Annotated in this window: 58 protein-coding genes (2 of these 58 cut by a window edge); 28 read left to right on the top strand and 30 right to left on the bottom strand. The window is 66.9% G+C overall.

The window, feature by feature from the left end:
- Window positions 1-609, top strand: partial view of a methyltransferase gene (locus tag U1H82_RS10245; protein WP_322964831.1) — the 3' portion only. It extends 150 nt beyond the left edge of the window; 609 of the gene's 759 nt are visible here — the last part of the coding sequence; its start codon lies off the left edge, out of view; its stop codon occupies window positions 607-609.
- Window positions 610-619: 10 nt separating this feature from the next.
- Here the strand turns inward: U1H82_RS10245 and U1H82_RS10240 are convergent, their stop codons facing one another.
- The 13 genes from U1H82_RS10240 to coxB all read right to left on the bottom strand — a co-directional run bounded on the left by U1H82_RS10240 (window position 620) and on the right by coxB (window position 14,051).
- Entirely contained in the window at window positions 620-1,489 is an 870-nt protein-coding gene (locus U1H82_RS10240) for a class I SAM-dependent methyltransferase (protein WP_322964830.1), read from the bottom strand.
- A gap of 9 nt (window positions 1,490-1,498) precedes the next feature.
- The gene (gene thrC, locus U1H82_RS10235; RefSeq protein WP_322964829.1) at window positions 1,499-2,887 is read right to left on the bottom strand and encodes a threonine synthase; all 1,389 of its coding nucleotides are present in this window, start codon (window positions 2,885-2,887) and stop codon (window positions 1,499-1,501) included.
- Window positions 2,888-2,900: 13 nt separating this feature from the next.
- Complete coding sequence (locus tag U1H82_RS10230) at window positions 2,901-3,521, bottom strand: SURF1 family cytochrome oxidase biogenesis protein (protein ID WP_322964828.1); 621 nt, start codon at window positions 3,519-3,521, stop codon at window positions 2,901-2,903.
- A 7-nt stretch (window positions 3,522-3,528) separates the two neighbouring features.
- Window positions 3,529-3,984, bottom strand: coding sequence for a DUF983 domain-containing protein (locus tag U1H82_RS10225; protein ID WP_322964827.1), 456 nt, complete (start codon window positions 3,982-3,984; stop codon window positions 3,529-3,531).
- Window positions 3,944-4,855: a cytochrome c oxidase subunit 3 gene (locus tag U1H82_RS10220; protein ID WP_322964826.1), complete on the bottom strand. Its 912-nt coding sequence runs from the start codon at window positions 4,853-4,855 to the stop codon at window positions 3,944-3,946. Before U1H82_RS10220 ends, U1H82_RS10225 begins: the two co-directional genes overlap by 41 nt.
- 37 nt (window positions 4,856-4,892) lie before the next feature.
- On the bottom strand, window positions 4,893-5,432 hold the full coding sequence (locus U1H82_RS10215) for a cytochrome c oxidase assembly protein (RefSeq protein ID WP_322964825.1): 540 nt from the start codon (window positions 5,430-5,432) through the stop codon (window positions 4,893-4,895).
- Complete coding sequence (locus tag U1H82_RS10210) at window positions 5,432-5,566, bottom strand: cytochrome c oxidase system small membrane protein (protein WP_322964824.1); 135 nt, start codon at window positions 5,564-5,566, stop codon at window positions 5,432-5,434. The genes U1H82_RS10215 and U1H82_RS10210 overlap by 1 nt, the downstream gene beginning before the upstream one ends.
- Window positions 5,563-6,462, bottom strand: coding sequence for a heme o synthase (locus tag U1H82_RS10205; protein ID WP_322964823.1), 900 nt, complete (start codon window positions 6,460-6,462; stop codon window positions 5,563-5,565). Before U1H82_RS10205 ends, U1H82_RS10210 begins: the two co-directional genes overlap by 4 nt.
- 122 nt (window positions 6,463-6,584) lie before the next feature.
- Window positions 6,585-7,649 (bottom strand): NAD(P)-dependent alcohol dehydrogenase, encoded by a 1,065-nt coding sequence (locus tag U1H82_RS10200; protein ID WP_322964822.1) that lies wholly within the window; start codon window positions 7,647-7,649, stop codon window positions 6,585-6,587.
- Between the two features lie 162 nt (window positions 7,650-7,811).
- Window positions 7,812-9,200, bottom strand: a complete 1,389-nt coding sequence (locus U1H82_RS10195) for a DUF1501 domain-containing protein (RefSeq protein WP_322964821.1) — start codon at window positions 9,198-9,200, stop codon at window positions 7,812-7,814.
- A complete protein-coding gene (locus U1H82_RS10190; RefSeq protein ID WP_322964820.1) occupies window positions 9,200-10,951 on the bottom strand; it encodes a DUF1800 domain-containing protein in 1,752 nt (583 codons plus the stop codon). Before U1H82_RS10190 ends, U1H82_RS10195 begins: the two co-directional genes overlap by 1 nt.
- A 205-nt stretch (window positions 10,952-11,156) precedes the next feature.
- Window positions 11,157-12,842, bottom strand: a complete 1,686-nt coding sequence (ctaD, locus tag U1H82_RS10185; protein ID WP_322964819.1) for a cytochrome c oxidase subunit I — start codon at window positions 12,840-12,842, stop codon at window positions 11,157-11,159.
- Window positions 12,843-12,845: 3 nt separating this feature from the next.
- Window positions 12,846-14,051: a cytochrome c oxidase subunit II gene (coxB, locus tag U1H82_RS10180; protein ID WP_375339522.1), complete on the bottom strand. Its 1,206-nt coding sequence runs from the start codon at window positions 14,049-14,051 to the stop codon at window positions 12,846-12,848.
- Window positions 14,052-14,290: 239 nt separating this feature from the next.
- On the opposite strand from coxB, the gene pyrE reads away from it, so the two are divergent.
- The 5 genes from pyrE (at window position 14,291) to U1H82_RS10155 (ending at window position 18,227) form a co-directional block, all read left to right on the top strand.
- Window positions 14,291-14,875 (top strand): orotate phosphoribosyltransferase, encoded by a 585-nt coding sequence (pyrE, locus tag U1H82_RS10175; protein WP_322964817.1) that lies wholly within the window; start codon window positions 14,291-14,293, stop codon window positions 14,873-14,875.
- Window positions 14,872-15,600, top strand: a complete 729-nt coding sequence (locus U1H82_RS10170) for a pyridoxine 5'-phosphate synthase (protein WP_322964816.1) — start codon at window positions 14,872-14,874, stop codon at window positions 15,598-15,600. The genes pyrE and U1H82_RS10170 overlap by 4 nt, the downstream gene beginning before the upstream one ends.
- 136 nt (window positions 15,601-15,736) lie before the next feature.
- Window positions 15,737-16,147: a holo-ACP synthase gene (acpS, locus tag U1H82_RS10165; protein ID WP_058734879.1), complete on the top strand. Its 411-nt coding sequence runs from the start codon at window positions 15,737-15,739 to the stop codon at window positions 16,145-16,147.
- Window positions 16,144-17,145 (top strand): signal peptidase I, encoded by a 1,002-nt coding sequence (gene lepB, locus U1H82_RS10160; RefSeq protein ID WP_322964815.1) that lies wholly within the window; start codon window positions 16,144-16,146, stop codon window positions 17,143-17,145. Before acpS ends, lepB begins: the two co-directional genes overlap by 4 nt.
- Window positions 17,142-18,227 carry an AI-2E family transporter gene (locus U1H82_RS10155; RefSeq protein ID WP_322964814.1) on the top strand — a complete coding sequence of 362 codons (1,086 nt, stop codon included), beginning with the start codon at window positions 17,142-17,144 and terminating at the stop codon, window positions 18,225-18,227. Before lepB ends, U1H82_RS10155 begins: the two co-directional genes overlap by 4 nt.
- Here U1H82_RS10155 and U1H82_RS10150 read toward each other — a convergent pair.
- The gene (locus tag U1H82_RS10150; protein ID WP_322964813.1) at window positions 18,156-19,334 is read right to left on the bottom strand and encodes a glycosyltransferase; all 1,179 of its coding nucleotides are present in this window, start codon (window positions 19,332-19,334) and stop codon (window positions 18,156-18,158) included. The genes U1H82_RS10155 and U1H82_RS10150 overlap by 72 nt on opposite strands.
- Window positions 19,335-19,547: 213 nt before the next feature.
- Here U1H82_RS10150 and U1H82_RS10145 point away from each other — a divergent pair, with 213 nt between their 5' ends.
- The 4 genes from U1H82_RS10145 to U1H82_RS10130 all read left to right on the top strand — a co-directional run bounded on the left by U1H82_RS10145 (window position 19,548) and on the right by U1H82_RS10130 (window position 22,723).
- Window positions 19,548-20,483, top strand: a complete 936-nt coding sequence (locus U1H82_RS10145; RefSeq protein WP_322964812.1) for a hypothetical protein — start codon at window positions 19,548-19,550, stop codon at window positions 20,481-20,483.
- Window positions 20,480-21,007, top strand: a complete 528-nt coding sequence (locus U1H82_RS10140; RefSeq protein WP_322964811.1) for a DUF2141 domain-containing protein — start codon at window positions 20,480-20,482, stop codon at window positions 21,005-21,007. The genes U1H82_RS10145 and U1H82_RS10140 overlap by 4 nt, the downstream gene beginning before the upstream one ends.
- Before the next feature lie 11 nt (window positions 21,008-21,018).
- The gene (locus U1H82_RS10135) at window positions 21,019-22,203 is read left to right on the top strand and encodes a glycosyltransferase (protein ID WP_322964810.1); all 1,185 of its coding nucleotides are present in this window, start codon (window positions 21,019-21,021) and stop codon (window positions 22,201-22,203) included.
- A 64-nt stretch (window positions 22,204-22,267) separates the two neighbouring features.
- Entirely contained in the window at window positions 22,268-22,723 is a 456-nt protein-coding gene (locus U1H82_RS10130) for a PLP-dependent aminotransferase family protein (protein WP_322964809.1), read from the top strand.
- Here U1H82_RS10130 and U1H82_RS10125 read toward each other — a convergent pair whose 3' ends face one another.
- The 3 genes from U1H82_RS10125 to ubiG form a co-directional block, all read right to left on the bottom strand.
- The gene (locus U1H82_RS10125; protein WP_322964808.1) at window positions 22,724-23,461 is read right to left on the bottom strand and encodes a DUF2334 domain-containing protein; all 738 of its coding nucleotides are present in this window, start codon (window positions 23,459-23,461) and stop codon (window positions 22,724-22,726) included. It lies immediately after the preceding gene.
- Window positions 23,458-24,831 carry an ArnT family glycosyltransferase gene (locus tag U1H82_RS10120; RefSeq protein ID WP_322964807.1) on the bottom strand — a complete coding sequence of 458 codons (1,374 nt, stop codon included), beginning with the start codon at window positions 24,829-24,831 and terminating at the stop codon, window positions 23,458-23,460. The genes U1H82_RS10125 and U1H82_RS10120 overlap by 4 nt, the downstream gene beginning before the upstream one ends.
- Before the next feature lie 229 nt (window positions 24,832-25,060).
- Window positions 25,061-25,798, bottom strand: coding sequence for a bifunctional 2-polyprenyl-6-hydroxyphenol methylase/3-demethylubiquinol 3-O-methyltransferase UbiG (ubiG, locus tag U1H82_RS10115; protein WP_322964806.1), 738 nt, complete (start codon window positions 25,796-25,798; stop codon window positions 25,061-25,063).
- A 54-nt stretch (window positions 25,799-25,852) separates the two neighbouring features.
- Here ubiG and U1H82_RS10110 point away from each other — a divergent pair, with 54 nt between their 5' ends.
- The 3 genes from U1H82_RS10110 to U1H82_RS10100 all read left to right on the top strand — a co-directional run bounded on the left by U1H82_RS10110 (window position 25,853) and on the right by U1H82_RS10100 (window position 29,436).
- A complete protein-coding gene (locus U1H82_RS10110) occupies window positions 25,853-27,103 on the top strand; it encodes an aspartate kinase (RefSeq protein WP_294233037.1) in 1,251 nt (416 codons plus the stop codon).
- Window positions 27,104-27,356: 253 nt separating this feature from the next.
- On the top strand, window positions 27,357-28,394 hold the full coding sequence (locus U1H82_RS10105; protein WP_322964805.1) for an NAD(P)H-dependent flavin oxidoreductase: 1,038 nt from the start codon (window positions 27,357-27,359) through the stop codon (window positions 28,392-28,394).
- A 244-nt stretch (window positions 28,395-28,638) separates the two neighbouring features.
- On the top strand, window positions 28,639-29,436 hold the full coding sequence (locus tag U1H82_RS10100; protein WP_322964804.1) for a hypothetical protein: 798 nt from the start codon (window positions 28,639-28,641) through the stop codon (window positions 29,434-29,436).
- 6 nt (window positions 29,437-29,442) lie between these two features.
- On the opposite strand, the gene U1H82_RS10095 is transcribed toward U1H82_RS10100, so the two are convergent.
- Together U1H82_RS10095 and U1H82_RS10090 are read right to left on the bottom strand one after the other, a co-directional pair.
- Window positions 29,443-29,649, bottom strand: a complete 207-nt coding sequence (locus U1H82_RS10095) for a helix-turn-helix transcriptional regulator (protein WP_322964803.1) — start codon at window positions 29,647-29,649, stop codon at window positions 29,443-29,445.
- A complete protein-coding gene (locus U1H82_RS10090) occupies window positions 29,646-30,065 on the bottom strand; it encodes a hypothetical protein (protein WP_322964802.1) in 420 nt (139 codons plus the stop codon). Before U1H82_RS10090 ends, U1H82_RS10095 begins: the two co-directional genes overlap by 4 nt.
- 98 nt (window positions 30,066-30,163) lie before the next feature.
- On the opposite strand from U1H82_RS10090, the gene U1H82_RS10085 reads away from it, so the two are divergent.
- The 6 genes from U1H82_RS10085 to pal all read left to right on the top strand — a co-directional run bounded on the left by U1H82_RS10085 (window position 30,164) and on the right by pal (window position 35,045).
- On the top strand, window positions 30,164-30,634 hold the full coding sequence (locus U1H82_RS10085; RefSeq protein ID WP_322964801.1) for a YbgC/FadM family acyl-CoA thioesterase: 471 nt from the start codon (window positions 30,164-30,166) through the stop codon (window positions 30,632-30,634).
- Window positions 30,631-31,323 carry a protein TolQ gene (gene tolQ, locus U1H82_RS10080; protein WP_322964800.1) on the top strand — a complete coding sequence of 231 codons (693 nt, stop codon included), beginning with the start codon at window positions 30,631-30,633 and terminating at the stop codon, window positions 31,321-31,323. Before U1H82_RS10085 ends, tolQ begins: the two co-directional genes overlap by 4 nt.
- 13 nt (window positions 31,324-31,336) lie before the next feature.
- A complete protein-coding gene (gene tolR / locus U1H82_RS10075) occupies window positions 31,337-31,795 on the top strand; it encodes a protein TolR (protein WP_322964799.1) in 459 nt (152 codons plus the stop codon).
- Complete coding sequence (tolA, locus tag U1H82_RS10070; protein WP_322964798.1) at window positions 31,795-32,832, top strand: cell envelope integrity protein TolA; 1,038 nt, start codon at window positions 31,795-31,797, stop codon at window positions 32,830-32,832. The genes tolR and tolA overlap by 1 nt, the downstream gene beginning before the upstream one ends.
- 226 nt (window positions 32,833-33,058) lie before the next feature.
- Entirely contained in the window at window positions 33,059-34,474 is a 1,416-nt protein-coding gene (gene tolB / locus U1H82_RS10065; protein WP_322964797.1) for a Tol-Pal system beta propeller repeat protein TolB, read from the top strand.
- A gap of 46 nt (window positions 34,475-34,520) precedes the next feature.
- Window positions 34,521-35,045 (top strand): peptidoglycan-associated lipoprotein Pal, encoded by a 525-nt coding sequence (gene pal, locus U1H82_RS10060; RefSeq protein WP_322964796.1) that lies wholly within the window; start codon window positions 34,521-34,523, stop codon window positions 35,043-35,045.
- A gap of 168 nt (window positions 35,046-35,213) precedes the next feature.
- Here pal and U1H82_RS10055 read toward each other — a convergent pair whose 3' ends face one another.
- From U1H82_RS10055 to U1H82_RS10045, 3 genes are read right to left on the bottom strand one after another with little or no spacing between them, the layout of a single operon-like run.
- Window positions 35,214-36,074 carry a S1/P1 nuclease gene (locus tag U1H82_RS10055; RefSeq protein ID WP_322964795.1) on the bottom strand — a complete coding sequence of 287 codons (861 nt, stop codon included), beginning with the start codon at window positions 36,072-36,074 and terminating at the stop codon, window positions 35,214-35,216.
- A gap of 11 nt (window positions 36,075-36,085) precedes the next feature.
- Window positions 36,086-37,012, bottom strand: coding sequence for an isoaspartyl peptidase/L-asparaginase family protein (locus U1H82_RS10050; RefSeq protein WP_322964794.1), 927 nt, complete (start codon window positions 37,010-37,012; stop codon window positions 36,086-36,088).
- Window positions 37,013-37,055: 43 nt separating this feature from the next.
- On the bottom strand, window positions 37,056-38,222 hold the full coding sequence (locus U1H82_RS10045) for an acyltransferase family protein (RefSeq protein WP_322964793.1): 1,167 nt from the start codon (window positions 38,220-38,222) through the stop codon (window positions 37,056-37,058).
- A 61-nt stretch (window positions 38,223-38,283) separates the two neighbouring features.
- Here U1H82_RS10045 and ispG point away from each other — a divergent pair, with 61 nt between their 5' ends.
- On the top strand, window positions 38,284-39,411 hold the full coding sequence (ispG, locus tag U1H82_RS10040; RefSeq protein WP_175311228.1) for a flavodoxin-dependent (E)-4-hydroxy-3-methylbut-2-enyl-diphosphate synthase: 1,128 nt from the start codon (window positions 38,284-38,286) through the stop codon (window positions 39,409-39,411).
- Window positions 39,408-39,824 carry an NUDIX hydrolase gene (locus tag U1H82_RS10035; protein WP_322964792.1) on the top strand — a complete coding sequence of 139 codons (417 nt, stop codon included), beginning with the start codon at window positions 39,408-39,410 and terminating at the stop codon, window positions 39,822-39,824. Before ispG ends, U1H82_RS10035 begins: the two co-directional genes overlap by 4 nt.
- A gap of 69 nt (window positions 39,825-39,893) precedes the next feature.
- Here U1H82_RS10035 and U1H82_RS10030 read toward each other — a convergent pair whose 3' ends face one another.
- Entirely contained in the window at window positions 39,894-40,664 is a 771-nt protein-coding gene (locus tag U1H82_RS10030) for a transporter (protein ID WP_322964791.1), read from the bottom strand.
- A gap of 232 nt (window positions 40,665-40,896) precedes the next feature.
- On the opposite strand from U1H82_RS10030, the gene U1H82_RS10025 reads away from it, so the two are divergent.
- Window positions 40,897-41,793 (top strand): DMT family transporter, encoded by an 897-nt coding sequence (locus U1H82_RS10025; protein ID WP_322964790.1) that lies wholly within the window; start codon window positions 40,897-40,899, stop codon window positions 41,791-41,793.
- Window positions 41,790-42,269, top strand: coding sequence for a GNAT family N-acetyltransferase (locus U1H82_RS10020; protein WP_322964789.1), 480 nt, complete (start codon window positions 41,790-41,792; stop codon window positions 42,267-42,269). The genes U1H82_RS10025 and U1H82_RS10020 overlap by 4 nt, the downstream gene beginning before the upstream one ends.
- Before the next feature lie 159 nt (window positions 42,270-42,428).
- On the opposite strand, the gene ppa is transcribed toward U1H82_RS10020, so the two are convergent.
- The 4 genes from ppa to U1H82_RS10000 form a co-directional block, all read right to left on the bottom strand.
- A complete protein-coding gene (ppa, locus tag U1H82_RS10015) occupies window positions 42,429-43,007 on the bottom strand; it encodes an inorganic diphosphatase (protein WP_175311232.1) in 579 nt (192 codons plus the stop codon).
- Window positions 43,008-43,117: 110 nt separating this feature from the next.
- On the bottom strand, window positions 43,118-45,043 hold the full coding sequence (locus U1H82_RS10010; protein WP_322964788.1) for a M61 family metallopeptidase: 1,926 nt from the start codon (window positions 45,041-45,043) through the stop codon (window positions 43,118-43,120).
- Window positions 45,044-45,122: 79 nt separating this feature from the next.
- The gene (locus U1H82_RS10005; protein ID WP_322964787.1) at window positions 45,123-45,800 is read right to left on the bottom strand and encodes a DUF1345 domain-containing protein; all 678 of its coding nucleotides are present in this window, start codon (window positions 45,798-45,800) and stop codon (window positions 45,123-45,125) included.
- An 86-nt stretch (window positions 45,801-45,886) separates the two neighbouring features.
- On the bottom strand, window positions 45,887-46,933 hold the full coding sequence (locus U1H82_RS10000; protein WP_322964786.1) for a hypothetical protein: 1,047 nt from the start codon (window positions 46,931-46,933) through the stop codon (window positions 45,887-45,889).
- 129 nt (window positions 46,934-47,062) lie between these two features.
- Between U1H82_RS10000 and U1H82_RS09995 the strand changes: the two genes are divergently transcribed.
- From U1H82_RS09995 to U1H82_RS09975, 5 genes are all read left to right on the top strand, one after another.
- A complete protein-coding gene (locus U1H82_RS09995; RefSeq protein WP_322964785.1) occupies window positions 47,063-47,641 on the top strand; it encodes a cysteine hydrolase family protein in 579 nt (192 codons plus the stop codon).
- A 48-nt stretch (window positions 47,642-47,689) separates the two neighbouring features.
- Window positions 47,690-49,012 carry a histidine--tRNA ligase gene (gene hisS / locus U1H82_RS09990; RefSeq protein WP_322964784.1) on the top strand — a complete coding sequence of 441 codons (1,323 nt, stop codon included), beginning with the start codon at window positions 47,690-47,692 and terminating at the stop codon, window positions 49,010-49,012.
- Window positions 49,009-50,082: a peptide chain release factor 1 gene (gene prfA, locus U1H82_RS09985; RefSeq protein WP_322964783.1), complete on the top strand. Its 1,074-nt coding sequence runs from the start codon at window positions 49,009-49,011 to the stop codon at window positions 50,080-50,082. The genes hisS and prfA overlap by 4 nt, the downstream gene beginning before the upstream one ends.
- Window positions 50,083-50,256: 174 nt before the next feature.
- Window positions 50,257-51,069, top strand: coding sequence for a peptide chain release factor N(5)-glutamine methyltransferase (prmC, locus tag U1H82_RS09980; RefSeq protein ID WP_322964782.1), 813 nt, complete (start codon window positions 50,257-50,259; stop codon window positions 51,067-51,069).
- Between the two features lie 298 nt (window positions 51,070-51,367).
- Window positions 51,368-52,195: a DUF4167 domain-containing protein gene (locus U1H82_RS09975; protein WP_322964781.1), complete on the top strand. Its 828-nt coding sequence runs from the start codon at window positions 51,368-51,370 to the stop codon at window positions 52,193-52,195.
- A gap of 62 nt (window positions 52,196-52,257) precedes the next feature.
- Here U1H82_RS09975 and U1H82_RS09970 read toward each other — a convergent pair whose 3' ends face one another.
- The 3 genes in view from U1H82_RS09970 to U1H82_RS09960 are tightly spaced (at most 46 nt apart) and all read right to left on the bottom strand, a layout consistent with a single transcriptional unit that may run on beyond the window.
- Window positions 52,258-52,536 (bottom strand): hypothetical protein, encoded by a 279-nt coding sequence (locus U1H82_RS09970; RefSeq protein ID WP_322964780.1) that lies wholly within the window; start codon window positions 52,534-52,536, stop codon window positions 52,258-52,260.
- 46 nt (window positions 52,537-52,582) lie between these two features.
- Window positions 52,583-54,055 carry an oligosaccharide flippase family protein gene (locus U1H82_RS09965; protein WP_322964779.1) on the bottom strand — a complete coding sequence of 491 codons (1,473 nt, stop codon included), beginning with the start codon at window positions 54,053-54,055 and terminating at the stop codon, window positions 52,583-52,585.
- Window positions 54,052-54,592, bottom strand: partial view of a glycosyltransferase family 2 protein gene (locus tag U1H82_RS09960; RefSeq protein ID WP_322964778.1) — the 3' portion only. It continues 464 nt past the right edge of the window; the window shows 541 of its 1,005 coding nt (coding positions 465-1,005); its start codon lies beyond the right edge, outside the window — the gene reads right to left on this strand; it ends in the stop codon at window positions 54,052-54,054. The genes U1H82_RS09965 and U1H82_RS09960 overlap by 4 nt, the downstream gene beginning before the upstream one ends.

Genomic DNA, 54,592 nt, shown 5'->3' with positions numbered 1-54,592 from the left:
CTGGAGGTCGGATGCGGCACCGGTTTCCTGACCCAGGCGACCCGGCCCCGCCTGATCCGGCCCGACTGGCTGATGACCGACATCGCGCCCGCGATGCTGGCGCGGGGACTGGCGGGCCAACCGGGCGCGCGGGGGCGGGTGATGGATGGCGAGTCGCCCGACCTGCCGGATGAAGCACCGTTCGACCTGATCGTCAGCAGCCTGGCGGTGCAGTGGTTCGCCGATCTGGAGGGCGGATTGCGGCGATTGGCGGCGGTGCTCGCGCCCGGTGGACGGATGATGGTGACGACGCTGGTCGAGGGCACCTTCGCCGCCTGGCACGATGCCCACCGGGCGGAGGGGTTCGCGGCGGGCAGTCCAGGCTATCCGTCCGCTGACGCACTGGCGGCGATGGCATGGCCTGGGCTGCGCCTGACCCTGCGCCGGTTCGAGCAGCGCCACGACTCGGCGGCCGACTTCATGCGCGCGCTCCGTGCGATCGGGGCCGGCACCCCGCGCGACGGCCACCGCCCGGTGCCGCCCGGCGCGATGCGGCGGATCGCAAGGCGGTTCGAGGCGGACGGGGCGGTCGCGACCTATGACGTCGCGCTGATCGAGGTCGAGGGCTGAGGCGGTCCGCTTAGCGGCTCCACCGCGCCCAGATCGCGGTGGGCAGGGTCAGGCCGCGCGCTTCCTCGCGCACGCCGAGTTCGCCGCATTCGACCTTGCCGGGCAGGTCGGCCATCACCTGGCGCATCATCTCGCCGATCGCCATCGCCGACATGCGCACCGCATAGACGGTCAGGAACAGGAAGCGCGAGTCGGCGTCGAGCAACTGGCGGCAGTTCGCAATCAGGCCGGGCAAATCCTCTTCCAGCCGCCACACCTCGCCCTCCGGCCCGCGTCCGTACTTCGGCGGGTCGAGGAGAATGCCGTCATAGCGCCGCCCACGCCGCACCTCGCGCGCGACGAACTTGGCGGCGTCGTCGATGATCCAGCGCACCGGCGCATCGCCCAGCCCCGACAGCATCGCATTGCCGCGCGCCGCCTCGACCGATTTCTTCGAGGCGTCGACATGGACCATCTTGGCGCCCGCGCTCGCCATCGCCAGCGTGCCGACACCGGTATAGCCGAACAGGTTCATGCACTCGGGCTCGGCCAAACCGTCGACCTGCTCGCGCATCCAGCTCCACACGGGCGCCATGTCGGGGAAGAAGCCGAGATGGCGGAAGGGCGTGTTCTGCGCGGTGAAGCGTACCGCGTCCCACTTCAGCGGCCAGCCCTCACGCGGGACCGGCTCGTTGAAATTCCAGCGCCCGCCGCCATCCTCGTCCGAACCGGGCACGAACTCGGCCGCCGCGCGCCAGTCGGTGGTCGCGGGGGCCCACATCGCCTGCGGTTCGGGGCGGATGAAGCGGAACCGGCCATAGCGTTCCAGCTTGCGACCATGGCCGGAATCGACCAGCCCATAATCCGCCCAGGGCTCGCCGATCATCGTTTCGAGTTTCATGCGCCCGCGTTAGCGCAAACCATGCCCGTCGATAAAGGCCGTCACCGCATCGAAGGTGGCGGGCAGGGTGGTGAACCGCTCCTCGCGTTCGAACAGGTCGCCGACCCGGCGCGGCAGCGGGGGGCGGACGCCGGTTGCGCGTTCGACCGCATCGGTGAACTTGGCCGGGTGCGCGGTGGCGAGCGTCACCACCGGCGCGCGCATCCGGGCCGCGCGGGCGGCGGACAGCGCGATGGCGGTGTGCGGGTCGAGCACCTGGCCCGCCTGCTCATTGGCCCAGCGCATCGCGCGGCTCATGTCGTCGGCATCGATCCGCGCGCTGGTGAAGAGCGGGACGATCGCCTGGCTCTGCGCATTGGTCAGCCGCATCGCGCCCGTCGCCTCGAAACCCTTCATCTGCGCGGCCAGCGCACCGCCGTCGCGACCATTGGCGTCGAACAAGAGACGCTCGAAATTCGAACTGACCTGGATATCCATCGACGGCGTGGCGGTCGCCTGTACCTGCCCCTTGGAATAATCGCCCGAGGACAGCGCGCGGTGGAGGATGTCGTTGACGTTGGTCGCGACGATCAGCCGCTCGACGGGCAGACCCATGCGCGCCGCGACGTATCCGGCGAACACGTCGCCGAAATTGCCCGTCGGCACCGAGAAAGCGATGGCCTTGCCCGGCGCGCCCAGCCGGACGGCGGCGTAGAAATAATAGACGACCTGCGCCATCAACCGCGCCCAGTTGATCGAGTTGACCGCTGACAGGGTATGGCGATCGGCAAAGGCGCGGTCGTTGAACATCGCCTTCACCAGCGCCTGGGCGTCGTCGAAATTCCCCTCGATCGCGATATTATGGACGTTGGGGGCGAGCACCGTCGTCATCTGGCGGCGCTGGATTTCGGTCACGCGGCCAGCCGGATGAAGCATGAAGATGTCGATATTGGCACGCCCCGCCACCGCGTCGATCGCGGCCGATCCGGTGTCGCCGCTGGTCGCGCCGACGATGGTCAGGCGCGTGTCGGTGCCGCGTAGGAACCGCTCGAACAACAGCCCGAGCATCTGGAGCGCGACATCCTTGAACGCCAGCGTCGGACCGTGGAACAGCTCCAGCAGCCACTGGTCATGGTCGAGCTGGACCAGCGGCGTGACGGCGGCGTGCGAGAAACGGCCATAGGCGGCGTCGCACAACTCCTGAAGTTCCTCCGGCGACAGGCTGTCCCCGACGAACGGCGCCATGATCGTCGCGGCGGTCTGCGCATAGGACAGGCCCGCCAGCCCTTCGATCTGCTCAGGGGTCAGGGTCGGCCATTGCTCGGGCACATAAAGACCGCCGTCGCTGGCGAGACCGGCCAGGGTCGCGCCCCGGAAATCGAGGACGGGGGCGGAGCCACGGGTACTGAGATAGCGCATGATGCGCTGCGGCTTAACGGTGTGTGTGGTCGACCACAACCATTCGATTGCGCCGAATGACCGCCAAAACATAGATAATTGCGGCGATAGCGGCAAACAGGAACCATTGCACGGCATAGGCCAGGTGGTTGTTGGGAACCGCATCGAGATCGGGGCTGGGGTTGGGTTCCAGCCCGGACGCGGGGGTGTCGGCGACCAGCAGCATGGCTTGCGGGCGATGGTCGAAGGCCGACTGGATCAGCGAGCGGCTGTCGGGGGCATGGGCGACATAGCCGCTGACCCGCCCGCCGGGCCAAGAGATTTCCTTGCGCGGATCATGGGTGGTGCCGAGTTGAATCTGCAGCGTCCCCTGCGGCACCGAGCAGGTCGCGATCAGGCGGAACCCCGCCGCGCCCGCGCCCGCGCGACGGATCGTCACCGGCGGCCGGCATTCGGCCACCGCGCGGCGGAAGAGCAGGCGTTCGTCGGGAAACAGCGGAAAGGCGATGACCGGTCGCGTCGGATTGGCGGCGAGCTGGGCCAGATAGGCCTGTTTTTGCGGCCGTCGATCGAGCAACTGCCACAGCCCCAGCACGATCATCGCGGCGACCGCCAGGCCGACGATCAGCGTGGGGAGGATCGGCACGCGCCTCATGCGTCCCTCATGCGTCGTCGTCCGCGTCAGGTCGCACCACCGCGCCTTCGCGCGCTTCGTTGCGATATTCGGCGGCCATCAGCGCCCCCTTGGCGATGCGCAGGGCATAGACCACGCCGATAGCGGTCAGCGGCAGCCAGATCGCCATTTGCAGCCAGAGCGGGGGATGCAGCGTCAGTTCGACCGTGATCGCCGCGATGGTGATGATCGTGCCCAGGATCAGGGTCAGGAACGCCGCGGGGCCATCGCCGACGTTGAACCGCGTGAAGTCCAGCCCGCACGCGGCACATCGGTCAGCAAAGGTCACGACCTGCGTCGAGAAAAGTGGCCCGGCAAATAAATGTGGCTGGCCGCAACGCGGACACAGCCCCTGGAACGCGGCCTGCGCGATGGTGGGCGGCTTTGGGGGCGGAGGCGTGAACTCAGCCAAGATGAACCGGTGCGCCCCAGCCACCCCAGACATAGATGGTGACGAACAGGAACAGCCATACCACATCGACGAAATGCCAATACCAGGCGGCGGCCTCGAACCCGAAATGCTGGCGGGGCGTGAAGTCGCCGCGATAGGCACGGATCAGGCAGACGATCAGGAAGATGGTGCCGACGATGACGTGGAACCCGTGGAAGCCGGTCGCCATGAAGAAGGCCGCGCCGTAGTTCAGCCCCTTAAAGGGGAAGGGCGCGTGGATATATTCATAGGCCTGGATCGCACTGAAGATCACGCCCAGCACGACGGTCAGCCACAGGCCCTTGAGTACCCCGTCGCGGTCGCCAACACCCAGCGCGCCCCATAGCCCGCGCTTCTCACCGCCGCGCTGGTTGTGGATCAGCGCATGGTGCGCCCAGGTGACAGTGGTGCCGCTGGTCAGCAGGATCAGCGTGTTGAGCAAGGGCAGCTTGAAGGCATTGATGACCTCCAGCCCCTTGGGCGGCCATTGCGCGACGATGGCGGTCGCGCCCTCGGCCGCGCGTTCGACCTGGCCGTCGACGATGCTCATCGCGGTCGGGAACAGCGAGAAATCGAAAAAGGCCCAGAACCAGCCGACGAAGAACATCACTTCGGACGCGATGAACAGGATCATGCCGTAGCGGAAATGCAGCTGCACGACCGGGGTATGGTCGCCATGATGCGCCTCGCGCACCACGTCCGCCCACCAGCTGCCCATGCAGAACAGCACCGCCGCTAGGCCCGCCAGGAACGCCCAGCCGCCGCCGGGCGCGCTGTGCATCCACATGATCGCGCCCGAGGCCATCAGCAACGCCGACATCGAACTGGCCAGCGGCCAGGGGCTCGGCGGCAGGATATGATAGTCGTGGTTCTTCGCGCCAGCCATGATCCCGTCCCTATATTTTTGCTATTTTGGGGACAGGCTAACCCGCTTTCTTGCCCAAATCCACCGGGTAAAATGTGTAGGACAGGGTGATGGTCTCGATGTCGCGCGCGTCGGGGTCGTTCAGAATCTTCGGATCGATGAAGAAGATCACCGGCATCCGCGCCGTCTCACCGGGTTGCAGCGTCTGCTGGGTGAAGCAGAAGCACTGGATTTTGGTGAAATAGCGGCCCGCCTGATCGGGGGTGACGTTGAAGGTCGCGGTGCCCGTCACCGGAACCTTCGCCTTGTTGGTGGCGGTGAAGAACACCATGTCGCGCGCGCCGATATCGACGGTTTCGTGCGGATTTTCGGGCTTGAACGTCCAGGCGAGCCGCGAGGAAACATTGGCGTCGAAATTGACCGTGATCTGGCGGTGGATGCTGCCGGGTGCGCGCGCGCCCCGCTGGGTCGTGCCCTGATAGCCCGTCACCTGGCAGAACATGCGGTAGAGCGGCACGCTGGCAAAGGCGAGGCCGGTCATGAACACCACGCCGAACAGCGCGAGGGCGACCGTCCTACCCTGGCGCGTCAGCCGCATCAGTGCATGCCCGCCCGAATCTTCGACAGGGTGATGAAGAAGATCAGCACCACCAGAAAGCCGAGCAGCAGCGCCATCACGGTGGCGCGGGCGCGCTGCTTGGCGCGAATCCGATTCGAGTCGTCAGGCATCATGCCCAACGATCCACCACCAGCGCGCCAAAGAGAAGGAAAAGATAGAGAATCGAATATTTGAAGAGCCGTTTTTCCGGCTTCATCGCGTCGTCTGCCTGCGTGTGGCGAAAGGCGACGATCGCGGCATAGGCGGCGAACAGCGCAGTCCCGGCGGTCGCGATCACGCCATAGATCGCCCCCGTCAGCCCCAGCGGCCAGGGCGCGACGGCGGTGATCGCCATCGGGATGGTGTAGAGCCCGATCTGTGCACGGGTCACCCGCTCGCCCGCGACCACGGGCAGCATCGGCACGCCCGCATTGGCGTAATCGGTCTTCACGAACAGCGCGAGCGCCCAGAAATGCGGCGGCGTCCATAGGAAGACCAGGCTGAACAGCAGAAAGGGCAGGAGTGCGATCTCGCCGGTCGCCGCCGCCCAGCCGATCAGCGGCGGAAACGCGCCCGCCGCCCCGCCGATGACGATATTCTGCGGCGTCCGACGCTTCAGCCAGACGGTATAGACCAGCACGTAGAACAGGATGGAGACGGTCAGGATAGCGGCCGCGACATAATTGACCGCCAGGCCCATCAGAATGACCGAGAAACAGGCGAGGCCAACCCCGAAATGCAGCGCCGATTCGCGGGTCATGCGCCCGGCGGGCAGCGGCCGCTTGGCGGTGCGGCGCATCAGCGCGTCCAGGTCTGCCTCATACCACTGGTTCAGCGCCCCCGCCGCACCCGCGCCCAGCGCGATGCACAGGATCGCGGTGAAGCCGATCACCGGATCGACCCCCACGGGCGCGGCCAGCATCCCGCACAGGCCGGTGAACACCACCAACGTCATCACCCGCGGCTTGGTGAGCGCCAGAAAGTCGCGCCAGTCGGCGGGAACGAAGACGGATGAGGGAATGCTGGACATGGGAGCCCTGCATATAGGGCTTGGCGAGGAGGGGGGCAATCGAAGTGGGCGATGTTGAAGCACCCAACCCGCCACACGCGCACCCCCTCCCGCTTGCGGGAGGGGCGTGGGACTCATGCAGGTCAGCCTCGCTTCAACGTCGCCATATCGATGACGAAGCGATACTTCACATCGCTCTTCTGCATCCGGTCATAGGCGGTGTTGACCTCGTCCATCGCGATCATCTCGATGTCGGCGGTCAGACCATGCTGGTGGCAGAAGTCCAGCATCTCCTGCGTCTCGGCGATGCCGCCGATCAGCGAGCCCGCCAGCGAACGGCGGCGGAAGACGAGCGCGCCGACCGAGGGCGAGGGATGCGGCGAGTCGGGCACGCCGACCAGCGTCATCGTGCCGTCGCGCTTCAGCAGCATCAGGAAGGCGTCGAGATTATGCGGCGCGGCGACGGTGTTCAGGATGAAGTCGAAGCTGTTGGCGTGCTCAGCCATCTGCGCCTCGTCCTTCGACACGATCAGGCCCTTGGCGCCCAGCCGCTTGGCATCCTCGGCCTTGCCCGGCGAGGTCGAGAAGACATAGACCTCGGCCCCCATCGCGGCGGCGATCTTCACGCCCATATGGCCCAGGCCGCCCAGACCGACGATGCCGACCTTCTGGCCCGGTCCGACCTTCCAGTGACGTAAGGGAGAATAGGTGGTGATGCCCGCGCAGAGCAAAGGCGCGACGGCGGCCAGATCGGCTTCGTCATGGTTGATCTTCAGGACGAAGCCTTCCTTGACCACGATATGGTCGGAATAGCCGCCAAAGGTATGGCCACCCAGCACGGGATCGGGGCCGTTATAGGTGCCGACAAAGCCGGTCCCTTCGCAATATTGCTCCTCGCCGTCATGGCAGGAGGGGCAGTGGCCGCAGCTGTCGACCATGCAGCCGACGCCGACCAGATCGCCGACCTGGTACTTGGTGACGTCGCCGCCCACGGCGGTCACGCGGCCGACGATCTCATGCCCCGGCACGCACGGATATTGGGTGCCCGCCCACTCACCGCGCGCGGTGTGCAGGTCGGAATGGCAGACGCCGCAATAGAGGATGTCGATCGCGACATCGTCACCTTGGGGATCGCGACGCTCGAAGGAAAAGGGCGCGAGCGGGGTCTCGGCCGACTGGGCGGCATAACCCTTGGCGGGCGTGGGCATGGAAGCTCCTCTGGAAATCGGTAACGCGAACGAACGGACGCGGCCGCCCATATGGGGGCCGCGCCATTCGGTGCCAGACAGATGGAGCGTTAAGTTTTTCGATCGGCGCTGATCGAAGAATTGTTCCAGATCAATATGTTATATTGTCACTCTGGGCCGGATTTACCCCATGAACCCTTGGTTCCAGGTCGAGGCGTCGTAATTGCCGATATTGGGCAACACCGTACGCAGACCGCTTGAGTCGATCCCGAACCAGCTGGCCAGTGTCGCGGCATATTGGTCGACCGACATGGTGGGGATCAGGCGGCCCTGGCCGACATCGTCGCTGGTGTTGTTGCCGACGGTCGGCGCCTTGCCATAGAAACGCTGCCCGCGCACCGCGCCGCCGACGATGAAGTGCATGCCTCCCCAGCCATGGTCGGAGCCGTCGTCGTTCGACTGGAGCGTCCGCCCGAAGTCCGATGCGGTGAAGCTGGTCACCTGATTGGCGACGCCCATCGCATTGGTCGTGTCGTAAAAAGCCTTCATCGCCGCCGACACCTTGGACAACAGCCCCGGATGCTGGGCGACCAGATTGTCGTGCAGGTCGAACCCGCCCATCGATACGAAGAACACCTGGCGCTTCAGGCCCAAAGTCTGGCTGATCGCAATCATCCGCGCGACCATCTTCAACTGGTCGGCGAGATTGTTGTTCGTGGGGAAGAGCGGGAAATTGGCCGCCGGGGCCCCGGCCAGCGCACTGCTGAGCTGCGCCTGCACGTCGAAGGCGCGCTTGGTGATGCGGGCATGTTCGCTCGCCATCGCAAAGCTCGATTCGGTGGTCATCAGCGACCGCAGCGTGTCGAGCGCGGAGGACGAACCGTACAGCGTCTTGCTGCTGTTGAGCAAAGCGACCGGGCCGCCGGTGCCCACCGCATATTGGATCGCGGTCCGCCCGCTCAGATAGACCGCATTGCCGCTGGTGTTGATGCAGGTCAGCGCGGCGGTGCCGTTGCCGCTCTGGAACATGTCGCCGATCCGCCCGCCCCAACCGCTGTTCGCGCCCTCGGGACTGGAGGCCTGGAAGAAGCTCTGCTGATCGTTATGGCTGAACAGCTTGGGCGGCAGCTTGACGCTGTGGCTGTTGAACTGCGCCTTGGTGGTCGGCTCGACCAGCGTGCCGACATTCAGCGCCACCGCCATCTTGCCCGCCGCGAAGAGCTGGCTCATCTCGGGCATCGACGGCGACAGGGCATAGACGCGCCCACCGGGCAGCGCGACGGCGGGGTTCAGGACGCTGCCCGCCAGCACATCGCGTTGATAGCCGATATTGGCGCGCGCGGCGCGATAAGCGGCAAAGCTGGTTTCGTCATAGGGGACCAGCGTGTTGGCGTAATCATTGCCGCCATAGAGGAACACGCAGACCAGCGCCTTGTAATCGGACGCGGTGGCCGCCGCCGCCTCGCCGATCGCGGCCAGGCTGGAGACGAAGGGGGTCGCGGTCCCGGCCAGGCCGAGCAGCGCACTGCGCTTGAGGAAAGCGCGGCGGGATTGGTCTTGCATCATGCTCATCACCGCAGGTTCAGATAATCGGGGGAGGCCATGGTCAGCATGATCGCGATGCCGACCCGGTTGATCGGCCCGTTGGTCGCGGTGGCCGACACGCTGTCGACGGCGCCGCGGATCGCGCTGATCGTCGCGCTCGACAATTGCCCGGCGGCCAGCACCAGGTTGATCTCGTCGACCAGCGCCTTGCTGTCGGCGGCCAGCGTCAGGATCGCGCTATAGTCCGCCTTCACATCGCCGGTGCCGTTGGCGATCAGGCCGTACATATAGTTCACATAGGCCACGACGCTCTGTTCGTTGGTGATCTGGAACTCCGGCGCGACCAGGCCATTGCTCGCCAGGCTGGTGCCTGGCGGGGTGTAGCCGGGGCGGTAGAAGTTGAAGACGGAGGGGCTGTGTCCCTTGGCCTGGCCCAGCCGTGTCGTCGGGTTGGAGGTGTCGCCGATGGCCCAGGCATTGGACGGCGAATTGACCCCGAAGGCGCGCGCCCAGCCGGTCAGCCGCAGCACCGGCTCGCGCAGCTTGCCCGCTGTCGCGGCAGTGGGCAGGGTGCGCGCCTCGCTGTCGAGCAGGATGGCGCGGATCACCGCCTTCATGTCGCCGCGCACGCCCTGGCCGTTATCGGCGAACTTGGTCGCGACCCGGTTGATATAGGCGGGGGAGGGATTGCTGGTGACCAGCCGCTGGATCAACTGCTTCGAGACGAAGGGCGGCACGTTGGGGTGTGCGAAGATCGTGTCGAGCGCGCTCTTGATCGCCGCCATGCCGCCACCGGTGACGGTGGTGCCCAGGAAGCTCGCCGTGCCGGTCTCGTTCACCCCGGCGTTCATCACCAACGGCATCCGATAGCGGGCGGGCGTCGCGGTGTCGGCGGTCGCGGGCGACAGGCCGGTGAACACCCGCGCCAGCCCCGAGACATCGGCCTGGACATAGGTTTCGATCGGCTGGCCGCCATTCATCTTCAGCGAGCCGTCCATGTTCATCTGGTACAGGCCAAGCGTGAACAACTGCATCAGCTCGCGCGCATAATTCTCGTCGGGTTGCGCGCCGGTCTTGGGATTGGCCTTCTTGTTGTACAGGAAGGTCAGGAACGTCCCCATCGCGAAATTGGTCGTGATCGCGCCCAATATGTCGCGGTAATTGCCAAAGGCGTTGTCGAGCAGGATGTCGACATAGGCCGCCATGCTGAACGCCCGCCACTGGTCCGACACGCCGTCGATGCCGACGACCAATATGTCGAGCAGCGCCATGCCGACCCGCTGGCGCAGCTGGTCGGGCTCGACGATCATCTGTCGCCAGAGCGTGGGGTCCAGGCCGGACAGGTAATTGCGGTTGGTCGCCGCGTCATAGCCACCCGCGACCAGCCAGTCCCAATGGGTGGTCGCGCGGGGCAGGGCCATCTGGTCGGTCAGCCAGCCGTCATAGCCGCGCGAGACGACCGCATCGATCGTGCTGCGTGTCGCGCCCATGGTTGCCTGTGCCAGGAAGCGGCTTGCCTCGGTCGTGGTGGGGGCGGCGTTGACCACGACGACGGGCGTCGTCGCACCTGCGGTGGTCGCGGAGCTGCCGCTTGCACTGGCGCTGGTGCTTGCGCCGCCACTGCCGCCGCCGCCACAGGCCGCCAGCGCGAGCAGCGGCAGGGCCGCGCCGCCATTGGCGAGTGTCGAATGGCTCGATCGTGTCGCGACGACAGGCACCTGCGCACCGTCGTCCGCGGTCGCCGTCATCGGCGCCGCCGGATTGTCCCGCCCCGTCATTGGATATCCCACCCGCTAACCGCCACCTGTCGGGCGATGGGCGCAGGATGTAACCAATGCGGCTAACGAAGTATGAAGGGGTTCCTCGGTTCGTCGCAGCCGGGACGCATTTCGGCCGATACGGACCTATCGTGACGTTATCGTAATGAAAAAGACCCCGAAACTCGGTTCCGGGGCCTCGTTCAAACGGTGGAAATCGCCGGGATCAGTCGATCTGCGGCAGCGTCTCGAACTGGTGATAGGGCGGCGGGCTGGACAGCGTCCATTCCAGCGTCGTCGCGCCTTCGCCCCAGGGATTATTGCCCGCCGGTTTGCCGGCCGCCAGCGACCAGAACAGGTTGATGAAGAAGATCACCATGCCGATCGCCATGATCTCATAGCCATGGGTGGCGAGCTTGTTCCACTCGGCGAAGGCGGCGGGATAGTCGGGAATGCGGCGCGGCATGCCCTGCAGGCCCAGGAAGTGCATCGGGAAGAACAACAGGTTCACGCCGATGAAGAACACCCAGAAATGCAGCTGGCCGAGAACCTCGTTATACATCTTCCCAGACATCTTGGGGAACCAGTAGTAAAAGCCCGCGAACAGCGCGAAGACCGCGCCCAGCGACAGGACGTAGTGGAAGTGCGCCACGACATAATAAGTGTCGTGCATATAATCGTCGATGCCGCCATTGGCGAGCACGACGCCGGTCACGCCACCGACGGTGAACATGAAGATGAAGCCGATCGCCCAGACCATCGGCGTCTTGAACGACAGCGAGCCGCCCCACATGGTCGCGATCCACGAGAAGATCTTGATGCCGGTCGGCACCGCGATGATCATCGTCGCGGCGGTGAAGTACATCTTGGTGTTCACGGAGAGGCCGGTGGCGAACATATGGTGCGCCCACACGACGAAGCCGACCACACCGATCGCGACCATGGCATAGGCCATGCCGAGATAGCCGAAGACCGGCTTGCGGCTGAAGGTCGCGATGATCTGGCTGACGATGCCGAAGCCCGGCAGGATCATGATGTACACTTCGGGGTGGCCGAAGAACCAGAAGAGATGCTGGTACAGGATCGGGTCGCCGCCCCCGGCGGGGTCGAAGAAGGTCGTGCCGAAGTTGCGATCGGTCAGCAACATGGTGATCGCGGCGGCCAGCACCGGCAGCGAGAGCAGCAGCAGGAAGGCCGTCACCAGCACCGACCAGACGAACAGCGGCATCTTGTGCAGCGTCATGCCCGGCGCACGCATGTTGAAGATAGTGGTGATGAAGTTGATCGCGCCCAGGATCGACGAGGCGCCCGCCAGGTGGAGCGCGAGGATCGCCATGTCCACCGACGGCCCCGGCTCGCCGAATGTCGATAGCGGGGCATAGGCGGTCCAGCCCACGCCCGCGCCCGCCCCGAAAAAGGGCGAGGCGAGCAACAGCGTGAAGGCCGGGATCAGCAACCAGAAGGACACGTTGTTCATGCGCGGGAACGCCATGTCGGGCGCGCCGATCATGATCGGCACGAACCAGTTGCCGAACCCGCCGATCATCGCGGGCATCACCATGAAGAACACCATGATGAGGCCGTGCGCGGTGATGAGCACGTTCCACAGGTGCAGCGACTGGTCGAGGCTCTGCGCTCCGCCGTGCAGCATGCCTGCCCAGATGCCCAGATACTGGATGCCCGGTTCGCGCAGTTCGGCGCGCATCAGGCCGGAGATCGCGCCGCCGATGATCCCTGCGACGATCGCGAAGATCAGATAGAGGGTGCCGATATCCTTGTGATTGGTCGACAGGAACCAGCGCGCGAAGAAGCCGGGCTTGTGATCTGCCCCATGGTCATCGCTGCGGTGCGCGTGGTGGTGATCCTCATGACCGACAAAAGCCGATCCGGAGTGCAGTGCGGTGTCGGTCATGGCTTATTGTCCAGCGTTGCCGGGGCCAGCCGGATTTCCGGTGGCGCCTTGCGTCGTTAACAGCGCAGCGTCGGCGTCCGTGGTCGGACGCAGCGCGGGCTCGTTGCCGTTGTCGGGGCCGGTGATCGAGTCCGCCTCCTTGGCTTCCTCCCGCATCACCGCCGAGCCGATCGCTCCCGGCTGCGGGATCACCGAGGCGGAGGGCGCGGCCGATCCCGGCATCTTGCCGCCCTTGGCCGCGACCCAGGCGGCGAACTGCGCCGGGCTCACGGCCTGTACCGCGATCGGCATGAAGGCATGGCGCGCGCCGCACAGTTCGGAACATTGGCCGAAATACAGGCCCGGCTTCTCGATGGTGAAGCTCGTCTCGTTCAACCGACCGGGCACCGCGTCCAGCTTCATCCAGAAGGCCGGGATCGCCCAGCTATGGATGACGTCGTTCGAGGTGGTGATCAGGCGGATCGGCACGCCGACCGGCAGGACGATGCGGTTGTCCACCGCCAGCAGGCGCGGACCATCGGCATCGGTGCGCGCCCGCTCACCGGGGGCGACCTGATCCTTTTCCTTCAGCATGTTGGCGGTGATCTCGATCCCGCCATGATCCGGATATTGATAGGTCCAATACCATTGGTTGCCGATCGCCTTCAGCGTGACCGCGCCCGCGGGTGCAGGCTTGAACTGCGCCTGGAGCAGGCCGATCGAGGGGATGGCGATCAGGACGAGCACGACCACCGGGCCCAGCGTCCACAGCACCTCGACCAGCGTGTTGTGGCTGGTCTTGGACGGCACCGGATTGGCGGCGCGGCGATAGCGGAACACGACCCAGGCAAGCAGCAACAGGACGAGGACGCAGATCACGGTGATGACGGGCAGCAGCACGTCATTGTGCATCCAGTGCGCGAACGCCCCGTTCTTCGTCACCTGCGGCTGGAGCCCGAAGCGACCGTCGATCGGCAGGCCGACCTTGGGATCGATCGCGATCGCGGGCGCGCCGTCCTGCGCCAGCAGCGGGCTGGTCGGCGCCGCGGTGGCGGGGGCGGCGGCGCTGGTCGGTGCGGTGTTGGAAACGCCCGCTCCTTCGGCGGCGGCCTGCGGCGCGGGGGCGGCTTTCGGGGCAGGGGGCGCGGCCGGAGTCGCGAAGGCGGCACCCGACAGCGCAGCGCATCCCAGCCCGGCGGCGATCGCCAGCGCCTTCATGCCTTTGGGCATCCTCATCCTCCGGGGTCCGGACATGCGCTTGGCCTCGCTCATCCCGCTCTCGTCTCCCATCTCCCTCGCCAATCCATCAGTCGTCCGACGGGCTTTGACGGGGCCTCATGTCGTTCTTGTTAGGCGGACTATAGCACGGGACCGCGCCCCCTCAACCCTTGAGCGTCACATGCCAGATTGCGTGGGCGGCGGCGCGATCCTATGAGGCCGGGTCATCTGACCGATGCCGGAGTTGCCCCATGACCGATGAAGACGTCCTCGCCGAGTTCCGTGCCGCCGAGGCGCTACTCGAGGGGCATTTCATCCTCTCCTCCGGCCTGCGCAGCCCGCGCTATCTGCAATGCGCGCGCGTCCTGATGGACCCCGCGCGCGCGGCGCGGCTGTGCGAGGCGGTCGCGGCCAAGATTCCGGCGGATATCAAGGCGCAGATCAGCGCCGTCGTTGCCCCCGCGATGGGCGGTGTCATCGTCGGCCATGAAATGGCGCGCGCGCTGGGCGTGCCGGGCATGTTTCTGGAACGGCCCGAGGGAACCTTCCACCTGCGCCGTGGCTTCCGCCTTGATGCAGGTCAGAAAGTGCTGATGATGGAAGACGTGGTCACCACCGGCCTGTCCAGCCGCGAGGCGATCGCCGCCATCGCGCGCGAAGGGGGCGAGACGATCGCCGCCGCCGCGCTGGTCGACCGGTCGAACGGGGCGGCCGATCTGGGCGTGCCCTTCTTTCCGCTGATCCGCCTCGACGTGCCGAGCTACAGCCCCGACGATCTGCCGCCCGAACTGGCCGCGATCCCCGCGATCAAGCCGGGGAGCCGCGCGGCGGCATGACCGAGCATTTGCGCCTCGGCGTCAATATCGACCATGTCGCGACCGTGCGGAATGCGCGCGGGGCGGGCTATCCCGATCCGGTCAAGGCGGCGCTGGTTGCGGCGGACGCGGGCGCGGACGGCATCACCGCGCATCTGCGCGAGGATCGGCGGCACATCACCGACGACGATATCGCGCGGCTGTCGGCGGAACTGACCGTGCCGCTCAACCTGGAAATGGCGGCCACGCAAGAGATGCTGGCCATCGCGCTGAAGCATCGCCCCCACGCCGCCTGCATCGTGCCCGAAAAGCGCGAGGAGCGGACGACCGAAGGCGGGCTGGATGCCGCCGGGCAGCGTGAATGGCTCAGCCCCATGGTGGCCAGGCTGGGCGAGGCGGGCATCCGCGTCTCGCTGTTCATCGAACCCGATCCCCGCCAGATCGAGGCGGCGCTGCATCTGCGCGTGCCGGTCGTCGAGCTGCATACCGGCCGCTACGCCGAGCTGGACGGCGAGGCACGGGCACAGGAACTGCGCCGCCTGTCGGACGCGGCGGCGCTGGCGGCGAAGAACGGGATCGAGGTTCATGCCGGGCACGGCCTCACTTACGACAATGTCGCGCCGATCGCGGCGATCCCGCAGGTGCGGGAGTTGAACATCGGGCACTTCCTGATTGCCGACGCGCTGTTCGTCGGCCTGCCCGAGGTGGTGCGCAAGATGCGCGCCGCGATGGACCTGGCGCGGTGATGAGTGTTCCCCATTCCTCCCCTGCAAGGGGAGGGGGACCGCGGCGAAGCCGTGGTGGAGGGGTGTCCCCGCTGGCTGTGACACCCCTCCGTCAGTCCTGCGGACTGACACCTCCCCTTGCAGGGGAGGAAAGATCATGATCATCGGTCTCGGCTCCGATCTCTGTAACATCGAGCGTATCCAGGCCGCGCTCGACCGGCATGGCGGTCGGTTCGAGGCGCGCTGCTTCACCGACATCGAGCAGGCCAAGGCCGCCAAACGCCCCTTCACCCGCGCGGGCACCTACGCCAAGCGGTTCGCCGCCAAGGAGGCCTTTTCCAAGGCGGTCGGCACCGGTTTCGCGCAAGGGGTCTTTATGCGCGACATCGGCGTCGTCAACCTGCCCGGCGGCGCGCCGACCCTGTCTTTGACCGGGGGTGCGCGCGAACGGCTTGACGCGATGACCCCGGCGGGCCACGTCGCCCATATTCACTTGACCATGACCGACGATCACCCCTGGGCGCAGGCCTTTGTCGTGATCGAGGCACGACCGGAAGTTTCCGCATGAAGGACGCGGTGTTGGACACGAACCCAGGCTCGCCGGTGCATCAACCGGAGGGCGATCAGCCGTTGAACGCCGCGCCACCGCCGCAAACGCCACCACAGGCCCCGGTCCAGAAAAAAGGCACCGACTGGTGGGCCGAGGTCAAGGGGCTGTTCTGGCTGCTGCTGATCGTGCTGGGCTTCCACAGCTTCATCGCCAAGCCCTTCTACATCCCGTCGGAATCGATGCTGCCGGGCCTGCGCGTCGGCGACCGGCTGGTGGTCAGCAAGTTCGCCTATGGCTGGTCCTATGTCTCGCCGACCATTCCCAATCCGGTCGCGATCTTCAAATCGCTGGTCCTGCACGAGCCCGAGGCAAGCTGGAGCTATCAGCTGCCCTTCATCCATGGCCGGTTGTTCGGCTCGCTGCCCAAGCGCGGCGATGTCGTGATCGTGACCCCGCCGGGCACGCATAACGACTATATCAAGCGGGTGATCGGCCTGCCCGGCGACACGTTGCAGGTGCGCGACGGCGTGGTGATCCTGAACGGCAAGCCGGTGCAGCGTGGGCCGCTCCATTATATCGACATCCCGATCGACACGAACAGCCCGTGCACCGACTATGGCGAACAGGCCCGCGTTCGCACGTCGAGCGGTAAATGGGTCTGCCACCTGCCGATCGTGACCGAGACGCTGCCCAATGGCCGTCGCTACGACACGGTCGAACTGGGCTGGAGTCCGGGCGACAATTACGGGCCGATCACCATTCCCGCCGACCATGTCTTCCTGATGGGCGACAATCGCGATCGTTCGGCCGACAGTCGCTTTCCGCTGTCCGAGCTGGGGCTGGGCGGGCCGGTGCCCAATGAGAATATCGGCGGCCGCGCCGAATTCGTGACCTTCAGCCTGGACGGTGACACGACGCTCAACCCGCTGACCTGGTGGGGTTCGCTCCGCTCGGGCCGGGCGGGCCTGTCGCTGCATCCGACCACGGTGAAGGCGGCGGACGGCAAGAGCCAATGAGCGATCCGACCCCGCTGACCGACCGCCCGGCCCCGATCGAGTTCCGGGAGGGCTTCGTCCGGCGGGAGTTGACGCGCGCGGCGATCTGGCTGGGGCTGATCGCCGCGATGGCGCTGGCGGTCCTGCTGGTCCAGCCGCTGCTGGTGATCTTTGCCGGACTGGTCTTTGCGACCTTGCTCGACGGCGGCGTGCGGCTGCTCGGCCGGGTGCTGCCGATCGGGCGCGGCTGGCGGCTGCTGATCGTCGTGATCGCGGTCACGGTGTTCCTGCTCGGCACCTTCTTCCTGACCGGGGTCGAGGTGACGCAGCAGGTGACGCAGCTCCGCTCGACCCTGGAGACGCAGGCGGGCCGCGTGACCGACTGGCTGGCCCAGCAGGGGATGATGCCCAAGACCTCGGACATCAACGGCCTGTTGAAACAGTCGATGGGATCGATCGGCAAGCTCACCTCCTGGGTGGGGACCGCCGTGGGCGCGGTGACCTCGCTGTTCATGATCCTGATCATCGGGCTGTTCCTGTCGATGGACCCGGAAGGCTATGCGCGCGGGCTGCAATGGATCGTGCCGCGCGCCGCCCGGCCCGAGTTCGCGATCACACAGGCGCGTGTCATGTCGACGCTTCGCCGCCTGCTCGCCGGGCGTCTGCTGGGCATGGCGGTGGAGGGGGTGCTGACCGGCATCGCGCTGATGATCGGCGGCGTGCCGATGGCGCTGCTGCTGGGCATCATCGCCGGGATTCTGGCCTTCATCCCCAATATCGGGGCGATCATCACCGGCACGCTGATGATCGCGGTCGGCTTTTCGGCCGGGCAGGATGCGGGGTTCTGGGCGATCGGCACCTATCTGATCGTGCAGACCTTTGACGGTTATGTCGTGGTGCCGATGGTCGCCAAGCGCACCGTCGATCTGCCGCCCGCGCTGACCCTGTCGACGCAGATCATGGCGAGCGCGCTGTTCGGTATCCTCGGGCTGGCGCTGGCCGATCCGATGACCGCCATGGCCAAGTCCGCGCTACAGCGCCGGTCGGAGCGCGAGGCGGCGCGCGACGGCGACGGCCCGCGCGCCGAAGCCGATATCGACTGATCCCGCGAGCGCGGGTTCGAGCGGACCCGCCGCCACCGGCACCCCGCGCGCCCGTGCGGCGACGATCGAATCGAACAGCGCCAGATAGCGCTCGGCCGAATCCTGCCCCGGCTGCGGCACGGGCTCGGGGCGCTGCGCCACCGGATCGAGCCAATGGCGCAACGCGGCGACCAGCCCGCCCAGATCCTCGCGCGCGACGATCGTGCCCAGCGAGGGATCAGACACGATCTCATGCACCGCAGGGCTCGAATCGGTGGTGACGACCGGCGTACCGACCGCCAGCGCCTCGCGCAGCACGCCGGGCACGCCCTCATAGTCGGAGGGCAGGGCCAGGACCTGCGCCGCCGCCATCGCCGCGGGCGCATCGGCGCTATGGCCGGGGAGCGACACGCGGTGCGACAGCCCCAGTATCTGGATTTGCGCGGTCAGGGCCGGGCGCAGGCTGCCCTCGCCCAATATGGTCAGGCCGATATCCTCGGGCAGATGGGTCATCGCCGTGATCAGCCGGTCCCAGCGCTTCTGCGGCTCCAGCCGCCCGACACCCAGGATGCGGCGATCCGGCGTGGTCGGCCGGGGGGCCGCAAAGCATGGGGCCATGCTCGGCGGGTTGGGAATGACCGCCACCGACAGCCCGGTCGCGCCCTGCGCCGCCCGTGCGGTCGCCGGGGTCATCGCGACCAGCGCGTCGAGGAAATGCCGGTGCCCTGCCAGCCATTGCCGCTGGCCCCAGGCGATCAGCGGCGCCTGGTCGCCGCGATCGACCGCATTGGACATTTTGGCGACGATCGGCGGGCAGGCCCCGGCGAGCCGCATCCGCGTCCAGGCGGCCATGGCGGTATAATGATTGCCCGGACAGAAGACGATGTCGGGCCGCGCCCGCGCGATCATCGCGGGCAGGACGCCGCACAGCCCACCATAGCGCTGATGCCCCAGCGTTACCGTCTCGACCCCCAGCGGCACCCCGCCCTGGAACTGGCCGTCCTCGTCGCCGAGGATCAGCGTGACCCGGCGTCCGCGCTCCAGCCAGCCCGGCAGCATCCGGCCCAGCGCCGCCTCGACACCGCCGCGCATTGCCAGGGCATAGGTCAGGATATGATCGGCGGGCATAGGCTCCGGGCGCTCGGGACGAGGTGATGTATGGGAGCGCTAATCGCAGCTTGTCGCTGAATTATGTCAGTTTCAGCCCTAAGGTGGACACAATCGCACGACAGAGGATGAATTCTTATTCAGGTGCGAGAAAGCAGTGTTGAGGTTAGCGGGCGCCGCCGGCGTACGCCGCCGAGGAATCTCCATAACGTGCAGAATGAACGAGATGAACCCATGACCCCGCAACAGGTTCTGCCTGCCGGTTCGAGCGGCCCGGTGGCCCGTGACATGGCGGCGCTGGAGCCGTTGAAGACGGTCAAGAGCCGCTGGCCCGCCATTATCGGCGGCCTGTTGACGCTCGCCATGATCGTCGGGCTGGGGCATGAGCTGCTGGGGCGCGGCCTGGTCGGCCTCAGCCATTCGGTGCCGACCAACCCGTTGTTCTACATCGTCTTTGTCGGCCTCTACATGGCGTTGCCGATCGGCGACTATATCATCTTCCGGCGGCTGTGGGGCATTCCGATCAGCGGCATGGCCGCGCTGATCCGCAAGCGGATCGCCAATGAAGTGGCGTTCAGCTATTCGGGTGAGGCCTATTTCTACGCCTGGGCGCGCGCCAATGCGAAGATGGTCGCCGCCCCCTTCGGCGCGGTGAAGGATGTCGGCATTCTGTCCGCCATCGCGGGCAATGCGATCACGCTGCTGATGATCGGCCTCGCCCTGCCGGTCGGGCGCGAGCTGTTGACCGCGGAGCAGTTGCGGCTGGTCTGGGGATCGATCGCGATCGTCATGGCGACCTCGCTACCCTTCCTGATCTTTTCGCGGCGGGTCTTCTCGCTCGACCGCAAGACGCTCTGGTGGGTCTTCATGGTCCACTGCACCCGCCTGATCGCCAACTCGCTGCTGGTGGCGCTGGCCTGGCATTATGGGATGCCGAGCGTGTCGCTGGGCATGTGGCTGTTCCTGTCGGCGGCGCGGCTGCTCGTCTCGCGTCTGCCCCTGGTGCCCAACAAGGACCTTCTTTTCGCCAATTTCGCGATCCTGTTGATCGGGCAAGATCAGGAACTGAGCGAGCTGATCGCCTTCACTGCGGCACTGACCCTGTTGGTCCATGTCGTGCTGATCGCGGGGTTCGGGCTGACGGCATTGGTTCGGAAGGTACGCGCATGATTCGCGTGATGAAGATGATGATGGCGGCGACGATCGCGCTGACGGCGATGCCGCAGATGGCGGGCGCACAAATCCTGGGCAGCGATGCGGCGGCCTGTGCCAGCGGCGGCGGCCCGGCCATCCTGGCGCGGATCGAGGGGCTGAAGGATCGCAAGGGCAATCTGAAGCTGGAACTCTATCCGGCGAACGAGGAGGATTTCCTGCAGGACGACGGCGTGCTGGTGCGCGCGGGCAAGACGTTCCGCCGCGTCCAGGTGCCGACGCCCGCGAGCGGCGCGCGGGTCGAGATGTGCATCCGCGTGCCGCATCCCGGCCGCTATGCCCTGCTGTTCACCCATGACCGCGACGGCAAGAACAAGTTCAATTTCTGGAGCGACGGCGCAGGCTTCCCGGCCAACACCAAGCTGGGCCGCCGCAAACCGCCGCTCGCTTCCGCGCTGATCGATGTGCCCAATGGGGTGGCGACGACGACCATCCGTGCCCAATATCTGCGGGGGCTGGGCGGTTTCGGCCCGGTGGATTGAGGGAGCGGACGATGCGCATCGTCGACGTCAACGAATTCTACTCCCCCACCGGCGGGGGCGTGCGGACCTATATCGACCGCAAGATGTCGATCCTGGCCGAGATGGGCCATGAGCTCATCGTGCTCGCGCCGGGCACCGAGGACCGGGTCGAGGAACGCCCCGGCGGCGGCAAGATCATCTATGTGAAGGCGCCGCGCCTGATCCTGGACACCAATTACGGCATGTTCTGGGACAGCGCGCCGGTGTGCCGCCTGCTCGACGAGCTGGACCCCGACATTGTGGAGGTCTCCTCACCCGCCAAGCCCGCCTGGTTCGTCGCCAGCTGGCAGGGGCGCGCGAAGAAGGTCTTCTTCATGCACAACGACAATGTCGGCACCTATCCGGTCCGCTGGCTGGACGGCCTGGTCGCGCAGGAGCGGGTGGAGGACTGGTTCAGCTGGTACAGCCGCTACATGAACCGCTTCCTCGACCATTATGACCTGGTGCTGTCCAACGGCCCGGCGCTGGTCAAGCGACTCGGCAAGCGCGGCGTGCGGGTGGACGAGGGCATTCCGCTGGGCATCGAGCGGCACTTCTTCTCGCCCGATCACCGCGACGAACGGCTGCGCGCGGCGCTGCTGGCGCAGTGTGCTCTCCCTGAGGACGCGCATCTGCTGCTCGGTCTGGGTCGGCATCACCCCGAAAAGCGCTGGCCTATGGTCATCGACGCGGTCGAGCGGGTGGCCGCCAGCCGTCCGGTCGGCCTGATCCTGATCGGCGGCGGCGTCGCCAGCCGGACGCTGGAAAAGCGGATCGCGGGGAGCCCGCATATCCGGCTGTTCCGCCCGGTCTATGACCGCCCGCGTCTGTCGCGGATCATGGCGAGCTGCGACGCGCTGGTCCATGGCTGCGAGACCGAGACGTTCGGGCTGGTCGCCTCGGAGGCGCTGGCCTCCGGCCTGCCGCTGGTCGTGCCCGATTATGGCGGGTGCGCCGAGGTGGCGAATCCGCTGTTCGCCGAAACCTTCCGCGCGCGCGACGGCGCGGCCTGCGCCGAGGCGATCGAGCGGCTGTTGTCGCGCGACCAGCGCGTCCTGCGCAACGCCGCGCGAGTCGCGGCCGCCAAGGTGTTCAGCGACCGCGACCATGCCGAGGCGCTGATCGCGCGCTATCAGCGACTGCTCGACGGCGAACAGGGCGAGCGAGCGGCGGCCTGATCGTCGCTCTTCCGCTAAGCGGGCGGATGTGACACCATGACGGAATTGTCATGGGAGGCGGTGAATGAGTCGTATCCTGATGGCGGCGATCGCGCTTGCCCTGCCGGGCGCGGTACAGGCCGCAAGCAAGCCAGTGGTCGAAAGCTGGGGCAAATCCGGCATCGGCTTTGCCCAATACCGCGCTGACGCGATCGAATGCGCCAAGACCGGCTATTTCCGCGACGTCTCGCAGGATGAACCGGCCAAGCGCTTCATCCGGGGGTTCGAGACGGCGGATCGCCTTTTGAATTTTCCCAATGGTTCCGAAGGCGATGATTGGGGCGACTCGGTCCGGCGGACGCAGCCCGACCGGCAGAAACGCGACCTTCAGGCGATTCAGGTCGGCGATGTCGAGCAATGCCTGACCGACAAGGGCTATAGCCGCTTTACCCTGACACCCGCCGAGGTGAAGACATTGTCCCGCTATCCGCGCGGATCAGAGGCACGGCATCAATATCTGCACAGCCTCGCCGCGCGCTGATCAGGCGGCGAGCAGATCCGCATAGCGCGACGGCGTGTGGGTTCTGGCCAGCCGCGCATAGGTCTTGTCGATGCTGTCGAGCAGCGCGGGCACGCCATTGTCGCCCGGATGCACCGCGACGCGTGCCACTGGCGTGCGGCGCAGGCCGTGGCGCAGCACGGCGGCGGCGGCAAGCGAGCTGAGCTGGCGCCCGCGCGATCGGCTGGCCCAGGTGACGACGGGGCCGCGCGCGATGATCTTGCCGTCGGCGGGCGTCCAGACGCGGAAATGATCCTCCGCCAATCCGAACCCGGCATCGCCCAGCGCTGCCCGCGCCTCGTCCGAATAGAGCCAGGCCGGCGCGATGAAGCCGGTCGCGCGGCGGCCGATGATATCCTCGATCAGTGCGGTGCCGCGCCGCATCCGGCGGAGCGCTTCGGCGTGGGACAAGCCGACAAACTCGCCTTCGCCCGCCGTCATATGCTTGGCCTTCAGCGCGGTCTTCTGGTCGGTGTGGACCATATCGTCCTTGTGCGACCAGCCATGGACGAACATCTCGATTCCCATATCCGCCCAATTGCGTAACCGCGTGGCAAAGGGCGTGCCGGGCGCGATCGGCGCGCTGTTCCAATGGTCGGGGATGACCAGCATGGCGAGGCGCGGGCCGCCGAGATGGCCCGACAGCCGGTCGAACAGGGCATCGACAGGCCCTTCGAACCGGGGGGACACGTCATGGATCGAGGCGAGAAGGCGTTTCATCGCGTGGATTTATAGACGCGGATCGTCTCATTGCCCATCGGCAGTTGCGCGGTCAGCCGATAACCGTCCGTCATCGCCGCCATGACGCGGGCATGGGCCTCGGGCCGCTCGCCATTATAGGGCGGGCGCATCACGACCACGGCCGGGTGTTGCGCCAGGATGCGAGTGATCTCGGCATCCTGGTCGACGCCGGTCGCCCCGGCCTCACGCGCGCGGCTGAGATGCGCGGGCACGATCCAGCGTGACAGGGTGCAACGCTCAGTCGCGACATAGAGCATGGTGCTGCCCGAATAGACATAGAGGCAGCCCGGCCCCTTGCCGACCGCCTGTGACAAGGCGGCGAACTCCGCCGCGTCGCCGCGCTCGTGTCGCAAGGACAACAACACGATCTGCCCGGCCAGCGCGGCGGTCAGCAGAAGCGCGGGGGTATAGCGCCTTTGCCAAGCCTCACGCCCCAGCATCGCCGCGGCGGCCGTACAGGCGGGGAGCAGGATCGGCAGGCCGTAATGGTCGAACCATGGCCGGAACAGCAGCACGCCGATGATCGCCGCACCCAGCCAGACGGCCAGGAAAATCCGCTCGCGGTCTTTCGGCGCGCGCTTCAGCCCCAGCACCGCCAGCGCCACGATCGGCGACAGGATCAGGATCATCTGCCCCAGATTGCCCGCCAGCTCGCCCAGCGGATCGGGGTTGCGGTGAAAGATCGACAGGAAATTGGCGTAGAGGAACGCATCCCACTGGCCGATCGCGGCGTAGACGCCCGCCGCCAACAGGGTGGGGACCAGCGATACGGCGACCAGCGCGGTGCCATAGGGAATCAGCGCGGCCACCGACCGGCTCCGCCGCCATTCGCTGGCGAGCAGCCACAGGCCGAAGACCATGCCCTCGAACACCGCCGAATATTTGATCTGGAGGACGACACCGACCAGCGCCATCGCCGCCAGTCCCCGCCTCCGCGAATGCTGCCGATCCGACTCGAGAATGGTCCAGGCCGCCGCCATCATCAGCAGATTGTAGAAGACCGGCGCCTGGCCCCCCTGGCCGCCGAGCAGGTCCAGCCACAGGACATAGGCGATCCCCGCCGCCGTCGCCCCCATGCCCCAGCCGAGTCGCTCCGCCATCCGCGCGATCAGCGATGCGGTCGCGACGACGCTCAGCAAAGCCATCGCCTGATAGGCCCAGATGCCCGCCGGAAAGCCGAATGCGGCGGGGACCGCATAGAGCAGGAACAGGCCGATCGGCTTGCGGTCCCACACATCGACGAAAGGCCACGCGCCCTGCCACATGGCATGGCCGGTGAAGAAGTAGAACTCCTCGTCCACATGAACCACCGGATTGCCGAAGGTCAGCGCACGGGCGGCCAGAGCCACGGCGAGCAGGATCAGGAGGGGGTGGGCGTGGGAATGGTGGGTCAGAGGTTTTGGCGGGATCGGCATTCGGAAAGGTCCAGAACATTCCTCCCCTGCAAGGGGAGGTGGCGCGCGTAGCGCGTCGGAGGGGTGTCTCCCGGTTGCGAGGTTAGCCCGCCCTTACCGAGCGTGATACCCCTCCGTCAGGCCTGCGGCCTGCCACCTCCCCTTGCAGGGGAGGAATGGGAAATCACCGCGTCGCGGTCACGAAATAGTCGAGCGCGGTCGAGTCGCTGACCATGAACCCCTTGGTCGGCGAATAGCTCAGGCCCCGCACATCGCGCACCGTCAGCCCTGCGTCCTTCAGCAATCCGGTCAGTTCGTCGGGCGTCAGGAATTTTGACCAGTCGTGCGTGCCCTTGGGGATCGCGCCGGTCCCCTCCGCGAAGGTGATGAGCGCCAGCTTGGACAGCGGCGTGCGATTGGGCGTCGACAGGATCATCAGCCCACCCGGCGCCAGCGCATCGGCCAGACCGCGCACGAATCGCGCGGGGTCGGCGACATGCTCGATCACCTCCAGCGAAGTGACGAGGTCGAACGTCTCGCCCGCCAGCCCCTCGACGCTGCCCGCGCGGTAATGAATCGTCAGCCCCGATTGCGCGGCATGGGCGGCGGCGACCGCGACATTTTCGGCGGCGGCGTCGAGACCCGTCACCTCCGCCCCCAGCCGCGCCAGCGGTTCGCACAGCAGCCCGGCACCGCACCCGACGTCGAGCGCGCGCTTGCCCTTCAGGGGCGTGAACCCTTGCCCATCGGCATCCCAATGCAGGTCGATCTGCTCGCGAATGTAACGCAGCCGCGGCGGATTGAGTCGGTGCAGCATCGCGCTCGACCCCTTGGGGTCCCACCACTCGGCCGCCATCTTTCCGAAATGTGCGGCTTCGGCCCCGATAATGGTAGAATCGTTCAAATGGCTTGCGTTCGTCATGGGGGCTACCTATCAGGACCGCCGTTTTACCCCAAGGAGATTGGCAAAAACCGCATGGCCCGTATCGTGATGAAGTTCGGCGGCACCTCGATGGCCGGAATCGAGCGCATCCGCAACGTGGCGGCGCGGGTCAAACGCGAGGTGGAGGCTGGGCATCAGGTCGCGGTCGTCGTCTCCGCGATGGCGGGCGAGACCGACCGGCTGGTCGGTTTCTGCCGCGAGGCCTCGTCGCTTTACGATCCCCAGGAATATGACGTCGTCGTCTCGGCGGGCGAACAGATCACCAGCGGGCTGCTGGCGATCACGCTCCAGGCGATGGGCGTGCCCGCCCGCTCGTGGCTGGGTTGGCAGCTGCCGATCCACACCGACACGGCGTTCGCCAAGGCGCGGATCGGCGAGATCGACACCACTGCGCTCGACGAGAGTCTGGCGGCGGGCGTGGTCGCGGTGATCCCCGGTTTCCAGGGCGTGGCCGAGGGCAACCGGGTGACGACGCTGGGGCGTGGCGGATCGGACACCAGCGCGGTCGCGGTCGCGGCGGCGATGAAGGCGGAGCGGTGCGACATTTATACCGATGTCGACGGCGTCTACACGACCGACCCGCGCATCGTGCCGCGTGCGCGCAAGCTGTCGAAGGTCACCTATGAAGAGATGCTGGAACTCGCCAGCGTCGGTGCCAAGGTGCTCCAGACCCGCTCGGTGGGTCTGGCGATGAAGGAACAGGTGCGCGTGCGGGTCTTGAGCTCGTTCGACGACGCACGGGACGAAGACGGACATCGCGGCACGTTGATCGTGGGCGAAGAGGAAATCGACGATATGGAACGCCAGCTCATCACCGGCATCGCGCATGACAAGAACGAAGCCAAGATCACCCTGACCGCCGTGCCCGACCGGCCCGGTTCGGTGGGCGCGATCTTCGCTCCGCTGGCCGATGCGGGGATCAATGTGGACATGATCGTCCAGAATATCGCCCATTCGACCGGCTCGACAGACGTGACCTTCACGGTGCCCTCGGCGGACCTCGCCCGCACCCTGGACGTGCTGGAAAAGGCGAGCGGCGATATCGGCTATGCCAAGATGGTCCACGACACGCGCGTCGCGAAGATCTCGGTCGTCGGCGTCGGCATGCGCAGCCATGCGGGCGTGGCCTCGACCATGTTCCAGACGCTGGGCGCGCGGGGCATCAACATCCTTGCGATCACTACCTCGGAGATCAAGGTCAGCGTGCTGATCGAAGAGGACTATACCGAACTGGCGGTACGTGTCCTGCACACCGCCTACGGCCTGGACGCGGAAGCGGCTTAAGCGGTTCTTCCCCTCTCCGGTCTGGTTCGGAGAGGGGGCTTTGGTTCGCGCGAAGCCGCGAAGACGCGAAGGTGGTGTATTCAGCCGCACCGCCGCTCCTTTTTCAAGCATCGTCGATCGAGTGATGGCGCTGCCGCGCGCAGGTCATCTCCGCGCCTCCGCGTCTCCGCGCGAACCAACTCTTCTTCGCGCCATCGCGGCTTCGCGTGAACCAAATCTTGCCGTCCGCCCCGCTCCACGGCATGGAGCGTCGATGACCGACACCCACACCACCACTACCGGCGAACAGCGTCTCGCCACCCGCATGGCGCGCGGCGCGGAGTTCCTTGGCGCCGACATGGCGATCATGGCGGGCGCCATGTCCTGGGTGTCGGAGCGCAATCTCGTCTCCGCCATGTCGAACGCGGGCGGCTTCGGCGTGATCGCGTGCGGCGCGATGACGCCCGAACTGCTCGATACCGAGATCGCCGCGACCAAGGCGATGACCAGCCGCCCGTTCGGCGTGAACCTCATCACCATGCATCCGCAGCTGTTCGACCTGATCGCGGTGTGTGGCCGCCACCAGGTCGGCCATGTCGTGCTGGCGGGCGGCCTGCCGCCCAAGGGCGCGCTGGAGGCGATCAAGGAAACCGGCGCCAAGGTCATCTGCTTCGCCCCTGCGCTCAGCCTCGCCAAGAAGCTGATCCGCTCGGGCGTCGACGCGCTGGTGATCGAGGGCATGGAGGCGGGCGGCCATATCGGCCCGGTCTCGACCAGCGTGCTGGCGCAGGAAATGCTGCCCGAGATCGCGGAGCAGATCCCCGTCTTCGTCGCGGGCGGCATCGGCCGGGGCGAGGCGATCGCCGCCTATCTCGACATGGGCGCGGCGGGCGTTCAGCTCGGCACGCGCTTCGTCTGCGCGACCGAATCGATCGCGCACCCCAATTTCAAGAAGGCCTTCATCCGCGCCTCGGCCCGCGACGCGGTGGCGAGCGTGCAGATCGACCCGCGCCTGCCGGTCATCCCGGTCCGCGCGCTCAAGAATGCGGGCGGCGAACTGTTCACCGCCAAGCAACGAGAAGTCGCCCAGTCGCTCGACGAGGGCAAGGTCGCGATGATGGAGGCGCAGCTTCAGATCGAACATTACTGGGCCGGAGCGCTCCGCCGCGCAGTGATCGAGGGCGATGTCGAACATGGCAGCGTCATGGCGGGCCAGTCGGTCGGCATGGTCACCAAGGAAGAGCCGATCGCGGATATCCTCGCCCAGTTGATGGCCGAAGCCGCCGCCGCGCTGGTCGCCCGCGCGGCGTAACCTATTCCTCCCCTGTAAGGGGGGGACCAGCGAAGCTGGTGGAGGGGTGTCACCCCTATCGAGAACGGGACACCCCTCCGTCAGGGCTTCGCCCTGCCACCTCCCCTTGCCGGGGAGGAATTGCGCCGGTTTTCCAACCCGCTGACATACGCCTCGTTTCATCGCACGACTTACGACGTGTTAACCTTGATTCGCCATGACATGCGCCAACAGCCGGGGGCGGATGGTTCCAAGGATCAGGGTTATGGCGAAGTTGCGTTTGGTATCGGGTTTGGCGATCGGCCTGTCGCTGGCGGGATGCGCCGCGCGGGAAACCGCCAAGGTGGCGCCGCCGCCGGTCCTGGTGCCCGCGCCGCCGCAATATGTCCGCGCGCCGCTGCCCGCCGGTGCGACGCCGGGGATGCGCATCCCCGTGCTGCTGCCCGACGGCAATTACGCCACCCCCAATCGCTCGCTGACCAGCGCCGCCACCGTTTGGCACCTGCGCGCGGGCCTGAACGTCGCGGCGCTTGCCTGTCGCGGGGCGGAGGAGGGGCAGATCGTCGCCCGCTACAACACCATGCTGACCGTGCAGCGGATCGAGTTGGCGGCGGCGGAAAAGCGCTATTCGGCGGAATATCAGGCGCAGGGTGGCGATTGGCGCGACCGTTATGACGATGCGATGACGCGGCTCTATAATTTCTTCTCGATCACGCCGGTCCGCAAGACCTTCTGCGCCGCCGCCGAGGAGGTGCTGGCCGATATCAGCACCGGTCCCAATGCCGGGTTCGACCTGAAGGCGGCGGAACGGCTGGAAAAGCTCAACGCACCCTTCATCGCCTTCTTCCGCGCCTATGACGCATGGCGGACGGGAACGATGGTGCCGGTCAAGCAAGGCGTCGCTCCGCTGACCATCGCGAGCAGCGCCGCGCCTTCGGTCGCATCGGCCAATGCGTCAGGCGGCCCCGTCCTGTCGAGCCAGCCGGTGCCCGCCGCCAAGCCCTATACCCCGCCGGTCATCAATCCGCCCTCGTTGAAGGTCGATCCGGCCGCGATCCAGTAAGCGCGCTCAGTCTTCGATCCAGAACAGCGATTCGACCGGTCGGCCCAAGGCCCGCGCCAGCTTGAGCGCAAGCAGGGTCGAGGGTTGGAAGACGCCGTTCTCCACCGTGTTGATCGTCTTGCGGCTGACCCCGATCGCCTCGGCGAGGCCGCCTTGCGTCAGCCCGGCCGCCTCGCGCGCGGCCTTCAGGTCGTTGCCAAGCGCCTCGTTCATCGACTGGCGCGCAATTCCAGCGTGGCGAAGGCGATCAGCGCGGCCATGAGGCCGGCGGTGATGGTGACGCGGCCCGTCATCACCGCATTGATGGAGTATATGGTCGACACACCGATAGTCAGCGACGCCGCGATCAGCATGGCCCAGAAACCGACCGCTAGGGTTGACCGCCGATGATCGCGGGTCGTTTCGTCATTGAGCAGCGACGCCATTCCGTTCCACTTCCAGAGGCGAAACGGCGCGCTCGACAGGTTGAGCGCAGCGCCGCCCACCATAACGAACCAGGGGATGAGTCGGGTCGATCCGCTGTCCTGATGGTCCGACGTCATCGCCGAGAGCAGCAGACACAGCGCCATCAGGTAGAAGACGACCGCCCTGTCGCGGCTTTTGCGCTCGGCCTTTTCCACGAGATTCATCACGACCTCCTGTAACCTATAGGTATCATGTAACCTGTAGGTAACAGCGCTGCAAGTGCCTTTCTTCCCCCGGACGGATAGGTTAACGGGCATGCACCATGACGGTGACGGGAGAAGACCAGCCGAAGGGCGGCCGCTTCGAGGGGCATGAGCATCGCTTTGCGGTGCGCGTCTATTTCGAGGATACCGACCTGTCGGGTGTGGTCTATCACGCCAATTACCTGCGCTATATGGAGCGCGCGCGCTCCGACATGCTGCGGGTCGCCGGGATCGACCAGCGCGCCGCGCATGAGGCGGGGCAGGGCGCCTATGCCGTCACCGACATCGCCATCCGCTATGCCGCCTCCGCGCGGCTCGACGACGACCTGGTCGTCACATCCAGACTGATCGAGGTCAGTGCGGTTCGCGTCGTCATTCATCAGACAGTCAGGTGCGGGACGGTCAAGCTGGCCGACGCGCGTGTGACCGTCGCCTGGGTCGGCCCGAACGGTCGCCCGCGTCGGCAGCCCGCCGACTGGATCGCCATCTACCAACGCCTTGTCTGGCAAGGGGACACGCAACACCCATGAATCCCGTCTTCAACATGGATGCCGCCAGTTTGTCGCCCGTCGCTTTGTTCATCCACGCCGACTGGGTGGTGAAGCTGGTGATGTTCGGCCTGTTGCTCGCCAGCATCTGGACCTGGACGATCATCATCGCCTTTTCGCGCAAGCTGGCGCGGACGAAGAAGGGCATGACCCGGTTCGAACGCGATTTCTGGAAGGCGGAGGATATCGACGCCTTTCACCGGATGGAGCAGGACAATGAACTGCCCTCCGCACGGGTCTTTTCGGCGGGCGTGCAGGAATGGCGGCGCTCGACCGCGGGCGGGCATATCGACCGCGACGGCACGCGCGAGCGTCTCGCCACCGCGATGGGATCGGCCGTGGCGGGCGAGATCGACAAGCTGTCGGATCGGCTGAACGTGCTGGCGACGGTCGGTTCGGTCGCGCCGTTCGTCGGGTTGTTCGGCACCGTCTGGGGCATCATGCGCAGCTTCACCGGCATCGCGCAGGCGCAGAACACCTCGCTGGCGGTCGTGGCGCCGGGTATCTCGGAGGCGCTGTTCGCCACCGCCATCGGCCTGTTCGCCGCCATCCCGGCGGTGATCGCCTATAACCGCTTCAGCCACGGCGTGAACCGGGTGGAGGCGTCGCTGAACCGCTTCGCCGACGGGTTCCACACCACGCTCAGCCGCCAGCTCGACCAGGCGCGTTGAAGGGGTAACGGCGATGGCCATGAACCTTCCCTCCCGCTCCGGCCGGGGCCGCCGCGCGCCGATGGCGGACATCAACGTCACGCCTTTGGTCGACGTGATGCTGGTGCTGCTCATCATCTTCATGGTGACCGCGCCGCTGCTGACGACGGGCGTGCCGGTCAATTTGCCCGACAGCCGCGCCAAGGCGCTGGAGCAGGAGCAGAAGCCCGAGCAGATTTCGATCGACGAGCAGGGCCGCATGTTCCTGAACGATGACGAGATCACCGAGGCCGACCTGCCCGCCAAGCTCGATGCGATCGCGGCGCGCAAGGACCCGGATGGGCAGGTGCCGCAAGTCTATCTGCGCGCCGACCGGGCGCTGGATTATGGCCGGGTGATGCGGGTGATGGGTGAGCTGAACCGCGCCGGGCTGAACCGCGTGTCGCTGGTCACCGTCGAAGGCGGCGTAACCGAGGGGGCGAGCGCCCGCTGATGGAGCGTGGGGAACGGACCGGGCTGGCGATCGCGGTCGCAGGGCATATCGTCCTGTTCGGCCTGTTGTCGGTCGGCTTTCTGTCGACGCCGAACCCGGAAAAGCTGAAGGTCACGCCGATCGACATCTCGCTGGTCAAGGATGTCGCGCTGGACGCCGCGTCGCCGACTCCGAACCAGCAGGCGGCCCAGTCGATCGCCCCCGAAGAGGGCGCGCCGGAAGACGCCGCCCCGCCCGAGCCGGTGGAGGCCGAGCCCGAACCCCAGCCCGCGCCGCCGCCCCCGGCGCCGCCGCCCCCGGCGCCGCCGCCCCCGGCGCCGCAGCCGAAACCCCAGCCCAAGCCGCAACCGAAACCCGAACCGGCCAAGCCAGAGCCGCGTCCGGAACCCAAGCCGCAGCCCAAGCCCAAACCGGCGGAAAAGCCCCAGCCCAAACCCCAACCCAAGCCGAAGCCCGCGCCCAAACCCACACCGCCCAAGCCGGTGCATGAGGCCAAGCCGACGCACGCCGCGCCGACCCATCCCACCCGGTCGGAAGCCAAGCCTGCCGCCACCCCCAAGCCGACCACCCCGGCACGGGGCAGCGGCAAGAGCGAAACCGCGAAGACCACCAAACCGCGCGGGTCGCATCTGGGTGCCGACTTCCTGAAGGGGCTGTCAGCCGACCCGTCGCCGTCCAAGTCGCAGGCCGCGCCCGCCGCCAGGATCGGCGCGCAGCAGCTGGCGAACATCGCCTCGGCGATCCTGCGGCAGGTCCAGCCCTGCGCCAACCGGCAGGTGACGCCGGGACCGGGCGCCGAGCGTATCCGCGTGGCGATCAACCTGCATCTCAACAAGGACGGCAGCCTGGCGGCGGCGCCCCGTGTCGTCGGCCATAGCGGCGTCGATGGCGAGAATGAGCGCTATGTCGACCGCGTGGACGATCTGGCGATCGCGACCTTCAAGGGCTGTTCGCCGCTGCGCGGCCTTCCGGCCGAACTCTATGACGTGCCGGGCGGCTGGAGCAACTTCACGCTGCGCTACAAGTTGCCGGGTTGAGGATGGTCGATTCCTCGCTTCGTCGATACCCGGCATCGATTCCGGCCATCCGATCTGGAGCGGGGGCGACGTTCCCGGCGACAGGGGCGCGTGGGATCGTTACCAAGATAACGACAGTTTTCAGAAACTGTCCATTACGCGACAGGCTGTCGGGGCTTTATGAAGCGCCCGGCAGCTGGAGCGACCACCGTTTCCGTTTCGGTTTTTCGGGTTGAGGATCATGTTTATGCCCCGTTCCCTGCTGACCCTGCCGCTCACGCTGGCGCTGGCTGCCAGTGCCGTCGGGGCGCAGGACGTGCCTGCCTCCGCGCCGCAAGCGCAACCGGCGGCGCCCGCTCCGGCCGGGCAGCAGCCCGCGACCGCGCCCGCCAATGGCCAGGAAGGGCTGGTCGTCGATGTCGAGGGCGGTATCTCCGCGCCGATGCCGATCGCCATTCCGGCGATGCCGACCAGCGCGGTGGTGCAGACCCCGGCGGGGACGACCGATGTCGTCGGGCAGGAACTGTCGAAGATCATCACCAACGACCTGCGCAATTCGGGCCTGTTCACCCCCGTCCCCCCGGCGCAGCTGCGCACCGTGTCCTTTCCGGAAGTCACCGCGCCCGCCTTCGACTATTGGAACGGCACCGGCGCGCAGGCGCTGGTCCAGGGCTATGTCCGCGCCAATGGCGACGGGACGCTGACGGTCGGCTGCTATCTTTATGACGTGCTGGCGAAGAGCGAACTGGCGCGGCAGGGATTCGTCGTGTCGCCCGGCGACTGGCGGCGCGCGGCGCATAAATGCGCCGACACCATCTATACCAAGCTGACCGGCGAAGGCCCCTATTTCGACAGCCGCATCGTCTATGTCTCGGAGACGGGGCCCAAGGCGCACCGGATCAAGCGGCTGGCGATCATGGACCAGGACGGGGCGAACCACCGCTTCCTGACCAACGGCCAGTCGATCGTGCTGACCCCGCGCTTCGCGCCGAACCAGCAGTCGATCGTCTATATGTCCTATGTCGACAAGCGGCCCGCCATCTATGTCTATGACATCGGCAGCGGGCGTCAGCGGCTGGTGGTGCAGAATGCCGCGACGACCTTCGCGCCGCGCTTCTCGCCCGATGGCCGCTGGATTCTCTTCTCGATGGCGCAGGGCGGCAATACCGACATCTACCGCGTGTCGGCGCAAGGGGGCACGCCGCAGCGGCTGACCAACGCGCCCGGCATCGATACCGGCGGCAGCTATTCACCCGACGGATCGAAGATCGCGTTCGAAAGCGACCGGTCGGGCGGGCAGCAGATCTATGTGATGAATGCCGATGGATCGAACCAGCAGCGGATCAGCTTTGGCGGCGGGCGCTATGCGACCCCGGTCTGGAGCCCGCGCGGCGACCTGATCGCCTTCACCAAGCTGGGCGGCGCCTTCCGCATCGGCATCATGAGCCCGTCGGGCGGCGGCGAAAAGCTGCTGACCAATAGCTGGCAGGACGAGGGGCCGAGCTGGTCCCCCAATGGCCGCGTCATCACCTTCCAGCGTACGACGCCGGGTGCGTCGGGCAAGTCGGATGTGTGGATGGTCGACCTGACCGGCGTCAACGAGCGGCGGATTCCGACTCCGCTCGACGGATCGGACCCGGCCTGGGGGCCGCTGCGTCCGTAAGAGCATTCCGGGGGATTATTCCAACCTGTAGGGAGTTGAGAGTCCGATGACCAAGATCAAGACCACGCTCGTCGTCGCCACCATGGCGATCGCCATGGCGGGCTGCGCCAAGAAGCGCCCCGAAGTGCTGCCGCCAGCACCGGTCAGCCAGGGCACCGGCGTCGATCCCAATGCGGGTGCGAACACCAATCCGGACGGTGCGATCGTGCCCGGCTCGGACGCCGATTTCCGTCGTTCGGTGACGTCGAACACCATCCATTTCGGCACCGATCAATATGACATCGATCCCGAAGCCCGCGCGATCCTGGACAGCCAGGCGGCCTGGCTGCTGCGCTATCCCAATGTGCGCATCACCATCGAAGGCAATTGCGACGAGCGCGGCACCCGCGAATATAATCTGGCGCTGGGCGAACGCCGTGCGAACTCCGCCAAGAACTATCTCGCCGCGCGCGGCGTGTCGCCCGAGCGGATGAACGTCATCAGCTATGGCAAGGAACGCCCGATCGCGCTGGGTTCGGACGAAGCCGCCTGGGCGCAGAACCGCCGCGACGTGACGGTGGTGCTGAACTGATTCGCCAATTCCTCCCCATATCTGATGGGGAGGGGGACCGCGCCCGCAGGGCGTGGTGGAGGGGCGTCGCCCGTAGGGCGATGGGAGAGGGGCGTCCGGTCCGTCCTGCCCCTCCACCACCGCTTCGCGGCGGTCCCCCTCCCCAAGCATAGCTTGGGGAGGATTGGTTTACCCCTTAAACGCGCTGTTCAGCAGCTTGGCCAGCCGCAGGCCGCCCCGCTTCACCTGTTCGCGCTCGACCGGGGCCATCTCGCGGATCGCGGCTTCATCCATCTTCATATGCGCCGGCGTCGGCTGGCACGGATCGCCGCCCATCGCCGCGGCATAGGCGCGCTTGGCGATCGCCCAGTTCTCGCGGCTCCAGTCCATCACATCGCCCGCCGACTCGCGCCGCCGCTCGGCCGCCGGATAGGGGCGGACCAGCTTGGGCGGGGTCGAGATGGCACGCTCGGCGAGCAGGCCGTCCCAGATGGAATGCAGGTTCAGGCGCGGTGTCGCATAGACGCCGTAATCGACATGGGTGTCGTTGCCGCCCTTGTCGCTCTTGTCCCCGGCATGAAGCGGCTGGTGTAGGTCGCCGACGAAATGGACGAGGAAGGCCAGCGCCATCACCCGGTCCTTCGGGCTGGCCCGGCGGTCCTTCAGGATGGCGAGCTGACGCGGAATCTGCGCCGAGACGCAGTCGCCCGTGTCGCAGGCCGGGGGCAGGCGGAAGGGCTGGCAGATGTCGATATTCTGATAATGCCAGCTATAGGCATAGCCGAAGCGCGACTTGCCGTTGTCGTCCTTCAGCGGCTTGACGCAATCGGGCCAGACGCTGGCCTCCTCGATCGTCCGCACCGGGCAGCTCGGCGTGTCGAGCTGGGCCTGTGCGCGCAGAATCCGGCGGATTTCCGTGCGGGCATGGGGCGTGATGTTGGCCCAGGCGATGGCCGCGACGGTCTCATGGCCATATTCCCAATAGGCGGCGGCGGGGGAGGCGAGGAACAATCCGGCCAGCATCCCGAACAAAAGGCGCAAGTGCTTCATGGGCGTGCCTTTTATCCCTCGTCGGCGTAGATCGCCACCCGATGTTCGCCGCCGCTCGCCGCCCGGCCGCGATACATGCCCGCGGTCGTCATGCTCCAGGCGATGGTGCCGTCGGGCGCGGCGACGATGGTGCCGCCGGTGCCGCCCAGCGCCTTCACATCGCCAAGCACCGTGTCGGCCGCCGCCTGGATAGCCTCGCCGGTGAAGCGACGGCGGGCGGCGATCTCATGCCCGACGCCGACGCGGATGAAGACCTCGCCCGACCCCGTGCACGACACCGCACAGGCCCGGTCGTCGGCATAGGTGCCCGCGCCGATCAGCGGCGAATCACCGATCCGGCCCCAGCGCTTGCCCGTCACGCCCCCGGTCGAGGTGGCGGCGGCGACATGGCCCTGCGCGTCACAGGCGACCGCGCCGACCGTGCCGTATTTCATATCGCTGTCGAAGGCGTCGGCGTTGCGGGACAGCAGTTCGTCGAGCTGGCGGCGGCGCTCGTCGGTGTGGAACCAGCTGGGGTCGACCTGCTCCAGCCCCTGTTCCGCCGAGAAGCGATCCGCGCCCGGCCCGGCGAGCAGGACATGCGGGCTGGCCTCCATCACCTTGCGGGCGAGCGACACCGGGTTGCGGGTGCGCGTTACCCCGGCGACCGACCCCGCGCGCCGGTCACGTCCGTCCATGATCGCGGCATCGAGTTCGTTGGTCCCCTCCCGCGTGAAGCAGGCGCCGCGCCCGGCGTTGAAATGGGGATCGTCCTCCAGCACGCGTACCGCCGCCTCGACCGCATCCAGCGCGCTGCCGCCCGCCGCCAGCACCACCGACCCGGCCTTGAGCGCGGCGTCGAGCCCGGCGCGGGCACCGGCATCCTGTTCGGGTGTCAGGACATCGCGGGTGATCCGGCCCGCGCCGCCATGGATGACCAGCGACCAGGAAGGGGACATGGGCGAAACTCCGAAACGGTCAGGGAAATCGCCCGCGCCCCTATCAGATCGCAGGCTTGCTGCCATCCCCCGGCCGGAGGCCGATCAGGGGACGCAGCCAGCGGACGTCCCGGCCGATCAAATAGAATGTCCAGCATCCCGCCACCGTCGCAGCGATCAGGATCAGCGTGTCCAGCCACAACGGCCATCCCAGCCCCCGCAAGGCGAAGGCGACCAGGATGATGATCGTCTGGTGGATCAGATAGAAGGGGAAGACCGCCTCGGTCAGCGTGCGCCGCCACGGGTGATCGCGGTTCCAGAAACGCTCGGCCACGCCGATCAGCGCGACGACCGCCATCCAGCCCTGCACCGCCCGCGCGCCCGCGAACAGGATGCCCAGCGCTTGCGGCGCGCCCGCCAGCCCCGGCCAACGCCATTCCAACCCGCCCGCAATCGCATAGCTGGCCAGCGCGATGGCGGCCGCAACCGGCCAGCCGCGCCGAAAGCTGTCCAGCACCCGCTCCGACCCCGCCATGCCGAACCCGAACAGCAGCGCGGGGAAATAGATGGCATGCGCCAGCCAGTCGTCGAGCAGGCCATGCGTCTCCGACTGGCCGGGAAAGAAGCGGATATCGACCAGCAATAGCCAGACCACTGGCAGCACCGCCCCGCCCCAGCCGCCGAACACCCGGTCGAACAGCGTCTGCGCGGCTGCGGCAAAAGGGTGCCCCACCGCCAGCATCAGCGCCACCGCCATGGTATAGACCCAGAGATAGCCGACGAACCATAGATGGTTCCAGGCAGGGGTCGGCACCACGCCGCCGATCGCGCGAAAGCTGAGCCAGTCCTGCGTCCAGAACCGCCAATAGGACCCGGCATAGCCATATTTGCTGACCAGCTCGGCCCAGATTTGCGGCGGCACCAGCACACAGATGCCGAAGACCAGCGGCACCAGCAATCGGATGCTCCGCCCACGCGCGAAGCTGAGGATCGTGGGGTGCCGCACCGCCAATGCGCGGGTGGCATAGCCCGAAACCACGAACAACAGCATCAGCCGCCACGGATTGCTCGCCAGCATCGGGATCGCCACCCAGGGCAGCCGCGCCAGCTGAACGTGAAAGCCCCAGGGCACGAAGACCATGCCGATATGGTACAGGATCAATATGGCGAAGGCGCCGATCCGCAACCAGTCTAGGCCGTAATGGCGGGGGATGGGGGCGGCGGCGGTCATTCTGGGGGTCTGGTACAGCACTGACTTTGAACCGCAACGCCGCGCGCGTATATAGGGGTCCATGTCCATTCGTCCCTGGCGAGATATCGTCCGCCGCCAAAGCCGTCAGATCATGGTGGGCAACGTGCCCGTGGGTGGCGACGCCCCCGTCACCGTGCAGACCATGACCAACACGCCGACCAGCGATCCGGTCGCCACGATCAACCAGATCCGGCGCTGCGAAGAGGCGGGCGCCGACATCATCCGCGTGTCCTGCCCCGATACCGACTCGACCGCCGCACTTGCCAAGATCACCAAGGCGGCGCGCGTGCCGATCGTCGCGGACATCCATTTCCACTATAAGCGCGCGCTCGAAGCCGCAGACGCGGGCGCGGCCTGTCTGCGCATCAATCCGGGCAATATCGGTTCGTCCGAGCGCGTCGCCGAAGTGGTCCGCGCCGCCAAGGCCAATGGCTGCGCCATCCGTATCGGCGTGAATGCCGGGTCGCTGGAGAAGGACCTGCTCGAAAAATATGGCGAGCCGTGCCCCGAGGCTTTGGTCGAATCGGCGCTCGACCATATCAAGCTGCTCCAGGACCATGACTTCCACGAATATAAGGTCGCGGTGAAGGCGTCGGACGTCTTCCTGGCGGTGGCCGCCTATCAGGGGCTGGCCGAGGCGACCGACTGCCCGCTGCATCTGGGCATCACCGAGGCGGGCGGGCTGATCGGCGGGACGGTCAAGTCCTCGATCGGCATCGGCTCGCTCCTCTGGTTCGGGATCGGCGACACCATCCGCGTCTCGCTCTCCGCCGAGCCCGAGGAAGAGGTGCGTGTCGGCTTCGAGATACTGAAGGCGCTGGGCATCCGCAATCGCGGTGTGCGGGTCGTGTCCTGCCCGTCCTGCGCGCGGCAGGGCTTCGACGTGATCCGCACCGTGCAGGTGCTGGAGGAACGGCTCCAGCATATTCGTACGCCCATGTCGCTGTCGGTGCTGGGCTGCGTCGTCAACGGCCCCGGCGAGGCGCGCGAGACCGATATCGGCGTGACCGGCGGCGGCAACGGCAAGCACATGGTCTATCTGTCGGGTCTGACCGACCACACGGTCGAGGATGCCGACATGGTCGAACATATCGTCAAGCTGGTCGAGGCCAAGGCCGCCGAACTGGAAGCGGCCGACGTCGCCAAGGCGGCGATCGCGGCGGAGTGACCTCCCCCATCATCCGTATCGCCGCCGCCCTGATCGAAGACGGGGCGGGGCGATTGCTGCTGGTGCGCAAGGCGGGCACGTCCTGCTTTATGCAGGCGGGCGGCAAGATCGAGCCAGGCGAAGACCCCGCCGCCGCGCTGATCCGCGAACTGGACGAGGAAATCGGCCTGCGGGTCGGCGTGGAGGACCTCCGGCCGATCGGCCGGTTTTCCGCAGCGGCGGCCAATGAGCCGGGGCACCGGATCGACGCCACCGTCTTCCACCTGCGCAGCACGCATACGCCGGTTCCGGCGGCGGAGATCGAGGAAGCGGTCTGGGTCGATCGTGCTGCGGCGGAATCGATGACGCTGGCCCCGCTGCTCCGCGAGCATATCCTGCCCTGGTATCGCGAGACGCTGGTGAGTGCGGTATGACCTCGCAACCGGGGACACCCCTCCGTCAGGGCTGCGCCCTGCCACCTCCCCTTGCAGGGGAGGAAAGTCCTACAACCGCAATCCCAGCCGCACGCCTGCGCCGACATCGGGTGCGCCTTTGCTGACTCCGGCGCTGCCCTGGACGCCCAGCGACAGGCGCTTGGACAATGCGGTATCCAGCCCCGCGCCGATTTCCTGTCGGTCGGCAACCGAATCACTGACCCGCGACGCGTAATTGTACGAGACGCTGACTTCGGTCGCCTTGCCGATGCCGATCGCGACACCGCTGCGCGCGCTGGTCACGTCGCGTAAGCGATAGCCGTAGGGCTGTCCGACGAATGTGTGGCCGACCGCCGCGAAAGGCGTGACCTTGCCCGGCACGGCGGCTTCCGCGACGACGGAATAATCCGCCTTGCCCGTGCCGAGCCCGCGCGTCGCAGAGGCGGTGGGCAGCTTGGCGCTGCCGGTCAGGGCGAGGGCCAGATGGTGGCGGCGCGGTGGCACGAGCTGCACCGATGCGCCGACCACCGCATCGCCCAGCCCGGAACGCCGTACGCGCGTGGCGGGGCGGGTGGGATCGGTGAAGATCGGCAGGCCCAGCGGCCCGCCCGGCGCGATGACATTGCCCGGCGCATCGACCTGCACCACGGGCAGCGCGGCGAAGACGGTGACCCGCTTGCGCTTGGCACGCAGCGCCAGGGTGGAACTGGCGCTGCGGACCTCTTGGTTCGTGCCGTACTTGCCCGAGCTATAGTCCGCGCCGACCGAGGCGGTGACCTGTGCGGTTGCGGGTGCCGCCACCAGCATGGCCAGGCCCGTTGCGGCGATCAGCGTCTTCATACCCTTTGTCCCTTGATATCGTGTTCCCAAGGGGCAACGGATGCGGGGTGGGGTTTCATCCCGAGCTTCGTTCGAGCGGGGCAGGTCTACCCTCACCCTTCCGGCGCTTTACGCCTCCCTCCCTCTCCCGATGGGAGAGGGAAGGGGCCCGCCCGCGATAGCGGGTGGGAAGGGTGAGGGCGGTCGTTACCCGCTCTCGCCTTTCACCCCCCGCCTCGGTATCGCCACCGGCATGACCGCGCGCACCTCTCCCGTCATCGCCTTTGGCGCCGCCGCGCTCGGCATTGCGATCTATTCGGTGATGGATACGCTGATGAAGCGGCTGTCGATCGACAGCGGCGCCTATAGCGCGGTGCTGTGGCGGTCCTGGGTCGGGGTGGCGATCACGGCCGCGCTGTTCCTGGCGCGCGGCGGGCGCTGGCCGGGGCGGGCGGCGCTGACGCTGCATATCGCGCGGGGGGCGACCGGGGGCGCGTCGGTGCTGCTGTTCTTCTGGGGACTGGCGCGCGTGCCGATGGCGCAGAGCATCGCGCTGACCTTTCTCGCGCCGCTGATTGCGCTGTTCCTGGCGGCCTTCGCCTTGGGCGAGACGATCCGGCGCGCGGCGATCCTGGGCTCGTTGATCGCGGGGGCAGGCGTACTGGTGATCGCGGGCGGCGAGGTGCAGGCTCAGGCCTCGACGGAGGTGGTGCTGGGCTCGCTCGCGATCCTTGTCGCTTCGATCCTCTATGCGGTCAGCCTGGTGCTGCTCAGGCGACAGGCGCAGGTGGCGGGCCCGGCCGAGGTCGCGCTGTTCACCATGCTGGTGATCGCGGTCCTGATGACGCCTGCCGCGCCCTTTGTCTCGGGCTGGCCCGCGCCGTACCAATGGCCCGCCATCGTCATCGCCGCCGCATTGGGCAGCCTGTCGGCCCTGCTGCTCGCCTGGGCCTATGCGCGCGCGGAGGCGCAGATATTGGCGCCGGTCGAATATACCGCCTTCGTCTGGGCCGCGTGCCTGGGCTATGCGGTGTTCGGCGAGCATGTGTCGCTGTTCACGCTGGCGGGGGCGGCGCTGATCATCGCGGGGTGTGTGGTGGCGGTGCGGCGGCCGGTCGCGTCCGGACCGCAGAGCGAGGCAGGATTATGAGCATCACCATCCGTGCGGCGACGTCCGCCGACACCGCGACGATCCTGGGCTTCGTCCGCAAACTCGCCGCCTTCGAGCGCGAGCCCGACGCGGTCGTCGCCACCGAGCCGATGCTGGCGGACGCTTTGTTCGGCGACCGTCCGGCGGCGGAGGCGGTGATCGCCGAGCACGACGGCGCAGCGATCGGCTTTGCGCTGTTCTTCGCCAATTTCTCGACCTGGACCGGGCGGCGGGGGCTGTATCTGGAAGACCTGTACGTCACCCCTGCCGCGCGGGGAGTGGGGGTGGGCAAGGCGCTGCTGATCCATCTGGCCGGGATCGCCCGCGACCGGGGCTGGGCGCGGTTCGAATGGTCGGTGCTCGACTGGAACACGCCCGCGGTGGAGTTCTACCGCGCGATGGGCGCGCAGGCGATGGGGGAGTGGACCGTGCAGCGGGTTTCGGGCGAGGCGCTGGATCGGTTGGCGGGGCGGTAGCCCCCCGTTCGTCATTGCGAGCGTAGCGAAGCAATCCAGTGTCCGGGCAAGACGCTCTGGATTGCTTCGCTACGCTCGCAATGACGGTAACAGGTTCCAACGAAAAACGCCCCGGTGCGGGTGGCACCGAGGCGTTCGTCAAACCGAAACCGGAAGGGTTCAGGCGCGGCCGGGCACGTCGTGGTCGTGGGGCTCTTCGCCCTTGGCCTTGGCGTCTTCGTAGCGCTCGATCGCTTCCACGACGATGCGGCGCGCTTCGTCACGGTCGCCCCAGGTGCCGATGCGCACCCACTTCTTCTTCTCCAGGTCCTTGTAATGGGTGAAGAAGTGCTCGATCTGCTGGAACACGATCTCGGGCAGGTCGTCGCGACCGCCGACATTCGAATAATAGGGGAAGGTCGAGTCGACCGGCACGCAGACCAGCTTCTCGTCGCCGCCGGCTTCGTCTTCCAGGTTCAGGACAGCGATCGGACGCGCACGCACGACGCAGCCTGGAATGAAGGGCGTGCGCGACACGACCAGCGCGTCGAGCGGATCGCCATCGGGCGACAGGGTGTGCGGCACGAAGCCGTAATTGGCCGGATAGCGCATCGGCGTGTGCAGGATGCGGTCGACGAACAGCGCGCCGGACGCCTTGTCGAACTCGTACTTCACGGGCTCGCCGCCGGTCGGGACCTCGATCACGACATTGATGTCGTCGGGCGGGCTCTTGCCGACGGGGATAAGGTCGATGCGCATCGAATCGGTCTTTCTTGCCAATGGACCGGATGAGTTCCGGTGTAAAAACAATGGCGGGCGCGATAGCGCAACCCGCCATGGCCTGTCGATAGATGTCGGTTGGACCGGGCTCAGCGCGCCGTCAGCAGACGATCGAGCCCGGTCTCGCCGGTGCCGACCTTCTGCAGATGCGGATAACGCGGGCCGCCGGTATAGTCCAAGGTGACGTCGCGGAAGACATCCTGGTTCTTTATCACCAACTTGACCGGCTTGTTGGGGTCTTTGGCGGCAAGGATCGCGGCCTTCAGACGCTCACCGGTATAGGATTCGCCGTTCACCGCCTGGATTTGCGTGCCGACATCGATCCCCGCCTTGAACGCCGGACTGTCCCAAATTGAACTGGTCACATCGCCGCCGTTCGACACGACCATGCCCAGCGAATAGCTGACATCGGTGCGGCCCTTTTCCGACTGTTTGAAGACGGCGGTCGGCTGGTCGGTATAGACCAGCTTGTAGCCGTTCATCGCAAAGCCGTCGATCGGCGCGGGCTGGCCGGTCTCGGTCAGCCGCTTGGTCAGGAAGCCCGCCCAGTCATAGGGCACGATCTTGTTCAGCGTATCGGCGACATCGTTGAAATTATAGAGAACCTCGCCCCAGTCGCCGTTGCGGATGCCGAAGAATGCCTTGGCGAAATCGTCCAGCGACTTGGTGCCGCCCGACTTCTGGCGGAGCATCGCATCGACCTCCATCCAGACCATCAGGCCTTCATTGTAATAATCCTCCGACCGCTGCCAGCTGGTCCAGCCCTTGGGCTTGCGCGACGAGATGATCGGGTCGTTGGTGGTGTCGACCAGATCGCGCCATTCGCGCCCCTTGGAATTGGCGTAATAGGCCAGGATCGAGGCATATTGGTCCAGCGTGTCCTGCTTCGACACCAGGCCAGAGCGCGCCTGGAGCACATAGCCCCAGAACTGCGTCTGCCCCTCATAGACCCAGAGCAGCGAGTCGCGCATCGGCGTATTATAGTCGGGCGTCCACAGGTCCGCGCCGCGGCGGAACTTGCCGTCCCAGCTATGGGTGAATTCGTGCGGCAGCAGGTTGCGCCGACCCGGCCCCGAATTCCACTCGGTGAAATAGCCCGGCGTCACGCCGTCCTCGGACGAGCGGTGATGCTCCAGGCCGATGCCGCCCAGCTGGTCGCTGATCGACAGCAGGAACTCGTAATGGTCGAAATGATGCGAGCCGAAGGTCTTTTCGGCCTGTTCGACCAGCCGCTTGTGCGCCGCGATCTGCTCGGGCGTGGCGGCCAGTTCGCCGGGATTGTCGGCGAAGACGTCCAGATTGACGTTGGGCGACAGCGGGAAGACCTTGCCATACTTGCCCGCCAGCACCGGCGAGTCGACCAGGATTTCGTAATTGGTCGTGTCATAGGTATAGGTCGAACCTGATGCCTTGGCCGGGACCGCGCCCGCCGCCGTCCAGCCGGTCGGGAAGATCGCGGTCATCTGGATCGGAATCTGGCGGGTATAATAACCGGCCGGATAGAGGCTGACCGAATTGGGTTGCAGCGAGATCATCGTCGGGGTGACGGCGATGCGGCCCTGATCGGGCTTGGTGGCCGACAGGAACTGGAACTCCAGGTCGAGCTGCTGCGCGCCGGCGGGCACGTCGATATGAAAGGCGAAGACATCGACCGGATCGCGCGTCCAGGGCAGGATGCGGCCGTTCGACCGGATGACGAGGCCCGCCAGCTTCTCGATCTCGCCGCGCGGGGAATGCGCGCCGGGCAGCCATTTCGGGAAGAGCAGCGCCATCGGCCCGGCCTTGGCGACCGGGATCGTCTCCTTCACGCGGAAGATGCCGCGATTGGTGTCGGTGGCGTCGACCACCAGCTTGATCGTGCCCGGATAGGGGGTGTCGACGGCCGCAGGGATGGTGTTGACGAAGGGCGCCTGGGCCGCGGGGGCGGAATTGCCCGGCGGAACCTGTGCCACCGCCGCAGCGGTGGAGGCGAGCAGCGAGGCGACGAACACGGAACGAAGCGAGTGGCGGATCATGTAGGGCCTTTTGCGGCGAAAGGAGATGCCCGCAGGTTAGGCACCCGATAGGCCAGTCGTCCAGACCCTTTCCTCCGCCTTATCCCGAGCCGCCGCCCAGCACATTGACCGTGAAGGCGATGACGCCGAGATTGAAGATGAACGCCGCCAGGCACTGGCCCGTCACCACGCGGCGCATCCGGCGTGAGGCGATGGCGACGTCCGATGTCTGGAAGGTCATGCCCAGCGTCACCGAGAAATACAGGAAATCCCAATAATCCGGCTCGGCCGTGTCGGGAAATTGCAGACCGCCCGCATCTCTGGTCTTGTCTGGCCCCTTCTCGCCCGCACTGTAGAACAGATGCGCATAATGCAGCGCATAGACGATATTGGAGAACAGCCAGGCGAGGATCAGGGTCGAGACGACCAGCGCGACGGTCACCACGCTGCTCCGTCCGCGCAGTTCGCCGCCGACCGCGACCAGCACGACGAACAGCACGATCCCGCAAAAGACGAGAAGCACGGCCCGATTGGCATCGTTGCGCGCGGCCCGGCGGCGCATCTTCACCGCCTGCCCCTGACGCAACAGGGGAATGAGCGAGCCGATGAACAGCAAGGCGGCGGCGTCGAACCCGGCAAGAATGCCGCGCGTCATCCCCAGCCCCGGCACCAGCCCCGCCACCGCACCGATCAGGATCAGCGCGAACCACAGGAAGCGCGGCGGGGCGATCCGATCGCCGATATGGGCTTGCAGGCGTTGCCAGCGGGTGGGGGTCATGGGTGGGGATGTAACCCTGCCGGGCCGGGCTTGGCTATGGTGCGATGATGGACGTTTGCACCGTCGGTGGCTCGGCCAGCCGGGCTTCAAGGCTCGTGACTACAGGATGTCCGGGCTTCGGGGCGTGGGCGATTTGGCCCCGTCCAGAAGTGCGTAAGCCGGAAGTCGAAGCCGTTGCAGCGTTCCCAGATCAGGGTCGCGGGCAGGGGCTTACGTGCCGCTTCCACCGTCGCTCCTGGCATCAGCACCACGCCCTCCATCCGCACCCTGTCGGCGGTTTCGCCAAAGGTCCGGCGAGCAAAGAAATTTGCCTCTCCGGCGTGGCGGCTCCAGATTCGCGCGGCGGCCGCGCCCTCGGTGGTGACCGGTTCGTCGGGCCAGGCGAAGTTGAGTTGTTCGGCAAATAGATAGGTCAGGGCTCGGGCGAAATCCTCTCCGCGCGGGTTCGCGAACCAGGGGCTGTCATAGACATTGGTGGCCTCCGCTGCGGCGGCGCGGTCGCCGTCCAGCCGGGCGCATTTGTTCAGTCGCGTGATGTCGTTGCGGGTCTTCCGGGCATCGAGCAATGCGCAGGCGGGCATCGCCGCAATGGCGGCGGCGGTGATCCGCTGGGCCAACGGCCAGACCAGCGCATCATCGCCGCATCGCGATTGGGTCGCCCGACGAACCTTGCCGTCCTTGCCCACCATTTCGACGCGTGTCGTCCAGCCATGCAGGCAGATCGATCCTTGCGCCTGGGGCAACTGGACCAAGGCCCGGTCGAAATAGGTACCGGCATCTGTCACGTCGCGCCACACGGACAGCGGGAGTATCGCGTCGATCGTCACGCCGGTTTCCTCCCCGCCATGTGGCTTGGGCATACGCCACTCGACACGCGGTTCGGCAGCGGGCGCATAGGATAGCGTGACGAGGCCGGCGTCATGGCCATAGCCATCGACGAAGAAGGCTCGGACGATCTCCGTCTTCTGTCGGGCATAATCCTCGGCCGGTGGCGCGTCATAGAGCGCGCGTTGCGCCTTCTCCGCTTCCGCCACGCAGCGCGGCTGTGCGGGATCGTCGCGACAGGAAGGCGACTGTGCAAGGGCAGGCGCAGCCAGCAGAAAGGCCAGTATCGCCGTCAGTATCGCCTTCATCGCCCTCTCCCCCAGGCATCCCTTCGGCCATTCTACGCGCTCTTATGTCCAAGGAAAGCAGGGGCGTGACGCATAGGGATATTATGATATGTCAGCGCTTTAGGGTTCGGAATGTGGCAATGTTCGGCCATGGACTCCGCCCCCCACGCCGCCGCGCTGATCATCATCGACATGATCAACGACCTGGATTTCGAGGGCGGAGAGGATTTGCGCGAACCGGCCGAGGCTGCCGCGCGCCGTATCGTCGCGCTGCGCGACGCGGCCGATGGGGCGGGGGTGCCGGTCATCTACGTCAACGACAATTTCGGCCATTGGCATTCCGAACGCTCCTCGATCGTCGAACATTGCGATCGGGAGGACAGTCCCGGCCGCGCGCTGATCGCCACGATCCGACCGCGCGACAGCGATTATTTCATCGTGAAGCCGCAATTTTCGGGCTTCTACGCGACCAACCTGCCGGTGCTCTTGCCGCAGCTGGGCGTGTCCCGCGTGATCCTGACCGGGGTGGCGGCCGATATCTGCGTGCTGTTCACCGCCGCCGACGCGCATATGCGCGAATATGACCTGTGGGTGCCGGGCGATACGGTCGCCAGCGAGAGCGACGCACATCGGCAATGGGCACTGGAGATCATGCGGCACAGCATGTGTGCCGAGACGCGTCGCACCGACGAACTGGCATTGGCGGACTGGCTGGCGAAGCAGGCGTGATCGCACTCTAGCGCACGGGCCTTCGCTACCTTAGATAGCGCCACCTCTATGGCACGGATCGAAACCCCCAAGCGCGTGCGCGGCACGCAGGACATCTTCGGCGACGAGCAGCGTCGCTTTGCGGACGTGCTGGCCACGTTCGAGCATGTCCATGGCCTCTACGCGTTCCAGCGACTCGACCTGCCGGTGTTCGAGGATACGCAGGTCTTCGCCCGCTCGATCGGCGAGACGACCGATGTCGTGTCGAAGGAAATGTATACCTTCCCCGATCGCGGCGGCGACCTGCTGACCCTGCGGCCGGAGTTCACCGCCGGGATCGCGCGCGCGTACCTGACCGAGGGGTGGCAGCAATATGCGCCATTAAAGCTCGTCACCTCGGGCCCTGTGTTCCGCTATGAGCGTCCGCAAAAGGGGCGGTATCGCCAGTTCCATCAGATCGATGCCGAGATATTGGGCGCGGCCGAACCGGCGGCGGATGTCGAACTTCTCGTGATGGCCGACCAGTTGCTGCGCGAACTGGGCATCGCCGAGGGCGTGACGTTGCAGCTCAACACGCTGGGCGATGCGGCGACGCGCGATGCGTGGCGCGATGCGCTGGTCGCGCATTTCGAGGCGCATCGGGGTGAGTTGTCCGAGGACAGCCTGGTGCGGCTGGAGAAGAACCCGCTGCGGATTCTCGATTCCAAGGACCCGCGCGACCGGCCGATCGCCGATGCCGCGCCGGATATCGACGCCTATCTGACTCCGCAAGCCCGCGCCTTTTTCGAGGCGGTGACGGCGGGGCTGGATGCGGCGGGTGTGGCCTGGACGCGCAATGCGCGGCTGGTGCGTGGCCTCGATTATTATCGCCACACCGCGTTCGAATTCGTGACCGACCGGCTGGGCTCGCAAGGGACGGTGTTGGCGGGTGGTCGCTATGACGGGCTGATCGAGTCGCTGGGCGGCCCTGCCACGGCGGGCGTGGGCTGGGCGGCGGGGGTCGAGCGGCTGGCGATGCTGCTCGACGAGCCCCCCAGGCCCGTCATCGACGCGGTCGTCGTGCCGATGGGCGCGGCGGCGGAGTTGCGTGCGACGGGCCTGGTCGCCGAGCTGCGGCGCGCGGGCGTCGCCACCGACATGGCGTTTCGCGGCAATATGAAGCGCCGCATGGCCAAGGCGAACGACCAAGGCGCCAGCTATGCGCTGATCCTGGGCGATGACGAATTGGCGAACGGCCAAGTACAGGTGAAGGCGCTGGCCACCGGCGAGCAGGCCCTGGTCCCGCTAGAGTCGGTATCGCAGAGCATTTACGACCTGCTGTTCGCGGATGCGGTCGCAAATGAGCATGACGCACAGCTTCCTCCATTGGCGCAGCGTCTGACCATCGCATGAAGACCATCTCCGCCGAACGCATCGCGCAGATCGAGGCGCGGCGCGACGAATTGCAGGCGATGATGGCGACGGGCGACCTGCCCTCGGACCGATTCGTCGCGGTGTCGAAGGAATATGCCGAGCTGGAGCCGGTCGCCAATGCCGCCGCCGAAGTGCGCCGGTTGCGGCAGGAGGCCGACAGCCTGGCGTTCATGACGCAGGACGGGGATGACGAACTGCGCGAGCTGGCGGCGGAGGAACTCCACGCCAACCGCACGGCGCTGGCGGCGGCGGACCGTCATCTGGCGCTGGCGCTGCTGCCGCGCGATGCCGCCGACGAGCGCGCGGCGATGCTGGAAATCCGTGCCGGAACCGGCGGCGACGAAGCCGCGCTGTTCGCGGGCGACCTGTTCCGCATGTACCAGCGCTATGCCGAGCGGCAGGGCTGGCGGGTCGAAATCATCTCCGCCTCGGTGCCCGATACCGGCGGCTACAAGGAAGTCGTCGCCTCGGTGGCGGGGGCAGGCGTGTTCGCCAAGCTGAAGTTCGAATCGGGTGTCCACCGGGTGCAGCGCGTGCCGGTCACCGAATCGGGCGGGCGCATCCACACCTCGGCGGCGACCGTCGCGGTGCTGCCGGAAGCCGAGGAGGTCGACCTCCAGATCGACGACAAGGATCTGCGCATCGACATCTATCGCTCGTCGGGCGCGGGGGGGCAGCACGTCAACACCACCGACTCGGCGATTCGCATCACCCATATCCCGACCGGGCTGGTCGTGATCCAGCAGGACGAACGCTCGCAGCACAAGAACCGCGCCAAGGCGATGAAGGTGTTGCGCACCCGGCTGTACGAGGCGGAGCGCGAGCGGCTGGCGGCCGAGCGGGCAGGCACCCGGCGCTCGATGGTCGGCTCGGGCGACCGGTCGGAGCGGATTCGGACGTATAATTTCCCGCAGGGGCGGGTGACCGATCACCGGATCAATCTGACGCTCCACCGCCTGCCCGAAATCCTGGAGGGCGAGCTGGACGAACTGGTCGGCGCCCTGCTGGCGGAGGATGAAGCCGAACGGCTCGCTGCGCTGGATGGGTGATGTTCGCGCGGAGACGCGGAGACGCGGAGAGAGCCAGCTCGTCGCGCCGCAGGCTCTTCATCTCCGCCGGTTGATGGTGCCCAGGCGTTGCCCCATGCCGGACATCTCCGCGCCTCCGCGCCTCCGCGCGAACCATCTTCTAATTTCCGGCCTTCGCCGGGGTGAGATGGTGGCGTGACCGACGCCCGCACCGCGCTCGCACAAGCCGCCGCGCGGTTCACCTTCTCCCCCACTGCGCGGCTCGATGCCGAATTGCTGCTCGCACACGCTCTGGGGATCGCGCGCAACGCCTTGCTGCTCGACCTGGCCCGGCCCGTTCCCGAGAATTTCTGGCCGCTGGTCGAGCGTCGCGCCGCGCAGGAGCCGGTCGCCTATATCACCGGCACGCGCGGCTTCTGGACGCTCGACCTGATGGTCGGCCCCGGTGCGCTGGTGCCGCGCGTGGACAGCGAGACGCTGATCGATGCGGCGCTCCGACACTTTAATGGGCGTCCGCCCGCCACCTTGCTCGATCTTGGCACCGGGCCGGGCACGCTGTTGCTCGCGCTGCTCGACGAGTGGCGGGATACCAAGGGGCTGGGCGTCGACCGCTCGGCGGAGGCGCTCCACTATGCCGTCGCCAATGCCGAAGCCTGCGGACTGGCCGACCGCGCGCGGTTCGTGCGCGGCGACTGGGCTGCGGCGCTGACCGGCGGCTTCGACTGTATCGTGACCAACCCGCCCTATATCGGGACGGCCGAGCCGCTCTCGCCCGAGGTGCGCGATTATGAGCCCGGCTCGGCCTTGTACGCCGGGCCCGACGGGCTGGACGATTATCGCCTGCTCGCCCCCGACCTGCGCCGCCTGCTGGCCCCCGGCGGGGCGGCGGTGATCGAGATCGGGCATGAACAGGCCGAGGCGGTGACCGCGCTGCTGGAGGCGGAAGATTTCGCCGTCACCCTGCACCGCGACCTGGGCGGGCGGCCTCGCGCGCTCCTGGCCCATTAACCACGCGCGCATTGAACATTCGCAGGTGATGCCCCATATTTCACTTGAAGGACCCCGGTTTATCCCGCTAGAGCGGGCGCAGGGGCACGCGAACATCGGCACTGTTACCGTATTTTTCGGGGTCGTTGATTTCGGACCGATGCCCATACCCTTCGTCATGCAGTCGCTGCTGTCCGGCGGCCGTGGCAAGCGCCTCACGGGGCGCGAGAGCTTCGCATCGTGCGACACGCGCGCGGTGTTGGAAAGAGTGGGCCGGAAAAAGTGGACCCTGTTGGTTTGACGACTAAGGACGAACAGCTTGATCAATAATCGGCAGGCCGGCCGCCGTCGCGGTCGTGGCGGCAACAATAATGGTGGGCAGCGTCCGGGTGGCAATCCCGGCCGTTCCGACAATGGCAATCGCATCGACAACCGCGCGCGCGGCAACGCCAACCAGCTGTACGAGAAGTACAAGAATCTGGCGACCGAAGCGCAGCGTCAGGGCGACCGGGTCAACACCGAATATTATTGGCAGTTCGCCGATCACTATTTCCGGGTGCTGAGCGAAACCCGCTCGCGCTTCGAGGAGCAGAATCAGCGCCGCCAGCGTGAGGAATCGCGCGACGACCAATATGACGACGGCTTCGACAATGATGCCGAGGATTATGGTGACGAGGGCGATCCCATCCGCCCCGGTGAGCAGCAGGGCGATGCCGAGCAGCCGCGCCGCGAACGCCAGTTCCGCGAAAACCAACAGCGCGAAACCTATGCGCGCGACAACCAGCAACGTGACGAGCGCCCCCGCCGCGACCGCGACGACCGCCCGCGCCGCGAACCGCGCGAGGATCGCCGCCCGATGCGCGCCGAACAGCCGCCCGTCGCCGCCGAGGAGGTGCAGCCGGTCGTGACCGCAGAGGTCGCCGCTGCGCCGCAGGTCGAGGAAGAGGCTCCCCGTCGTCGCGGCCGTCCGCGCCGCGAGCGTCCCGCCGACGTGCAGGAGGCAGGCGAGCAGACCGGTTTCGACGCCGATCGCCTGCCGCCCGCGCTCAGCGCTGCGCCCGAGGCGGACGCCGCCGCAGAAGAAAAGCCCCGCCGTCGTCGCGTCCGCGCGGCCGCCCCGGTGGAGCCGGAGGCAGCGGCGGGCTGATCGCCTCCGCGCTTCGCGAACGATAGAGGACCGGCCTCCGCAGGTTTGCGGGGGCCGGTTTTTTATGGCCGCCGGTCGACATCCTCGTCATGCCCGGTGCCCGAACTCAGGAACACCAACCCCATCAGCGCGCCGGTCAGCATCACCATGCCGCCGATCCCACCGATCACCCCCAGCATCGTCACCGCGTTGAGCGGGCCATAGACCTCGGCCAGCGCGATCATTGCACCCCCGACCGCGACGGCGGCGGCGACCGTCATCCACGCCATCAGCATGCGGAACCGCGCCCAGGCGAAGGCCGCCTGCTCGGGATCGTCGAGGCCATTGGGGGGAGGGGACATACGATAGACTATGGGCTGGCTCGGCACCTCGGGCAAGGCGAAGGGATCAGGTGCCCGAGGTCCGTCGCGACAGACGCGACCATAGGCCACCCCCGATCGCATTGATCTCCAACCGGATCGGATGGCGAAGCGCATAGACGGCGATCACCCAGGCCAGTACGCCGCCGATCGCCGCCCCGGCGAGCAGCATCAGCCCCACCGCCTCGGGCGGCGCGATCCAGTAATAGACGGCCAGGAGCGGAGCCACCGTCGCCAGCGTCGCGATCAGGCTCTTGGCATAGATCACCGCCAGTCCGCGCCACGCGAATCCCGTCAGTCGCCGGATCAGGCCGACATAGAGGAGGAACCAGATCAGCCCGTACCCGATGCGCGACACCGCGGCCCCTTCCAGGCTGACCGCTGCCCCGACCAGCAAGAAGCCGATCGACGCCGCCGTATCCAGCGCGTTGAGCATCACCAGCCGCCGGATCTTGCCCAGCAGGATCGGCAGTTCGACATGCAGCGGAAGCGCGGCGAAGAAAATCTGTCCGATCGCGATCCAGGCGAGCAGCGGCGCCACTCCGATCCAGCGCGGGCCATAGAGCATCAGCACGATCGGGGTCGCGGCGGCGGCCAGGAACGCCATGGCGGGCCAGGTCGCCGCGCTATAGGCGGCGACCACGCGCTGATAGGGGGCCGCCAGATCGGCCCCGGCGTCGCGCAACTGGGCAAAGGCGGGGTAGAAGACGCCGTCGACCGCACCGCTCACCAGCATCTGCAACTGCGCGGCCAGACTGGAGGCGCGGCTGAACAGGCCGACCGCCGTCAGGTTGAGGATGCGGCCGATGACCAGATCGGGGCTGCGGCCGCCGATCGCGCCGCTGATATGGAGGAGCGAACTGTTCGAGCCGAAGCGCAGGATCGGCCCCACCCCCGTCAGGCGCGGCGGGAAAGGCGGGCGGATGCCGGAGCGCCACTGGCCGATCAGCGCGCGGGTCGCCTGTTGCGCCACCGCCGCCCAGGCCAGCGCGAAGGCCGAATAGCCCATCCAGGCCAGCCCCAGCGAAAAGCCCGCATTGACGATCGCGGCGCCGACATTGACCAGGAACAGCGAGAAATAGTCCATCCGCCGTTGCAGCATGGCACTGGGCACGATGCCGAAGGGCACGACCAGATAGGAGCCCGCGATGATCGCCAGCAACGGGGTCAGCCGCGCATTGTCATAGAATCGCGCCACCGGCCAGGCGAGCACAAGAATGAGCAGGCCGATGCCGAGCGCAAAGATCAGCGAGACGGAGAAGCAGGTTTCGACCTGCGCCTCGCTCAATTCGCGCTCGCCCGCGACGAACCGGCTGATGCCGAAATCCTGCAGCACCGACACCATCATCGCGGCGGACAGGGCGATCGAATACAGCCCCATTTCGGGCGGCGTCAGAAAGAAGCGCGAGATCAGCACGCTGACCACGAACTGGATCGCAAAGGCGATATATTGCATGCCGATCGACCAGAGCGCGGCACTTCGGATGGACGAGGACGTCATTCGCGCAGAAGGCCCATGGCAAGCGTCATCGCGGCGCGTATCCGGCCGCTCCGCACCAGTCGCGCGACCGCGCGCCACAGGCCGGCAACTCTTTCGCGCCGGTCATGACGGGTATCGACGATATGCTGCACCATCAGGTCCAGGCCTTCGCTCGCCATGGCGGCAGGATTATAGAGAATGCCGCGCACCACCTCCGCCCGCACCGCGCGCGCGACGCCCTCGCGTCCCAAGGTCATATCCAGCGACTCGATCGGCGGCAGGGTCGTCCAGGAGTCGGAGGGATCGGGCCGCCCCGCCATCCGCTCCGCCCGGCACAGACGCGCCATGGCCGCGCCATAGTTGAGCGCCACGGCATGGCGGTTCGACACCTGGGTATCGGAATAGCGATAGCGGAGCAGTCGCTCGGGCAGATTGGCCATGCGCGTCCGCTCGGCCAGCCGCAGCCACAGGTCATAATCTTCGCAATGCCGATAGGCCGCGCGATAGCCGCCGACCGCCATGAGCAGCGAACGGCGCATCATGACCGAGGGGTGGCAG

It is taken from the genome of Sphingomonas fuzhouensis (assembly GCF_034659795.1).
Classification (GTDB): domain Bacteria; phylum Pseudomonadota; class Alphaproteobacteria; order Sphingomonadales; family Sphingomonadaceae; genus Sphingomonas; species Sphingomonas fuzhouensis.
The sequence above is the reverse complement of the archived record's forward strand: the minus strand, read 5'-3'. Positions and strand labels throughout refer to the sequence as shown.

Excerpts from the sequence above, each read along its gene's own strand:
- tolR (WP_322964799.1), top strand. The coding sequence starts at position 31,337 with ATGGCCATGAACCTTCCCTCCCGCTCCGGCCGGGGCCGCCGCGCGCCG.
- tolB (WP_322964797.1), top strand. The coding sequence starts at position 33,059 with ATGCCCCGTTCCCTGCTGACCCTGCCGCTCACGCTGGCGCTGGCTGCC.
- U1H82_RS10085 (WP_322964801.1), top strand. The coding sequence starts at position 30,164 with ATGACGGTGACGGGAGAAGACCAGCCGAAGGGCGGCCGCTTCGAGGGG.
- U1H82_RS10150 (WP_322964813.1), bottom strand. The coding sequence starts at position 19,334 with ATGCCCGCCGATCATATCCTGACCTATGCCCTGGCAATGCGCGGCGGT.
- U1H82_RS10225 (WP_322964827.1), bottom strand. The coding sequence starts at position 3,984 with ATGTCTGGGGTGGCTGGGGCGCACCGGTTCATCTTGGCTGAGTTCACG.
- ppa (WP_175311232.1), bottom strand. The coding sequence starts at position 43,007 with ATGCGCATCGACCTTATCCCCGTCGGCAAGAGCCCGCCCGACGACATC.
- U1H82_RS10095 (WP_322964803.1), bottom strand. The coding sequence starts at position 29,649 with ATGAACGAGGCGCTTGGCAACGACCTGAAGGCCGCGCGCGAGGCGGCC.
- U1H82_RS10020 (WP_322964789.1), top strand. The coding sequence starts at position 41,790 with ATGAGCATCACCATCCGTGCGGCGACGTCCGCCGACACCGCGACGATC.
- U1H82_RS10010 (WP_322964788.1), bottom strand. The coding sequence starts at position 45,043 with ATGATCCGCCACTCGCTTCGTTCCGTGTTCGTCGCCTCGCTGCTCGCC.
- U1H82_RS10135 (WP_322964810.1), top strand. The coding sequence starts at position 21,019 with ATGCGCATCGTCGACGTCAACGAATTCTACTCCCCCACCGGCGGGGGC.
- pyrE (WP_322964817.1), top strand. The coding sequence starts at position 14,291 with ATGACCGATGAAGACGTCCTCGCCGAGTTCCGTGCCGCCGAGGCGCTA.
- U1H82_RS10030 (WP_322964791.1), bottom strand. The coding sequence starts at position 40,664 with ATGAAGACGCTGATCGCCGCAACGGGCCTGGCCATGCTGGTGGCGGCA.
- U1H82_RS10125 (WP_322964808.1), bottom strand. The coding sequence starts at position 23,461 with ATGAAACGCCTTCTCGCCTCGATCCATGACGTGTCCCCCCGGTTCGAA.
- U1H82_RS10090 (WP_322964802.1), bottom strand. The coding sequence starts at position 30,065 with ATGAATCTCGTGGAAAAGGCCGAGCGCAAAAGCCGCGACAGGGCGGTC.
- coxB (WP_375339522.1), bottom strand. The coding sequence starts at position 14,051 with ATGCCCAAAGGCATGAAGGCGCTGGCGATCGCCGCCGGGCTGGGATGC.
- thrC (WP_322964829.1), bottom strand. The coding sequence starts at position 2,887 with ATGCGCTATCTCAGTACCCGTGGCTCCGCCCCCGTCCTCGATTTCCGG.
- U1H82_RS10205 (WP_322964823.1), bottom strand. The coding sequence starts at position 6,462 with ATGTCCAGCATTCCCTCATCCGTCTTCGTTCCCGCCGACTGGCGCGAC.
- tolQ (WP_322964800.1), top strand. The coding sequence starts at position 30,631 with ATGAATCCCGTCTTCAACATGGATGCCGCCAGTTTGTCGCCCGTCGCT.
- U1H82_RS10000 (WP_322964786.1), bottom strand. The coding sequence starts at position 46,933 with ATGAAGGCGATACTGACGGCGATACTGGCCTTTCTGCTGGCTGCGCCT.
- U1H82_RS10195 (WP_322964821.1), bottom strand. The coding sequence starts at position 9,200 with ATGAGCATGATGCAAGACCAATCCCGCCGCGCTTTCCTCAAGCGCAGT.
- U1H82_RS10105 (WP_322964805.1), top strand. The coding sequence starts at position 27,357 with ATGACCGACACCCACACCACCACTACCGGCGAACAGCGTCTCGCCACC.
- tolA (WP_322964798.1), top strand. The coding sequence starts at position 31,795 with ATGGAGCGTGGGGAACGGACCGGGCTGGCGATCGCGGTCGCAGGGCAT.
- U1H82_RS10230 (WP_322964828.1), bottom strand. The coding sequence starts at position 3,521 with ATGAGGCGCGTGCCGATCCTCCCCACGCTGATCGTCGGCCTGGCGGTC.
- pal (WP_322964796.1), top strand. The coding sequence starts at position 34,521 with ATGACCAAGATCAAGACCACGCTCGTCGTCGCCACCATGGCGATCGCC.
- U1H82_RS10145 (WP_322964812.1), top strand. The coding sequence starts at position 19,548 with ATGACCCCGCAACAGGTTCTGCCTGCCGGTTCGAGCGGCCCGGTGGCC.
- U1H82_RS09970 (WP_322964780.1), bottom strand. The coding sequence starts at position 52,536 with ATGTCCCCTCCCCCCAATGGCCTCGACGATCCCGAGCAGGCGGCCTTC.
- U1H82_RS10190 (WP_322964820.1), bottom strand. The coding sequence starts at position 10,951 with ATGACGGGGCGGGACAATCCGGCGGCGCCGATGACGGCGACCGCGGAC.
- U1H82_RS09965 (WP_322964779.1), bottom strand. The coding sequence starts at position 54,055 with ATGACGTCCTCGTCCATCCGAAGTGCCGCGCTCTGGTCGATCGGCATG.
- prfA (WP_322964783.1), top strand. The coding sequence starts at position 49,009 with ATGAAGACCATCTCCGCCGAACGCATCGCGCAGATCGAGGCGCGGCGC.
- U1H82_RS10100 (WP_322964804.1), top strand. The coding sequence starts at position 28,639 with ATGGCGAAGTTGCGTTTGGTATCGGGTTTGGCGATCGGCCTGTCGCTG.
- acpS (WP_058734879.1), top strand. The coding sequence starts at position 15,737 with ATGATCATCGGTCTCGGCTCCGATCTCTGTAACATCGAGCGTATCCAG.
- hisS (WP_322964784.1), top strand. The coding sequence starts at position 47,690 with ATGGCACGGATCGAAACCCCCAAGCGCGTGCGCGGCACGCAGGACATC.
- U1H82_RS10050 (WP_322964794.1), bottom strand. The coding sequence starts at position 37,012 with ATGTCCCCTTCCTGGTCGCTGGTCATCCATGGCGGCGCGGGCCGGATC.
- U1H82_RS10210 (WP_322964824.1), bottom strand. The coding sequence starts at position 5,566 with ATGATGCCTGACGACTCGAATCGGATTCGCGCCAAGCAGCGCGCCCGC.
- U1H82_RS10005 (WP_322964787.1), bottom strand. The coding sequence starts at position 45,800 with ATGACCCCCACCCGCTGGCAACGCCTGCAAGCCCATATCGGCGATCGG.
- U1H82_RS10130 (WP_322964809.1), top strand. The coding sequence starts at position 22,268 with ATGAGTCGTATCCTGATGGCGGCGATCGCGCTTGCCCTGCCGGGCGCG.
- U1H82_RS10155 (WP_322964814.1), top strand. The coding sequence starts at position 17,142 with ATGAGCGATCCGACCCCGCTGACCGACCGCCCGGCCCCGATCGAGTTC.
- U1H82_RS10045 (WP_322964793.1), bottom strand. The coding sequence starts at position 38,222 with ATGACCGCCGCCGCCCCCATCCCCCGCCATTACGGCCTAGACTGGTTG.
- ubiG (WP_322964806.1), bottom strand. The coding sequence starts at position 25,798 with ATGACGAACGCAAGCCATTTGAACGATTCTACCATTATCGGGGCCGAA.
- U1H82_RS10215 (WP_322964825.1), bottom strand. The coding sequence starts at position 5,432 with ATGCGGCTGACGCGCCAGGGTAGGACGGTCGCCCTCGCGCTGTTCGGC.
- U1H82_RS10055 (WP_322964795.1), bottom strand. The coding sequence starts at position 36,074 with ATGAAGCACTTGCGCCTTTTGTTCGGGATGCTGGCCGGATTGTTCCTC.
- U1H82_RS10240 (WP_322964830.1), bottom strand. The coding sequence starts at position 1,489 with ATGAAACTCGAAACGATGATCGGCGAGCCCTGGGCGGATTATGGGCTG.
- U1H82_RS10140 (WP_322964811.1), top strand. The coding sequence starts at position 20,480 with ATGATTCGCGTGATGAAGATGATGATGGCGGCGACGATCGCGCTGACG.
- U1H82_RS10200 (WP_322964822.1), bottom strand. The coding sequence starts at position 7,649 with ATGCCCACGCCCGCCAAGGGTTATGCCGCCCAGTCGGCCGAGACCCCG.
- ispG (WP_175311228.1), top strand. The coding sequence starts at position 38,284 with ATGTCCATTCGTCCCTGGCGAGATATCGTCCGCCGCCAAAGCCGTCAG.
- lepB (WP_322964815.1), top strand. The coding sequence starts at position 16,144 with ATGAAGGACGCGGTGTTGGACACGAACCCAGGCTCGCCGGTGCATCAA.
- ctaD (WP_322964819.1), bottom strand. The coding sequence starts at position 12,842 with ATGACCGACACCGCACTGCACTCCGGATCGGCTTTTGTCGGTCATGAG.
- U1H82_RS10110 (WP_294233037.1), top strand. The coding sequence starts at position 25,853 with ATGGCCCGTATCGTGATGAAGTTCGGCGGCACCTCGATGGCCGGAATC.
- U1H82_RS10220 (WP_322964826.1), bottom strand. The coding sequence starts at position 4,855 with ATGGCTGGCGCGAAGAACCACGACTATCATATCCTGCCGCCGAGCCCC.
- U1H82_RS10025 (WP_322964790.1), top strand. The coding sequence starts at position 40,897 with ATGACCGCGCGCACCTCTCCCGTCATCGCCTTTGGCGCCGCCGCGCTC.
- U1H82_RS09995 (WP_322964785.1), top strand. The coding sequence starts at position 47,063 with ATGGACTCCGCCCCCCACGCCGCCGCGCTGATCATCATCGACATGATC.
- U1H82_RS10170 (WP_322964816.1), top strand. The coding sequence starts at position 14,872 with ATGACCGAGCATTTGCGCCTCGGCGTCAATATCGACCATGTCGCGACC.